General features: G+C 66.4%; 59 protein-coding genes (2 of these 59 cut by a window edge). 13 read left to right on the forward strand and 46 right to left on the reverse strand.

Going from position 1 to position 53,805, the window contains the following annotated elements:
• Positions 1–475: the final stretch of a lipid A export permease/ATP-binding protein MsbA gene (gene msbA, locus BMW87_RS05115; protein ID WP_093074645.1), read on the forward strand. The gene continues 1,310 nt to the left of window position 1, outside the view; the window shows 475 of its 1,785 coding nt (coding positions 1,311–1,785); its start codon lies off the left edge, out of view; the stop codon is at positions 473–475.
• 3 nt (positions 476–478) lie between these two features.
• On the opposite strand, the gene rng is transcribed toward msbA, so the two are convergent.
• The 9 genes from rng to BMW87_RS05160 are packed head-to-tail and all read right to left on the reverse strand — an operon-like array spanning position 479 to position 8,066.
• Entirely contained in the window at positions 479–2,005 is a 1,527-nt protein-coding gene (gene rng / locus BMW87_RS05120) for a ribonuclease G (protein ID WP_093054667.1), read from the reverse strand.
• Positions 2,006–2,012: 7 nt separating this feature from the next.
• Positions 2,013–2,615, reverse strand: a complete 603-nt coding sequence (locus tag BMW87_RS05125; RefSeq protein ID WP_093074648.1) for a Maf family protein — start codon at positions 2,613–2,615, stop codon at positions 2,013–2,015.
• 3 nt (positions 2,616–2,618) lie between these two features.
• Complete coding sequence (locus tag BMW87_RS05130; protein ID WP_093074651.1) at positions 2,619–3,323, reverse strand: phytanoyl-CoA dioxygenase family protein; 705 nt, start codon at positions 3,321–3,323, stop codon at positions 2,619–2,621.
• Positions 3,320–3,787: a 23S rRNA (pseudouridine(1915)-N(3))-methyltransferase RlmH gene (gene rlmH, locus BMW87_RS05135; protein WP_042579728.1), complete on the reverse strand. Its 468-nt coding sequence runs from the start codon at positions 3,785–3,787 to the stop codon at positions 3,320–3,322. The genes BMW87_RS05130 and rlmH overlap by 4 nt, the downstream gene beginning before the upstream one ends.
• Positions 3,784–4,446: a ribosome silencing factor gene (gene rsfS, locus BMW87_RS05140; RefSeq protein WP_093074654.1), complete on the reverse strand. Its 663-nt coding sequence runs from the start codon at positions 4,444–4,446 to the stop codon at positions 3,784–3,786. Before rsfS ends, rlmH begins: the two co-directional genes overlap by 4 nt.
• A complete protein-coding gene (nadD, locus tag BMW87_RS05145) occupies positions 4,446–5,078 on the reverse strand; it encodes a nicotinate (nicotinamide) nucleotide adenylyltransferase (protein ID WP_093074656.1) in 633 nt (210 codons plus the stop codon). The genes rsfS and nadD overlap by 1 nt, the downstream gene beginning before the upstream one ends.
• Positions 5,075–6,001 (reverse strand): oxygen-dependent coproporphyrinogen oxidase, encoded by a 927-nt coding sequence (gene hemF / locus BMW87_RS05150; RefSeq protein ID WP_093074659.1) that lies wholly within the window; start codon positions 5,999–6,001, stop codon positions 5,075–5,077. The genes nadD and hemF overlap by 4 nt, the downstream gene beginning before the upstream one ends.
• Positions 6,001–7,299, reverse strand: coding sequence for a phosphoribosylamine--glycine ligase (gene purD, locus BMW87_RS05155; protein WP_093054657.1), 1,299 nt, complete (start codon positions 7,297–7,299; stop codon positions 6,001–6,003). The genes hemF and purD overlap by 1 nt, the downstream gene beginning before the upstream one ends.
• A 41-nt stretch (positions 7,300–7,340) precedes the next feature.
• A complete protein-coding gene (locus BMW87_RS05160) occupies positions 7,341–8,066 on the reverse strand; it encodes a YebC/PmpR family DNA-binding transcriptional regulator (protein WP_056518292.1) in 726 nt (241 codons plus the stop codon).
• Between the two features lie 118 nt (positions 8,067–8,184).
• On the opposite strand from BMW87_RS05160, the gene BMW87_RS05165 reads away from it, so the two are divergent.
• The 4 genes from BMW87_RS05165 to BMW87_RS05180 are packed head-to-tail and all read left to right on the forward strand — an operon-like array spanning position 8,185 to position 11,596.
• Positions 8,185–8,973 (forward strand): class I SAM-dependent methyltransferase, encoded by a 789-nt coding sequence (locus BMW87_RS05165; protein WP_093074661.1) that lies wholly within the window; start codon positions 8,185–8,187, stop codon positions 8,971–8,973.
• 2 nt (positions 8,974–8,975) lie between these two features.
• The gene (locus BMW87_RS05170) at positions 8,976–10,013 is read left to right on the forward strand and encodes a chorismate transformation FkbO/Hyg5 family protein (RefSeq protein WP_093074663.1); all 1,038 of its coding nucleotides are present in this window, start codon (positions 8,976–8,978) and stop codon (positions 10,011–10,013) included.
• A 42-nt stretch (positions 10,014–10,055) separates the two neighbouring features.
• Entirely contained in the window at positions 10,056–10,853 is a 798-nt protein-coding gene (locus BMW87_RS05175; protein WP_093074666.1) for a lysophospholipid acyltransferase family protein, read from the forward strand.
• Entirely contained in the window at positions 10,820–11,596 is a 777-nt protein-coding gene (locus tag BMW87_RS05180) for a glycosyltransferase family 2 protein (protein WP_093074668.1), read from the forward strand. Before BMW87_RS05175 ends, BMW87_RS05180 begins: the two co-directional genes overlap by 34 nt.
• Before the next feature lie 38 nt (positions 11,597–11,634).
• Here BMW87_RS05180 and BMW87_RS05185 read toward each other — a convergent pair whose 3' ends face one another.
• Genes BMW87_RS05185 through macA form a run of 3 tightly spaced genes read right to left on the reverse strand, consistent with a single transcriptional unit; the run spans position 11,635 to position 16,167 of the window.
• Positions 11,635–12,993, reverse strand: coding sequence for an efflux transporter outer membrane subunit (locus BMW87_RS05185; RefSeq protein WP_177192738.1), 1,359 nt, complete (start codon positions 12,991–12,993; stop codon positions 11,635–11,637).
• Between the two features lie 19 nt (positions 12,994–13,012).
• On the reverse strand, positions 13,013–15,004 hold the full coding sequence (gene macB, locus BMW87_RS05190; RefSeq protein WP_093074673.1) for a macrolide ABC transporter ATP-binding protein/permease MacB: 1,992 nt from the start codon (positions 15,002–15,004) through the stop codon (positions 13,013–13,015).
• Positions 15,001–16,167, reverse strand: a complete 1,167-nt coding sequence (gene macA / locus BMW87_RS05195) for a macrolide transporter subunit MacA (protein ID WP_093054641.1) — start codon at positions 16,165–16,167, stop codon at positions 15,001–15,003. The genes macB and macA overlap by 4 nt, the downstream gene beginning before the upstream one ends.
• A 255-nt stretch (positions 16,168–16,422) precedes the next feature.
• Between macA and BMW87_RS05200 the strand changes: the two genes are divergently transcribed.
• Positions 16,423–16,749, forward strand: a complete 327-nt coding sequence (locus BMW87_RS05200) for a hypothetical protein (RefSeq protein WP_093074676.1) — start codon at positions 16,423–16,425, stop codon at positions 16,747–16,749.
• A 60-nt stretch (positions 16,750–16,809) separates the two neighbouring features.
• Here the strand turns inward: BMW87_RS05200 and BMW87_RS05205 are convergent, their stop codons facing one another.
• From BMW87_RS05205 to BMW87_RS05240, 8 genes are all read right to left on the reverse strand, one after another.
• Positions 16,810–17,313, reverse strand: coding sequence for a disulfide bond formation protein B (locus BMW87_RS05205; RefSeq protein ID WP_093054637.1), 504 nt, complete (start codon positions 17,311–17,313; stop codon positions 16,810–16,812).
• Positions 17,310–18,407, reverse strand: a complete 1,098-nt coding sequence (locus tag BMW87_RS05210; protein ID WP_093054635.1) for a sulfate/molybdate ABC transporter ATP-binding protein — start codon at positions 18,405–18,407, stop codon at positions 17,310–17,312. The genes BMW87_RS05205 and BMW87_RS05210 overlap by 4 nt, the downstream gene beginning before the upstream one ends.
• Positions 18,408–18,425: 18 nt before the next feature.
• Positions 18,426–19,328, reverse strand: a complete 903-nt coding sequence (cysW, locus tag BMW87_RS05215) for a sulfate ABC transporter permease subunit CysW (protein ID WP_093054633.1) — start codon at positions 19,326–19,328, stop codon at positions 18,426–18,428.
• Position 19,329: 1 nt separating this feature from the next.
• Positions 19,330–20,217 carry a sulfate ABC transporter permease subunit CysT gene (gene cysT / locus BMW87_RS05220; protein WP_093054631.1) on the reverse strand — a complete coding sequence of 296 codons (888 nt, stop codon included), beginning with the start codon at positions 20,215–20,217 and terminating at the stop codon, positions 19,330–19,332.
• The gene (locus BMW87_RS05225) at positions 20,218–21,234 is read right to left on the reverse strand and encodes a sulfate ABC transporter substrate-binding protein (RefSeq protein ID WP_093054629.1); all 1,017 of its coding nucleotides are present in this window, start codon (positions 21,232–21,234) and stop codon (positions 20,218–20,220) included. It abuts the gene before it with no gap.
• Positions 21,231–21,806 (reverse strand): RBBP9/YdeN family alpha/beta hydrolase, encoded by a 576-nt coding sequence (locus BMW87_RS05230; protein WP_093074679.1) that lies wholly within the window; start codon positions 21,804–21,806, stop codon positions 21,231–21,233. The genes BMW87_RS05225 and BMW87_RS05230 overlap by 4 nt, the downstream gene beginning before the upstream one ends.
• 21 nt (positions 21,807–21,827) lie before the next feature.
• Positions 21,828–22,469 carry a peroxiredoxin gene (locus tag BMW87_RS05235; RefSeq protein ID WP_093054625.1) on the reverse strand — a complete coding sequence of 214 codons (642 nt, stop codon included), beginning with the start codon at positions 22,467–22,469 and terminating at the stop codon, positions 21,828–21,830.
• 102 nt (positions 22,470–22,571) lie between these two features.
• Positions 22,572–23,486, reverse strand: a complete 915-nt coding sequence (locus BMW87_RS05240; RefSeq protein WP_093074682.1) for a LysR family transcriptional regulator — start codon at positions 23,484–23,486, stop codon at positions 22,572–22,574.
• A 136-nt stretch (positions 23,487–23,622) separates the two neighbouring features.
• Here BMW87_RS05240 and BMW87_RS05245 point away from each other — a divergent pair, with 136 nt between their 5' ends.
• Complete coding sequence (locus BMW87_RS05245; protein ID WP_093054621.1) at positions 23,623–24,270, forward strand: FMN-dependent NADH-azoreductase; 648 nt, start codon at positions 23,623–23,625, stop codon at positions 24,268–24,270.
• Between the two features lie 72 nt (positions 24,271–24,342).
• On the opposite strand, the gene BMW87_RS05250 is transcribed toward BMW87_RS05245, so the two are convergent.
• On the reverse strand, positions 24,343–24,897 hold the full coding sequence (locus tag BMW87_RS05250; protein WP_093054619.1) for an NADPH-dependent FMN reductase: 555 nt from the start codon (positions 24,895–24,897) through the stop codon (positions 24,343–24,345).
• 151 nt (positions 24,898–25,048) lie between these two features.
• On the opposite strand from BMW87_RS05250, the gene solA reads away from it, so the two are divergent.
• The 3 genes from solA (at position 25,049) to BMW87_RS05265 (ending at position 27,959) form a co-directional block, all read left to right on the forward strand.
• Positions 25,049–26,287, forward strand: coding sequence for an N-methyl-L-tryptophan oxidase (gene solA / locus BMW87_RS05255; RefSeq protein ID WP_093074686.1), 1,239 nt, complete (start codon positions 25,049–25,051; stop codon positions 26,285–26,287).
• Positions 26,288–26,358: 71 nt separating this feature from the next.
• Positions 26,359–27,291 carry a 2-dehydropantoate 2-reductase gene (panE, locus tag BMW87_RS05260; RefSeq protein WP_093074689.1) on the forward strand — a complete coding sequence of 311 codons (933 nt, stop codon included), beginning with the start codon at positions 26,359–26,361 and terminating at the stop codon, positions 27,289–27,291.
• Between the two features lie 5 nt (positions 27,292–27,296).
• Complete coding sequence (locus BMW87_RS05265; protein ID WP_093074692.1) at positions 27,297–27,959, forward strand: aspartate/glutamate racemase family protein; 663 nt, start codon at positions 27,297–27,299, stop codon at positions 27,957–27,959.
• On the opposite strand, the gene BMW87_RS05270 is transcribed toward BMW87_RS05265, so the two are convergent.
• Positions 27,946–29,304 carry an NAD(P)/FAD-dependent oxidoreductase gene (locus BMW87_RS05270; RefSeq protein ID WP_093074694.1) on the reverse strand — a complete coding sequence of 453 codons (1,359 nt, stop codon included), beginning with the start codon at positions 29,302–29,304 and terminating at the stop codon, positions 27,946–27,948. The genes BMW87_RS05265 and BMW87_RS05270 overlap by 14 nt on opposite strands.
• A gap of 143 nt (positions 29,305–29,447) precedes the next feature.
• On the opposite strand from BMW87_RS05270, the gene BMW87_RS05275 reads away from it, so the two are divergent.
• Positions 29,448–30,443: an alpha/beta hydrolase family protein gene (locus tag BMW87_RS05275; protein ID WP_093075236.1), complete on the forward strand. Its 996-nt coding sequence runs from the start codon at positions 29,448–29,450 to the stop codon at positions 30,441–30,443.
• On the opposite strand, the gene BMW87_RS05280 is transcribed toward BMW87_RS05275, so the two are convergent.
• The 24 genes from BMW87_RS05280 to BMW87_RS05395 all read right to left on the reverse strand — a co-directional run bounded on the left by BMW87_RS05280 (position 30,440) and on the right by BMW87_RS05395 (position 52,115).
• The gene (locus tag BMW87_RS05280; protein ID WP_256216684.1) at positions 30,440–32,320 is read right to left on the reverse strand and encodes a family 2A encapsulin nanocompartment cargo protein cysteine desulfurase; all 1,881 of its coding nucleotides are present in this window, start codon (positions 32,318–32,320) and stop codon (positions 30,440–30,442) included. The genes BMW87_RS05275 and BMW87_RS05280 overlap by 4 nt on opposite strands.
• 66 nt (positions 32,321–32,386) lie before the next feature.
• Positions 32,387–33,319, reverse strand: coding sequence for a family 2A encapsulin nanocompartment shell protein (locus BMW87_RS05285; RefSeq protein ID WP_093054609.1), 933 nt, complete (start codon positions 33,317–33,319; stop codon positions 32,387–32,389).
• Positions 33,320–33,383: 64 nt separating this feature from the next.
• Entirely contained in the window at positions 33,384–33,653 is a 270-nt protein-coding gene (locus BMW87_RS05290; protein ID WP_081269389.1) for a helix-turn-helix domain-containing protein, read from the reverse strand.
• A complete protein-coding gene (gene epsC, locus BMW87_RS05295; RefSeq protein WP_093054607.1) occupies positions 33,650–34,567 on the reverse strand; it encodes a serine O-acetyltransferase EpsC in 918 nt (305 codons plus the stop codon). The genes BMW87_RS05290 and epsC overlap by 4 nt, the downstream gene beginning before the upstream one ends.
• A 37-nt stretch (positions 34,568–34,604) precedes the next feature.
• Positions 34,605–35,087: a rhodanese-like domain-containing protein gene (locus BMW87_RS05300; RefSeq protein WP_093074697.1), complete on the reverse strand. Its 483-nt coding sequence runs from the start codon at positions 35,085–35,087 to the stop codon at positions 34,605–34,607.
• 128 nt (positions 35,088–35,215) lie between these two features.
• Entirely contained in the window at positions 35,216–36,163 is a 948-nt protein-coding gene (locus tag BMW87_RS05305; protein WP_093074700.1) for a TauD/TfdA dioxygenase family protein, read from the reverse strand.
• Positions 36,164–36,208: 45 nt separating this feature from the next.
• Entirely contained in the window at positions 36,209–37,030 is an 822-nt protein-coding gene (locus BMW87_RS05310) for an ABC transporter ATP-binding protein (RefSeq protein WP_093074703.1), read from the reverse strand.
• Positions 37,031–37,053: 23 nt separating this feature from the next.
• Positions 37,054–37,845, reverse strand: coding sequence for an ABC transporter permease (locus BMW87_RS05315; protein ID WP_093074706.1), 792 nt, complete (start codon positions 37,843–37,845; stop codon positions 37,054–37,056).
• On the reverse strand, positions 37,845–38,684 hold the full coding sequence (locus BMW87_RS05320) for an ABC transporter permease (protein ID WP_093074709.1): 840 nt from the start codon (positions 38,682–38,684) through the stop codon (positions 37,845–37,847). Before BMW87_RS05320 ends, BMW87_RS05315 begins: the two co-directional genes overlap by 1 nt.
• Complete coding sequence (locus tag BMW87_RS05325; RefSeq protein ID WP_093074712.1) at positions 38,681–40,045, reverse strand: LLM class flavin-dependent oxidoreductase; 1,365 nt, start codon at positions 40,043–40,045, stop codon at positions 38,681–38,683. Before BMW87_RS05325 ends, BMW87_RS05320 begins: the two co-directional genes overlap by 4 nt.
• Positions 40,042–41,136 carry an ABC transporter substrate-binding protein gene (locus tag BMW87_RS05330; RefSeq protein WP_093075241.1) on the reverse strand — a complete coding sequence of 365 codons (1,095 nt, stop codon included), beginning with the start codon at positions 41,134–41,136 and terminating at the stop codon, positions 40,042–40,044. The genes BMW87_RS05325 and BMW87_RS05330 overlap by 4 nt, the downstream gene beginning before the upstream one ends.
• 179 nt (positions 41,137–41,315) lie before the next feature.
• On the reverse strand, positions 41,316–41,876 hold the full coding sequence (locus BMW87_RS05335; protein WP_093074715.1) for a hypothetical protein: 561 nt from the start codon (positions 41,874–41,876) through the stop codon (positions 41,316–41,318).
• A complete protein-coding gene (locus tag BMW87_RS05340; RefSeq protein WP_093074718.1) occupies positions 41,876–42,433 on the reverse strand; it encodes a hypothetical protein in 558 nt (185 codons plus the stop codon). The genes BMW87_RS05335 and BMW87_RS05340 overlap by 1 nt, the downstream gene beginning before the upstream one ends.
• Positions 42,434–43,085: 652 nt before the next feature.
• Positions 43,086–43,301 carry a TOBE domain-containing protein gene (locus BMW87_RS05350; protein ID WP_007829250.1) on the reverse strand — a complete coding sequence of 72 codons (216 nt, stop codon included), beginning with the start codon at positions 43,299–43,301 and terminating at the stop codon, positions 43,086–43,088.
• A 54-nt stretch (positions 43,302–43,355) separates the two neighbouring features.
• Positions 43,356–43,952 carry a malonic semialdehyde reductase gene (locus BMW87_RS05355; RefSeq protein WP_093054585.1) on the reverse strand — a complete coding sequence of 199 codons (597 nt, stop codon included), beginning with the start codon at positions 43,950–43,952 and terminating at the stop codon, positions 43,356–43,358.
• Between the two features lie 17 nt (positions 43,953–43,969).
• A complete protein-coding gene (locus BMW87_RS05360) occupies positions 43,970–45,259 on the reverse strand; it encodes an O-acetylhomoserine aminocarboxypropyltransferase/cysteine synthase family protein (RefSeq protein ID WP_093054584.1) in 1,290 nt (429 codons plus the stop codon).
• Between the two features lie 38 nt (positions 45,260–45,297).
• Positions 45,298–46,128: an ATP-binding cassette domain-containing protein gene (locus BMW87_RS05365; RefSeq protein ID WP_093074723.1), complete on the reverse strand. Its 831-nt coding sequence runs from the start codon at positions 46,126–46,128 to the stop codon at positions 45,298–45,300.
• A 5-nt stretch (positions 46,129–46,133) separates the two neighbouring features.
• The gene (locus tag BMW87_RS05370; RefSeq protein ID WP_093074726.1) at positions 46,134–47,102 is read right to left on the reverse strand and encodes an aliphatic sulfonate ABC transporter substrate-binding protein; all 969 of its coding nucleotides are present in this window, start codon (positions 47,100–47,102) and stop codon (positions 46,134–46,136) included.
• Positions 47,103–47,112: 10 nt separating this feature from the next.
• Complete coding sequence (gene ssuC, locus BMW87_RS05375; RefSeq protein WP_093054578.1) at positions 47,113–47,958, reverse strand: aliphatic sulfonate ABC transporter permease SsuC; 846 nt, start codon at positions 47,956–47,958, stop codon at positions 47,113–47,115.
• Between the two features lie 9 nt (positions 47,959–47,967).
• Entirely contained in the window at positions 47,968–49,137 is a 1,170-nt protein-coding gene (gene ssuD / locus BMW87_RS05380) for an FMNH2-dependent alkanesulfonate monooxygenase (RefSeq protein WP_093074729.1), read from the reverse strand.
• Entirely contained in the window at positions 49,137–50,093 is a 957-nt protein-coding gene (locus BMW87_RS05385; protein ID WP_093074732.1) for a sulfonate ABC transporter substrate-binding protein, read from the reverse strand. The genes ssuD and BMW87_RS05385 overlap by 1 nt, the downstream gene beginning before the upstream one ends.
• Positions 50,094–50,124: 31 nt before the next feature.
• On the reverse strand, positions 50,125–50,262 hold the full coding sequence (locus BMW87_RS35045; protein ID WP_177142297.1) for a hypothetical protein: 138 nt from the start codon (positions 50,260–50,262) through the stop codon (positions 50,125–50,127).
• Between the two features lie 126 nt (positions 50,263–50,388).
• The gene (ssuE, locus tag BMW87_RS05390) at positions 50,389–50,973 is read right to left on the reverse strand and encodes an NADPH-dependent FMN reductase (RefSeq protein ID WP_093054572.1); all 585 of its coding nucleotides are present in this window, start codon (positions 50,971–50,973) and stop codon (positions 50,389–50,391) included.
• A gap of 101 nt (positions 50,974–51,074) precedes the next feature.
• Positions 51,075–52,115, reverse strand: coding sequence for a sulfate ABC transporter substrate-binding protein (locus BMW87_RS05395; protein ID WP_093074735.1), 1,041 nt, complete (start codon positions 52,113–52,115; stop codon positions 51,075–51,077).
• 147 nt (positions 52,116–52,262) lie between these two features.
• Here BMW87_RS05395 and BMW87_RS05400 point away from each other — a divergent pair, with 147 nt between their 5' ends.
• Positions 52,263–52,535, forward strand: coding sequence for an oxidative damage protection protein (locus tag BMW87_RS05400; RefSeq protein ID WP_012748083.1), 273 nt, complete (start codon positions 52,263–52,265; stop codon positions 52,533–52,535).
• 7 nt (positions 52,536–52,542) lie between these two features.
• A protein-coding gene (gene mnmC, locus BMW87_RS05405) for a bifunctional tRNA (5-methylaminomethyl-2-thiouridine)(34)-methyltransferase MnmC2/FAD-dependent 5-carboxymethylaminomethyl-2-thiouridine(34) oxidoreductase MnmC1 (RefSeq protein WP_093074737.1) crosses the window boundary here: on the forward strand, positions 52,543–53,805 show its 5' portion. It continues 579 nt past the right edge of the window; only the first 1,263 of its 1,842 coding nucleotides appear in the window; its start codon is at positions 52,543–52,545; its stop codon lies beyond the right edge, outside the window.

A 53,805-nucleotide genomic window follows, 5' to 3' on the forward strand; every position in this document is an offset into this window, starting at 1 on the left:
GCTGGCGGCCAACGTGGCGCTGGGCGGCGAGATCGACCGCGAGCGCGTGCTGCAGTGCATCGAGGCGGCCAACCTGAGTGCGCACGTCGAAAGCCTGCCCCAGGGCCTCGACACGGTACTCGGCCACAACGCCACGCAGCTTTCAGGCGGCCAGCGCCAGCGCCTCGCCATTGCCCGCGCGCTCTACAAGAATGCGCCCGTGCTGCTGCTCGACGAGGCTACCTCGGCGCTCGACACCGAATCCGAACGGCTGGTGCAGGACGCCCTGCAGCGGCTGATGCAGAACCGCACCACGCTGATCGTCGCCCACCGCCTGTCGACCATCCAGCATGCCGACCGGATCATCGTGATGGAGCAAGGCCGCATCGCCGAGCAAGGCAGCCACGAGCAACTCATGGCGCTGGACGGCCTCTACGCGCGGCTGCAGACACTGGCGGTGCGCAGCGCGCCGCCGGGGCAAGACCCGACGCTTTAGGCCTTAAAGCAGCACGATGTCGTACTGTCCCTGCCCGATCGCGGGCTCGGACTGCAGCGAAATCGGCTTGCCGATGAAGTCGCTCAGCCCCGCCAGGTGCTGGCTCTCCTCGTCGAGGAACAGCTCGATCACCTGCGGCGACGACACGATGCGGAACTCGCGCGGCGTGAACTGCCGCGCCTCGCGCAATATCTCTCGCATCACGTCGTAGGCCACGCTGCGCGCGGTCTTCACGATGCCCTGGCCGCCGCAGGCCGCACAGGGCTCGCACAGCATGTGCGCCAGCGATTCGCGGGTGCGCTTGCGCGTCATCTCGACCAGCCCGAGCTGCGAGAAGCCGCCGGCCGTGGTCTTCACGCGGTCGCGCGCCAGTTGCTTGCGGAACTCCGCCAGCACCTGTTCGCGGTGGTCGTCGCGACCCATGTCGATGAAGTCGACGATGATGATCCCGCCCAGGTTGCGCAGCCGCAGCTGCCGCGCAATGGCCTGCGCCGCCTCGAGGTTGGTCTTGAAGATGGTGTCGTCGAAGTTGCGCGCACCGACGAAGCCGCCGGTGTTCACGTCCACCGTGGTCAACGCTTCAGTCTGGTCGACCACCAGATACCCACCCGACTTGAGTTCGACGCGCCGGCCCAGCGCCTTCGCGATTTCCTCGTCGACCGAATACAAATCGAAGATCGGCCGCTCGCCCTTGTAATGCTGCAGCTTGCCCGCCGCCTTGGGCATGAATTCGAGCCCGAACTTCAGCAGCACCTCGAACTGCTCTCGCGAGTCGATGCGGATGGTCTGCGTGTCTTCGCTGGTCATGTCGCGCAGCACGCGCTGCAGCAGGCTCAGATCCTGGTGCAGCAGCGACATCGGTGGCATGCGCATCGAGGCATCGCGGATGCGCGACCAGGTCTTGCGCAGGTAGGCAATGTCTTCGGCAAGCTCGGGGTCGGTGGAGTCCTCGCCGTTGGTGCGCAGGATGAAGCCGCCGGTGTTGGCCGGCACCACGCCGCCACTGTCGGCCGCAGCGGCCGCTTCGATCAGCGCCAGCATGCGGTTGCGCAGCGACTCGCGCTGGTCCGACGGGATCTTCTGCGACACGCCGATGTGGTTGTCCTGCGGCAAGAACACCAGCAGCCGCCCGGCAATGCTGATTTGCGTGGACAGGCGCGCGCCCTTGGTGCCGATGGGGTCCTTGATGACCTGCACCAGCAGCGACTGGCCCTCGAACACCTGCTTCTCGATGGGCACCATCGGCCCGCCGTTGCGGTGGTCGCGCTCGGGCGCCGGCGCACTGGGCCGCGAGCCCGGAGTGAACGGCGCCACGATGTCGGCCACGTGCAGGAAAGCGGTGCGCTCCAGGCCGATGTCGATGAACGCCGACTGCATGCCCGGCAGCACGCGCGACACCTTGCCGAGGTAGATGTTGCCGACCAAGCCTCGCTCCAGCGTTCGCTCGACGTGCAGCTCTTGCACCGCGCCGTGCTCGACCAGCGCCACACGGGTCTCCTGCGGAGACCAGTTGATCAGGATGTCTTGCATGGAATTCTCAAGTATTGAAACCGGCGTTTCGAAGCAGCCCTGCTGTCTCGAACATGGGGAGGCCCATGATGCCCGAATAGGACCCGCTGATGTGCTCGATGAACGCGGCCGCCGCGCCTTGAATGGCGTAGGCACCGGCCTTGCCCAGCGGCTCGCCGCTTTCCGCATAGCGGGCGATCTGGGCGTCTGTGATGTTGGCGAAGCGCACGCGCGACACGCTGAGCGCGGCGTGGCGTTGTGCGCCATGCTGCAGCGCAACGGCGGTCAGCACGCGGTGCGTGGCGCCTGAGAGCAATCGCAGCATGCGTGCCGCATCGGCCGCGTCTTCGGGCTTGCCGAGGATGGTGCGGCCGAGTGCGACTGTGGTGTCGGCGCAGAGCACCGGCGCGTCGGCAAGGCCGCGGCGCCGGAGCCTGGCCACCGCGGCATCGAGCTTCAGGGCCGTGACGCGCTGCACATACGTTGCAGGAGCCTCGTTGGGCAGCACGGCTTCGAGCGATTCGGCGTCTTCGTCGGCATCGGCCAGCAGCAGTTCGTGGCGCACGCCGAGTTGGCCGAGCAGTTGGGCACGACGCGGGCTCTGCGAAGCGAGGTAGATGAAGTCCGGCAAGGTTCAGTTCTCCTGAAGGGCCGGCTGCCCGCCGGCCACAGTACGGTTCCAGACCAGTCCGTGCGGCAGGCGCGCGGGTCCGAAAAGAAAGTGAAGAACTCGGCGACGAGCCGGTGACCGGGCGCGAGAGGACGCATGCAGCAGCAAGGGGCGCATCAGCAGGGCGTCGCCACGCGCCGCCGTACAGGCCGTCTCGCCGTGTTCGACGCGCAAGTCCTGCGCTTCGGCATCGCTCAACCGTCCGGCGCGGTGGCTGCCCGATACGACGCGCAACGGCCCCGCATCCACGCCGCAATCATCCAGATGCACCCGCACGGCGAGCAGCGATCGCAACACGTCGACCGGCGGCTGCATATACGGCTCGCCCTCCTTGAGGACGGCAGGCATGCCGGCGCCCGAGGCGGGAATCGAGGTGTCCTGATGCAGCGCGACCAGCCAGTTCCTGTCGGCCGTCTTGTCGAAGAGCGTGCATTGCACGGCCACCGATGAAGCATCGAGCAGGCCCATGCCGACCAGCCGTGTTTTCAGCTGAACAGCAATCTCACTGCAGCGCGGCTGGGCCAAAAGGTTGCGGCTGCCTGCCGCCTGCCCCAGCCAATGGTCGAGCGACCGCGCGGTTGCGTCCAGCAGATCAAACGGCAACAGCGCCGGCAGCAGCGCATGGCCCTTCTCCTCGAGCAACGCGACCCGCCCGTCGGCGCTTGTCATTCGCGGTGGTAAGGATGACCCGCATTGACCGACCACGCCCGGTACAGCTGCTCGACCAGCAGCACCCGCGCCATCGCGTGCGGCAGCGTCAGGTCGGACAGGCGGATGCGTTCGTGGGCCGCGGCCTTGAAGGCCGGGTCGAGCCCGTCGGGCCCGCCGATGACCAGGGCGACGTCGTCGCCCTCGCCTTGCCAGGCCTGCAGGCGCGCGGCAAGCGCCTTGGTGGTCAGCGCCGTGCCGCGCTCGTCGAGCGCGACGATGCGCATGCCGCGCGCAATTGCGCCTTCGATGCGCTCGCGCTCCGCGGCGTACAGCGTTTCAAGCGACTTGGAGCCGCGCGGCTCGGTCTTGACTGCTCGCAGCTCGAGCTTGAGCTCGGGCGGGAAGCGCTTGGCGTAGTCGTCCCAGGCAGTCTGTGCCCAATCGGGCATGCGCTGCCCGACGGCGACCACCAGCAGCTTCATGCGCGGCGGGCTGGCGCCTTCCTGGCAGCCGTCGTCGTCTTCTTTGCAGCGGGCTTCTTGGCAGCGGGCTTGCCGACGACCTTGACCGGCACGCGCGCGGTGGTGGACTTCCGGGCGGGCGCCTTCTTGGCAGCGGTTTTCTTGGCCGGGGTCTTCGCAGCCTTGGCTTCTTGTTCTGCCGCGCGGATCGCGGTCTTGGCAGCGCTGGAGCGGCGCAGCGTCGGCGTCTTGGTGGCCGGCTTCTTCTCTTCGGTGCCGACCTTCGATGCGGTGGCGACCGCGGGCTTCGCGCCGCCGAGCTTTGCACGCACCGGCTTGTCGCCCCAGATCTCTTCGAGGTGGTAGTACTGGCGGATGGCGGGCTGCATGATGTGCGCCACGGCCGCGCCGCAGTCCACGATGATCCACTCGCCGTTGTCCTCGCCCTCGATGCGCGGCTTGCCGAAACCGGCTTCGCGCACCGCGTCGCGCACGCTGGCGGCCAGCGCCTTCGTCTGGCGGTTGGAGGTGCCCGACGCCACGATCACGCGCTCGAACAGCGGTGAAAGATGTTCTGTGTCGAATACCTGGATGTCCTGCGCCTTGACGTCTTCGAGACCATCGATGATGGCTCGCTGGAGTTTCTGGGTGTCTTTCTTGGCGGCGGCTTCAGTGGTCATCAGGCAGAGCGGTAGAGGTGGTGTTGGTCAATATAGCGTGCAACCGTGGGCGGAACCAGCGAGGAAATGTCCACGCCAAGCTCCGCGCGCCGTCGAATCTCGGTGGCGCTGTTGTTCATAGGTGGCAGTTCGAGCGCCTCGAAACGCGCGCCAGCCGGGAGGCCGGGCAGCATTTTCGGATCAAAACGAGCAGTGTTGCTCGTCGATAGTGCGCGATACGCTACAGAAACGATAGCAATGCCGAGTATATCCTGCCAGCCGTGCCAGGTCGGCAACGCGCTCGCCTGGTCGGCGCCCATGATCAGGACCAGCTGTGCGCCGGGCTGCTCGCGCTGCAATTCGTGCAGGGTGTCGAGTGTGTAGGTGGGCCCGTCGCGCAGCACTTCGCGGCTGTCGATGACGACGGTGCCTTTCAGGTCAGCGAAGGCCAGCCGCGTCATCGCAAGGCGGTCTTCCTTCGGCGTGAGCGCCCTGCTCTTGTGCCAGGCCTGCCCTGTGGGAATGACGTGCAGTTCGGCAAGGTCGAGTTGCGCCAGCGCGGCTTCGGCTAGCGCGACATGGGCGTTGTGCGGCGGATCGAATGCGCCGCCGAAAACGCCGATGCGACGCACCGCAGTGCCGGAGCGGTTCACAACCAGTCGCGCCGCACGATGAAGTCGCTGTACAGCGCGGCTTCGGGGCTGCCCGGCTCGGGCTGCTGCTGGTAGGCCCAGCTGGCCAGCGGCGGCATCGACAGCAGGATCGATTCGGTACGCCCACCCGACTGAAGGCCGAAGTGCGTGCCGCGGTCCCACACGAGGTTGAACTCGACGTAACGGCCGCGCCGATAGAGCTGGAAGCTGCGTTCGCGCTCCGTGTAAGGCGTGGCGCGGCGGCGCTCGACGATCGGCAGATACGCCGGCAAAAAGCCATCGCCCACCGAGCGAATCAGCGCGAAGCCGTTCTCGAAACCGCCCTCGGAAAAATCGTCGAAGAAGATGCCGCCGATGCCGCGCTGTTCGCCGCGATGCTTCAGGAAGAAATACTCGTCGCACCAGGTCTTGAAGCGCGGGTACTTGTCGTCACCGAAAGGTGCGAGCGCGTCTCGGCACGTGGTGTGGAAATGCACCGCGTCTTCCTCGAAGCCGTAGCACGGCGTGAGGTCCATGCCGCCGCCGAACCAGCAGACCGGCTCGCCTCCTGCACCTTCTTTGGGCAGCGCAGCCAGCATGCGCACGTTCATGTGAACGATCGGCACGTAGGGGTTGCGCGGATGGAACACCAGCGACACGCCCATCGCCTCGAAAGGCGCACCTGCCAACTCGGGCCGGTTCTGCGTGGCCGAGGGCGGGAGCTTCGGTCCGCGCACCTGCGAGAAGCCGCAGCCCGCGCGCTCGAACAGTTCACCGCCTTCGAGGATGCAGGTCAGCCCATGGCCCTGCAGCGGTTCGCCCGGCGCTTTCTCCCAGGCATCGCGCACGCAGGTGCCGCCGTCGGCCTTCTCGACCGCCGCGATGATCGACTGCTGCAGTCCGCGCAGGTACTCGCCGACCGCTGCCGGGTTGGTTTGCTGCATCAAGCGCCGTGGGTGTTGCGCGCGTGCACCGCGCGGAATCCGATGTCCTTGCGGTATTGAGCGCCGTCGAAGTTGACGCGCGCCGCAACCTCGTAGGCCCGCTGCTGCGCCTGCTTCACGCTGTCGGCCAGCACGGTCACGCAGAGCACGCGCCCGCCGCTGGTCTTGAGCTCGCCGTTTTCCAGCGTCGTGCCGGCGTGGAACACCACGGCATCGGGCGCCTCGGCCGGAATGCCGGTGATGCGGTCTCCTTTGCGCGGCGACAGCGGGTAGCCGTGCGCAGCCATCACCACGCCCAGCGCCACGCGCCGGTCCCATTGCAGCTCGACCTGGTCGAGCGTGCCGTCGGTGGCGTGCCAGAACACCTCGAACAGGTCGGACTTCAGGCGCATCATGATCGGCTGCGTCTCGGGGTCGCCCATGCGGCAGTTGAACTCGAGCGTCTTGGGGTGGCCCGTGGCGTCGATCATCAGGCCGGCGTAGAGGAAGCCGGTGAAAGGAATGCCGTCTTTCTCCATGCCGCGGATGGTCGGCAGGATGATCTCGCGCATGGCGCGCGCATGCACCTCGGCCGTGACCACCGGTGCGGGCGAATACGCCCCCATGCCACCGGTGTTGGGGCCTTCGTCGTTGTCGAGCAGGCGCTTGTGGTCCTGGCTGGTGGCCAGCGCGGTCACGTTCTTGCCGTCGCACAGCACGATGAAGCTGGCTTCCTCGCCCTGCAGGAATTCTTCGATGACGACGCGCGCGCCGCCTTCGTTATGCGACACGCCGAACTTGTTGTCGACCAGCATGAAGTCGACGGCCTCGTGCGCTTCCTCTGCGGTCATGGCAACCACCACGCCCTTGCCAGCCGCTAGGCCGTCGGCCTTGACGACGATGGGCGCGCCCTTGGCGTCGATGTATGCGTGTGCCGCGGCGGCGTCGGTGAAAGCCTCGTACTCGGCGGTCGGAATCTTGTGGCGCTTCATGAAGGCCTTGGAGAAGGCCTTCGAGCTTTCGAGCTGGGCGGCCGCCTGCGTGGGGCCGAAGATGCGCAGGCCGTGCGCGCGGAACTCGTCCACCACGCCGGCAGCCAGCGGCGCCTCGGGGCCGACGACGGTCAGCGCGATCTTTTCTTTCATCGCCCATTCGCGCAGCGCGGCGGGCTCGGTGATGTCGACGCAGTCGTAGCGCTCGTCGGCTGCGGTGCCGCCGTTGCCCGGCGCCACGTACACACGGCTCACCCGGGCAGCCTGTGCCAGCCGCCATGCCAGAGCGTGTTCACGGCCCCCTCCCCCAATTACCAGTACCTTCATTCGCGGGCCTTCATTTCTCGCTGTGATTCAACAAACAACATTCATTCGGACAGCGAGGCGTTGTGATAAACGTCCTGCACGTCGTCCAGGTCCTCGAGCACATCGAGCAACTTCTGCATTCTTGCGGCGTCTTCGCCGGTCACGTCTACCGTGTTTTCGGCGCGCATGGTGACTTCGGCGGCGTCGGGCTTCAGGCCCGCGGCTTCGAGCGCGTTCTTCACGGCTTCGAAGTCGGCGACGGCGGTGATCACCTCGATGGCACCGTCGTCGTCGGTAACGACGTCTTCGGCGCCCGCCTCGAGCGCCACTTCCATCACCTTGTCTTCATTGGTGCCCGGCGCAAAGATGAACTGGCCGCAGTGCTTGAACTGGAAGGCCACCGAGCCCTCGGTGCCCATGTTGCCGCCGTGTTTGGAGAAGGCGTGGCGCACTTCGGCCACGGTGCGCACGCGGTTGTCGGTCATGGTGTCGACGATGATCGCCGCGCCGCCGATGCCGTACCCTTCGTAACGAATTTCTTCGTAATTGACGCCTTCGAGGTTGCCCGTGGCCTTGTCGATGTTGCGCTTGATGGTGTCGATGGGCAGGTTCACCGCCTTGGCCTTTTCAACGGCCAGCCGCAGCCGGGGGTTGGAGCCCAGGTCGGCGCCACCGGCGCGGGCGGCCACTGTGATTTCGCGGATGGCGCGGGTCCAGAGCTTGCCCCGCTTCTCGTCCTGGCGGCCCTTCCGGTGCTGAATATTCGCCCACTTGCTATGTCCGGCCATGGCTTTCTATCTCGCTGTCCTGTGTTTTCTGAGCAGGCTCCGAGTTTACTGTCCGGCGCACACAACGCCCGCCCTGGGGCCCGGAATTCGGGCCGGGGCTTTTGGTGATAATCGTTCGATGACGCCATCGCCTTCCGTCGGGCCCGGGAATCCCGACATCCTGCCGCCGCACGCCCCTTTGCCGCTGTACTACAAGACCGAGGCCGAGCATCAGGCGTTCCTGCTGCGCATCTTCGACAGCACGGCCGCGGACTACGACCGCATCGAGAGCGTGCTGGCCTTCGGCACCGGCCCCTCGTACCGCCGTGCTGCGCTGCGGGAAGCCGGCCTCTCGGCGGGCATGCAGGTGCTCGACGTGGGCATCGGCACCGGGCTCGTGGCCCGCGAGGCGCTGAAACTCATCGGCTCCACCGGCCAGCTCGTGGGCATCGACCCCAGCCCCGGCATGTTGGGCCAGGTCAAGCTGCCCGGCATCGAACTGGTGCGCGGCGTGGCCGAAGCCCTGCCCCGGCCCGATGCCAGCAGCGACTTCGTGAGCATGGGCTACGCCATGCGCCACATCAGCGACGTGGCGGCCGCCTTCAGCGAGTTCCATCGCGTGCTGCGCCCCGGCGGGCGCGTGGCGGTACTCGAAATCACCAAGCCCGAGGGCCGCTTCGCAACCGCGCTGCTCAAGGGCTACATGCGTGCCGTGGTGCCGCTGATCGCCCGCGTGGTCGGTCGCCAACGCAACACCTCGGAACTGTGGCGCTACTACTGGGACACGATCGAGGCCTGCATTCCGCCCGAACGGGTGATACAGGCGCTGGCCGACGCGGGTTTTCGCGACGTGCGCCGGCATGCGAGCCTCGGCGTCTTCTCTGCCTACACCGCCATCAAACCCGAACACACCGTCGAGGCCAGCTGATAGTGCGAGCTCAGGACGAAACCCCTTCTTCCCATCTGCGCGTCGAGCGCCTGTCGCTGCCGGCCAGCCTTGCGCTGGCTGTTGACGGCAAGGCGCCCTTCGCGGCGCTCGGCTACGGCACGCCGCACGGCGTGGCCTGGATGCCGACCGTCAACGCGCGTGTGCTGTCGGCAAACGGTGCCATGGCCGATGTGTGGCACGTGAGCCGTCCGCAACACGTCAAGTCGGGCACCACCGGCATCGCGCGCTGGCGCACCGACGGGCACTGGCTGCTCGGCGCCATCGACCTGGACGAAGCCACCGAAAAACAGGGCCTCGCCGAACTCGCGCACCGCGCCTACCGCGACCTCTTCAAGACGCTCGATCAGGCCGGCACGCCGCACCTGCAGCGCATCTGGAACTACCTGCCGCAGATCAACGCCGACGGCGGCGGGCTGGAGCGCTACCGGCAGTTCAATCTCGGCCGGCAGGAAGCGTTTCTCGAAGCCGGCCGCGCCGCCTTCGAGGGCGCGCCTGCGGCCTGTGCACTGGGCATCCACCAGGGCGCCCTGTCGATCCGCTTCCTGGCCGGCCAGCAGGCGCCGCTGCCGGTCGAAAACCCGCGTCAGGTTTCGGCCTACCGCTATCCCGAAACCTACGGCCCGCGCTCGCCGACCTTCTCGCGCGCCGCGCTGGCGGACATCGGCGACGGCAACATCGCCCTCTTCATCTCCGGCACTGCGAGCATCGTCGGCCACGAAACCGTGCACCACGGCGACGTGCTCGAGCAGACGCGCGAAACCCTGCGCAACTTGCAGGCGGTGATTGCCGCCGCCAACGAACGCGGCACCGCGAAGTTCTCGCTGGCCGAGCTCGATTGCGTGGTCTACGTGCGTCACCCGTCGGACACCGAAGCTGTACGCAGCATCATCGAAGGCACGCTCGGCGCCGACGCGCCGATGGCGCGCCACGCGGTGTACCTCGAAGCCGACATCTGCCGCAGCGACCTGCTGGTCGAGATTGAGGCCCACACGGCGGCGGCCGGCCTGCTACGGGCATGACCGGTCGTTGTCCGACCGCGCATTGCCCGATTGACTGATTCAATGACTCGCGTGCTGCGAATTCTCACGTCGATTCCGCTCGCGTTGATGCTCTACGCGCTGCTGCTGTTCCTGGGCCTGATCTCGCTGGTCTGGAACGTCGTCGCCATGCTGATCCACCCGATCATGCCGGCGGCGCCCGCGCGCGTGCTGGGACGCACGACCATCGCCTTCGCCTACCGCATGTTCTGGTGGCTGGCGTCGGTGACCGGCATGATGCGCATCGACGCCGCCTGCCTCGACCCGATGCGCAAGGAACCCGGCGTGATCTTCGTGGCCAACCACCCGACCATGCTCGACGCGCTGCTGCTGGTGGCGCGGCTGCCCCGCAGTGCCTGCATCATGAAGGCCGACCTGATGGGCAACATCTTCCTGGGCGCGGGCGCCCGGCTGGCGCGCTACATCAGCAACAAGTCAGCCCGCACGATGGTGCGCCTTGCCGTGAACGACCTGCGCAACGGCGGCCAGCTGGTGATCTTTCCCGAGGGCACGCGCACGGTGACGCCGCCGCTCAATGTGTTCCGCCCCGGCACCACGCTGATCGCCAAGCTGGCGCAGGCGCCCATACAAACGGTGTTCATCGACACCGACTCGCCCTACCTCGCCAAGGGCTGGCCGCTGTGGCGCGTGCCACCGCTTCCCATCGTCTTCACCCTGCGGATCGGCAAGCGCTTCTCGCCCACGCAGGACAGCGACGTGCTGCAGGCCGAGCTCGAACAATACTTCCGACAAAACCTGGAGCAGCGCGCCACCGACGCGTCCCCCGAATGCCAGACGCCTCGCGCACCCACCTTGTCCTGATCCCCAGCTACAACACCGGCGAGCGCCTGTTCTCGACCGTCGCCGCGGCGCGCGCGCAGTGGAACCCGGTGTGGGTGGTGGTCGACGGCAGCGACGACGGCACGGGCGAGCGGCTGCAGCAGATGGCGGCCGGCGACCCGGGCCTGCGCGTGTGGGTGCTGCCGCAGAACCAGGGCAAGGGTTCGGCCGTGCTGCACGGCCTGCGCGCCGCGAAGGAAGCCGGCTTCACCCATGCGCTGACGATGGATTCCGACGGGCAGCATCCGGCGGACCTGATCCCCGAGTTCATGAAGGCCTCGCTGGCCCGCCCCGAGACGATGGTGCTCGGGCGACCGGTGTTCGACGCAAGCGCACCGCTGCTGCGCGTGCGCGGTCGGCGTGTGTCGAACGGATGGACGCAGCTCGAAACGCTGTTCGCCGGCGTGGGCGATTCGCTCTACGGCTTTCGCGTGTATCCGGTGACGGACCTGATCGCCGTCATGGAGCGGCAGCCATGGATGCGGCGCTTCGACTTCGACACTGAGGCTGTCGTGCGGCTGGCATGGCGCGGCGTCAAGCCCGTGAACATCGATGCGCCGGTGAAGTACCTGACGGCGGAGGAAGGCGGGGTTTCGCACTTCCGCTATGGGCGCGACAACGTGCTGCTTACCTGGATGCACGCGCGGCTGATGGTGGAGTTCGTGTTGCGGCTGCCTGGGCTGGTGTTTCGCAAGCTGGCGAAGAAGGCGCCGTTTCAGGACTGACGACGCTTGCTCGCTGATTTAGGTAGACCCCACTCACCCTACAGCGCGATAGCTGCCCCGCCCAGCGCCTTGTACAAGGTCATCGTCGCATTGAGCTGGTTCAACCGGTTCTGGGCCAGCGAAACCTCGGCCGTACGGCGCCGGTCCTTCGCGTCGAGCACCGGCTGCAACGCGGTCGCACCAGCGCGATAGCGCACCTCCGACAGCCGCTCCGCGCGCTGCGCCTCCTGCAGCGCCAGCACCAGTTTTTCGCTCTCGTCGCGCAGTTGCGTGCGCGACGACAACGCGTTCTCGACCTCCGACAACGCCGTGTACAGCGACTGCCGAAACCCCAACACCGCCTCTTCGTACTGCGTCTGCGACACGGCCACAGTCAGCCGCGCGGTGTTCCATTGCAAGAACGGCAACGCCAACCCTGCGCCAAGCGTGGCCACAGGATTCTTCAGCAATTCGCCCAGCGCAGTGCTCGACGTGCCCAGCGACCCCGTCAGGCTCAGCGCCGGATAGAACCCGGTGCGAGTGGCGTCGACATTCGCCAGTGCACCGCGCAACCGTTGCTCGGCCGCGCGCAGATCCGGGCGGCGGCCCAGCAGGCTCGCGGGTACGCCGGCATCGATGACCGGCAAGGCTATGTCTGGCAACCGCGCGGGCTCGACGGCCATCGACTCCGGCGGCTGGTCGAACAGAATCGCCAGCGCGTTGTGCGCCTCGACGCGCTGCTGAAGCAACTGCGTGTGCGCCGCCTCCTGCGTCGCGAGGTTCTGACCCGCCTGCGCCACGTCCAGCCCCGACACGGCGCCCGCCGCGTACTTCACCCGCACCAGCGCGAGGATGCGTCGGCCGTCTTCCATGCCCGCTTCGCTCAGCGCGATGCGCTGGTTCAGGTAGCCGGTCTGCCAATAGAGTCCCGCCGTAGTACCGACGAGCGCCAGCGCAGTGGCCTGGCGATCGGATTCGGTGGCCTTCAGCTCCCAGTCGGCGGCGCTGCGCTGCGCCGAGAGTCGGCCCCACAGGTCGAGCTCGTAGCTCAGTGTCACCAGCGAGCTCGATGCGGAGCCGGCCACGCCGCCGCGCTTCAGGTCATAGCTGCGGCTGGTGCTGGCCTGCCCCACTACGCTGGGCGTGAGGTTCGTGTTCGCCAAACCAGCCTGCAATTGCGCACGCTGCACGCGAATGCCCGCCGCCGCCAGGTCGTTGTTGGTACGCAGCGCGCTGTCGATCAGCCGGTCGAACTGCGGATCGTTGAACGCCGTCCACCAGTTGGCGGACAACATCGCCGCCGCACTCCCCGCTCCCGGCGACTGCTGCCAGCCCTGCGGCACCTCCAGCGGCCGCTGCGCCCGCTGCTCAGGCTGGAACAGGGTGCACCCGCCGAGCACCAGCACGGCAACAGCCATCGCGGAAAGAACGCGTGCCCTACTCACGAGCCAGCGCCTCGATCGGGTCCAGCCGCGCCGCGTTGCGCGCCGGCAGATAGCCGAACAGCACGCCGATCAGCGACGCGCACAAGAACGCCGACACCACGGCGCCCATCGAAAAGATCATTTGCCATTGCTTGACGAAAAGCGAAAACAGAAAGCTGATGCCATACGACAGCGTCACGCCGATCAACCCGCCCACCAGGCACACCAGCACCGCCTCGGTCAGGAACTGCTGCAGCACGTCGCTCTGGCGCGCGCCCACCGCCATGCGAATACCGATCTCGCGGGTGCGCTCGGTCACGGACACCAGCATGATGTTCATCACACCGATGCCGCCCACCACCAGCGAGATCACCGCAATGAGCGACAGCAGCAGCGTGAGCGACTGGCTGGTGCGCTCGGCCGTCTTCACGATGCTGTCCATGTTGAAGGTGAAGAAATCCTTGCTGCCGTGGCGCAGCGTGAGCAGCTTGACCACGCTGTCTTCAGCGGCCTTGGTCGGCTGGTCGTCGCGGATGCGCACCGTGATGTTGTCGAAGTGCTGCTGCCCGAAGAGCCGGCTCGCGCCCGTGCTGTAGGGCAGCCAGATGTTGAGCGACTTGTTCTCGCCGAACATGCTCTTCTTTTCCTGCGATACGCCGATCACCGTGCACGGCAGGTTGCCCACCAGGATGATCTTGCCCACCGCCTCGGCGCCGTCAGGGAACAGCTTGCGCCGCGTGTTCTGGTCGATCACCACCACCTGCGACTGGTGGCGCACGTCGCTCGCCGTAAAGGCTGCGCCACTGGCCATCTGGATGTCGCGCACACGAAAGAAACTGTCGCTCACACCGTTCACCGTGCCGTTGATGTCGACGCTGCGGTAGCGCAGCCGCAGGCTGCGCGAGGTCGAGGGCGTCACGCTGTGCACATAGGGCTGCGCGGCGAGTGCGTCGAGGTCGGACGGTATCAGCGTGCGGATGCTCGAGGCCTTGTCGTCGCCGAAGTCGCGGCCCGGGTACACGTCGAGCGTGTTGGTGCCGATGGCACGGATATCCGACAGCACGAAGCGCTTGGCACCCTCCCCGATGGCCACGATCGACACCACCGAGGTAATGCCGATGACGATGCCCAGCATGGTGAGCGCGGTGCGCATGCGGTGCGCCATCATCGAACGCCAGGCCATGCGGAAGGCTTCTGCAAAGCGGGCCCAGCTGGTGCTGAAGCGCGCAATGCCCAGCTTGGGCTTCGTCATCGCCTCGGGAATTGGTGCGTCGGGCTGCACGGCCTGTACCGACGCCACCACAGTGGGCACGTTGGGCCGGTCACCCACGATCACGCCATCGGCAATCTCGATGATGCGTTCGGTGCAGCTCGCCACCTGCATGTCGTGCGTCACGATGATGATGGTGTGCCCTTGCACATGCAACTCGCGCAGGATGCCGATCACCTCCTGGCCGCTCCTGCTGTCGAGCGCGCCGGTCGGCTCGTCGGCCAGGATCACCTGCCCGCCGTTCATCAACGCGCGCGCAATGCTCACCCGCTGCTGCTGGCCGCCGGAAAGCTGGCTTGGCCGGTGCTCGGTGCGGTCGCCAAGACCCAGGCGCACCAGCAACTGGCGCGCACGCGTGTCGCGCGCCTCGCCGTCGGTGCCGGCATACACGGCGGGCACTTCGACGTTGCCGGTCGCCGTCAGGTGTGGCATCAGGTGGTAGCGCTGGAAGATGAAGCCGAAATGCTCGCGCCGCAGTTGGGCCAGCGCATCGCTGTCGAGCGTGCCCACGTCCTGGCCCGAGACGATGTAGGTACCGGTGCTCGGCCGGTCGAGGCAACCGAGGATGTTCATCAGCGTCGACTTGCCCGAGCCCGAGGCGCCGACGATGGCCAGCATTTCGCCGTTGCCGATGTCGAGGTTGACGTCTTTCAGTACCTGCACTTCCTGCTCGCCCGAAGGAAAGCTGCGGCCGATGCCGCGCAGGGTCAGCAGCGGCTGCTTTTCCTGCGTCATGGGCGCTTGCCCCGCCCGCCGCCGCCGTCTCCGCTTTCGCCCCGCTCCAGAACAGCCGAGGCATCGCCCGTGATGACGTTGTCGCCCTCTTTCAAACCTTCGAGCACCTGGGCCTGGAAGTTGTTGGAGATGCCCACGCGCACCTGCCGTTTTTCCACGGTCTGGTCGGCCTTGAGCACGCGCACTTCCTGGCGGCCATCCTTGTCGCGCGGACCCAGCGCGGTCAGCGGCACGGTCAGCGCCTGCTTTGCCTCGCCCAGCAGGATGGCGACCTGCGCCGTCATGTCCACGCGCAGCGTGCGATCGGGGTTGGGCACGTCGAACAGCGCGTTGAAGAACACGGCGTTGTTGATCTTCTCGGGCGAAGGCTGCACCGCGCGCAGCGTGCCGTGGTAGCGCTTGTCGGGGTCGCCGAGGATGGTGAAGTACACCGGCTGCCCCGGCTTCACGCGCACCACGTCGGCTTCGGACACCTGCGCCTTCACGGTCATGGTCGACAGGTCGGCCAGTTTCATCAGCGTGGGCACCTGGAAGGCGGCGACCACGGTCTGGCCTTCGAGCGTGCTGATGGAAACCACGTCGCCGTCGATGGGCGCGATGATTCGCGTGTACGAGAGATTCGTCTGCGCCGAGGCCACGGCCAGCTTCTGCTGGCGGATCTGCGCTTCGAGCGACACCAGGTCGGCACGCAGCGCGCGCAGCTCGGCGTCGGCGCTTTCCATGTCCTGCTTGGCGGCGGCGTCCTGCGCGAGCATTTCCTGCTGCCGCGTCCAGGTGAGCTGGGCCTGCCTGATGCGCACTTCCTTCGCGAGCTTCTGCGCCTGCAGGTTGTCGAGCTTGGCCTGCTCCTGCGCGAAGGTGTTCTGCGAGATGACGGGGTCGATCTCGGCGAGCCAGTCGCCCTTCTTCACGGTCTGCCCCAGCACCACCTTCAGCGACTTGAGCTGGCCGCTGACCTGTGCGCCCACCTCGACCTGCTTGAGCGCCTGCAGCACGCCGGTGGCGAGTACCGCGTTTTCGAGGTCGGTGCGTTGCACCGCGGCGGTGAGGTATTCGGCCTTCTTGCCCGGGCTGAGCCAGAAAGAGGCGACGACCGCCAGCACGACGAGAACGGCAATGCCGATGACTAGTTTGCGTGATCGCCTGGGTTGTGTAGTGGGCATGCGGGGGAAATCAGGAAGACGCTGCGCGGCGAGTCGACTGCGCGGAAGGGGCACGGAACCACGAGGTCCGGTGTCATCCTAGCCGCGTTTACTGAAGATTCTTTAAAGGCCCACGGGCGATCGACAAACCGATTCGCAGCGTTACGAGCGCGTGACTTTCGGCACTGGCACGACAGCTTTGGGCGTCCTACATTTTTTCGGATGCGTGGCGCGTTGCCACGCATAAACCGATAGTTCTAGGAAGGGAAAACGACCATGAAATTCCAACAGTCGAACACTCTGCGCCACGTGGCACTGGCCGGTGCGATCACCGCCGCGATGGCCTTCAGCTGCGCGGCCAGTGCCGCCAACACGAAGGCAGACACACCCGAGGCGCAGTCGCCACTGACGTTCACCACGCCGGTGCGCAGCCCCGAAGCCAGCGCCCCGCTGGGCCTTGCAAGCATCAGCAGCGACGTCAAGCCGACGGCGGCTCAGCCGGTGAACATGGCGATGGTCAGCAGCTGCGCCGAACGCTGGTACTGGCGCAGCCTGCTCGAAGAAATGGGATGCGGCTTTTCGGGCCAAGGCTGGTTCAACTGACGCAGCCCCGCCCTCTTCGGCACGCCGCCCGCCGTGGGGCGGCGTCGCCTCTTTCGCCTCTCAGCGTGCCCGACGCGAGCGCACGAGCAGCGTGATGAGCAGCAGCGAGAGAACCACGAACGCGATAAACGACCAGTTCGCCAGCGTCAGGCCGAACAGCGACCAGTCGATCTTCGAGCAGTCGCCGCCGCCGCGAAAGATCATCGGCAGCGCACGCTTCAGCGGAAAGGTTTCGATCATCCCGTAGAGGTCGCGCCCGCAGGAAACGACTTCGGGCGGATACCACTGCAGCCAGCTCTGCGAGGCCGCCGTGTAGGCGCCGCCCACCGCAGCCACCAGCGCCAGCAATCCACCCACGACCCGAAGGCCCACGTTGCGGAACACGCCGGCCAGGCCGGTGAAGAGTGCCACCAGCACCAGCGCATACCGCTGCACGATGCACATGGGACAGGGTTCGAGCCCGACCACGTGCTGCAGGTAGAGCCCGAAGGCCAGCATGAGAACACAGGCCAAGCAGATCAGCCCGAACGCGCGGCGCGGCGCGCCGAAGTACCAATCGATCAAGGAGATACCCAATCTTCTTCTACGAACACCCTGGCCTTGCGCGGGTTGGCAACGACGGTGTCGCCTTCCTTCAAGCCCAGGTCACGGAACTGTTGCGCAGGGAGTTGCGCCTCGATGATGGTTCCGGAGCCCGGATTATCTGGATTCGATTCGGTGGGCTCAAGTTCCAGCCGCGCGATGGGTCCGACGACGATTGCCCGCGACAGCGTGGCAACGATGCCCGAAGCGCCGGCCACATAGCGTGTCACATCGATGTCATGCGGGCGCACATAAGCGCGTGCCTTGGCGTCGCGCGCGCCGCTGTGCTCGGGTGAATCGAGGCGCATGCCGTCGAGCTGCACCGCGCCGTTGTCGGCCCGGCCATGGAACAGGTTCACGTCGCCCAGGAAGCCGTAGACGAACGGGCTGGCCGGCTGGTCCCACACCTCCTGCGGCGAGCCGACCTGCTCGATCTGCCCCTTGTTGATGACCACCACGCGGTCGGCCACTTCGAGCGCTTCTTCCTGGTCGTGCGTGACGAAGATCGAGGTCACGTGCAGTTCGTCGTGCAGCCGGCGCAGCCAGCGGCGCAGTTCCTTGCGCACCTTGGCGTCGAGCGCGCCGAAGGGCTCGTCGAGCAGCAGCACCTTGGGTTCCACCGCCAGTGCGCGGGCCAGCGCAATGCGCTGCCGCTGGCCGCCGGAAAGCTGCGAAGGATAGCGGTCGGCCAGCCAGTCGAGCTGCACCAGCTTGAGCAGGTCGGTCACCTTCTGCCTGATATGCGCGTCGCTCGGGCGCTCCTTGCGCGGCTTCACGCGCAGGCCGAAGGCCACGTTCTCGAACACGGTCATGTGGCGGAACAGTGCGTAGTGCTGGAACACGAAGCCCACCTGCCGCTCGCGCACGTGCACGTCGGTGGTGTCCTCGCCCGAGAACAAAATGCTGCCGGCGTCGGCCGTTTCCAGCCCCGCGATGATGCGCAGCAGCGTGGTCTTGCCGCAGCCCGAGGGGCCGAGCAGCGCGACCAGTTCGCCCGACTCCACGTCGAGGTTCACGTCGCGCAGCGCGCGGAAGTCGCCGAACTGCTTGCTGATGTTGCGGATTTCGATGCTCATGATCTTGTTCTTTCTCTCTCAGGCCGCCGCGGCTTCGGGGGGACGCTCGGGGGGCAGTTCGGCAATGGCCTTCATCTCGCGCTCGTGGCGCCATTCGATCACCGACTTGATCACCAGCGTGACCAGCGCCAGGATGGCCAGCAGCGAAGCCACGGCAAACGCGGCCACCGACTGGTATTCGTTGTAGAGCACTTCCACGTGCAGCGGCATGGTGTTGGTCTGGCCCCGGATGTGGCCCGACACCACCGACACCGCGCCGAATTCGCCCATGGCGCGCGCGTTGCACAGGATCACGCCGTACAGCAGGCCCCACTTGATGTTGGGCAGCGTCACGCGCCAGAAGGTCTGCCAGCCGGTCGCGCCGAGCACGATGGCGGCCTGCTCCTCGTCGGTGCCCTGCGCCTGCATCAGCGGCACAAGTTCGCGCGCGATGAACGGGAAGGTCACGAACACGGTCGCCAGCACGATGCCGGGTACGGCAAAGATGATCTTGATGTCGTGCTCAGCCAGCCACGGACCGAGCCAGCCCTGCGCGCCGAACACCAGCACGTAGATCAGGCCCGCCACCACCGGCGACACCGCGAACGGCAGGTCGACCAGCGTGGTGAGAAATGCCTTGCCTCGAAACTCGAACTTGGCAATGGCCCAGGCCGCCGCCACGCCGAACACGAGGTTCATCGGCACCGCGATGGCGGCGGTGATGAGCGTGAGGCGAATCGCGCTCCAGGCGTCGGGCTCCTTCAGCGCGTCGAGATACGCGCCCACGCCCTTGCGTAGCGCCTCGGTCGCAACAGCGGCCAGCGGCAATACGAGGAACAGGAACATGAACGCGAGCGCAATGCCGATCAGCGTCCAGCGCACCCAGGCGGATTCAGTAGTGCCGGCTTGCGCGCGGCGGATGACTTTGGAAGGTGCGCTCATGTCAGGCTCCTGCGCGGCGACGCTGCCAGGCTTGCAGGCCGTTGATGACCAGCAGCAGGACGAAGGAAATGACGAGCATCACCAGCGCGACCGCCGTGGCGCCCGCGTAGTCGTACTGCTCCAGCTTGCCGATGATGATGAGCGGCGTGATCTCCGAGATCATCGGCATGTTGCCAGCGATGAAGATCACCGAGCCGTACTCGCCGATGGCGCGTGCGAAGGCCATGGCAAAGCCGGTGAGCAGCGCAGGCGCAATCGACGGAAAGATCACCTTGGTGAAGGTCTGAAGCCGCGTCGCGCCGAGCGAGGTGGCTGCTTCTTCCAGCTCTTTCTCGGCGTCTTCGAGCACTGGCTGCACCGTACGCACCACGAAGGGCAACCCGATGAAGATCAGCGCAATCACGATGCCCGCCGGCGTGAACGCCAGCTTGATGCCGTGCGGTTCGAGCAGTTGTCCGACCCAGCCGTTGCCCGCGAGCAGCGCGGTCAGCGAAATGCCCGCCACCGCCGTCGGCAGCGCAAACGGCAGGTCGACCAGCGCATCGACGATGCGCTTGCCCGGAAACTTGTAGCGCACCAGCACCCAGGCCACCAGCAGGCCGAACACCGCATTCACCACGGCCGCGATCAGCGAGGCGCCGAAGGTCAGCCGATACGAAGCCATCACGCGCGGGGCAGTCACGGCCACCCAGAACTGGTCCCAGGTCAGCGTGAAGGTCCTGAAGACCAGCGCCGACAGCGGGATCAGCACGATCAGGCTGAGGTAGAGAATCGAGAAGCCGAGCGTGATGTGGAAACCCGGCAGCACGCGCTTGGCGCCCCCTGCCCGGTTGGCACGCGAAAAAGGCGCTCCCGCGGACGGGAGCGCCGAAGAAACAGCGCCGCTCATTTACTTGCCGCCGGGCGTGTAGAGCTTGTCGAACTGGCCGCCGTCGTTGAAGTGCACCTTCTGCGCTTCGCCGAGGCTGCCGAACAGTTCTTGCACTGTGAAGAGCTGCAGCGGCTTGAAGGTCGAGGCGTACTTCTTGAGCACGGCCGGCGAACGTGGACGCAGCGCGTGCTTGGCCGCGATTTCCTGTGCTTCTTCGGAGTACAGCCAGTCGAGATACGCCTTGGCGAGCTCGCCCGTGCCCTTCTTGGCGACGGTGCGCTCGACCACGGCCACCGGGTTCTCGGCCACGATGCTGATCGAGGGGTACACCGAGTCGACCTTGCCGGTGCCGAATTCGCGGTCGATCGACACCACTTCCGATTCGAAGGTGATCAGCGCATCGCCGATGTTGCGTTGCAGGAAGGCGGTGGTCGCGTCGCGGCCGCCGCGCGCCAGAACAGGCACGTTCTTGAACAGCTTGCCGACGAACTCGGCAGCCTGGGCGTCGGTGCCGCCCTTCTTCTTGATGTAGCCCCATGCGGCCAGGTACGCATAGCGCCCGTTGCCGCCGGTCTTGGGGTTGACGATCACGACCTGCACGCCCGGTTTGACCAGGTCGTCCCAGTCCTTGATGCCCTTGGGGTTGCCGTTGCGAACGAGGAACAGCATGGTTGACGTGGTCGGCGATGCGTTCTCGGGGAATTTCTTGTTCCAGTCTTTGGCAACCACGCCGGCATTGGCGAGGAAGTCGATGTCGGTGGAGGTGTTCATGGTCACCACGTCGGCATCGAGGCCGTCGGCCACCGCGCGGGCCTGCGCGCTGGAGCCGCCGTGCGACTGGTCGATCTTGACGTCCTTGCCTGTGGCCTTCTTGTAGTGCGCCACGAAGGCCGCGTTGTAGTCCTTGTAGAACTCGCGGGCCACGTCGTACGAGGCGTTCAGCAGCCCCGTACCCTGGGCGAAGGCGCTGCTGCCGGCGAGTGCGGAGGACGCCAGCGCGAGCACGGCGACGAAGGTCTTTATTCTGGAAGTCATGTGGTTGCCAAGGTTTCTGAAAATTCACGGCCCGCCGGCCAGGCGGCGGGCTCGTCGGTCAAGGACTGGAGCAGGGCAAGGCCCAGCGGCCAATCCCCGTGCCCCGAGTCGACGTTGATGTGGCCCGCATTCTGCATGCGCACGAACTCGCTGCCCCAGGCGCGCGAATATGCACCAGCCAGGCGGATCGGGCAAAAGGGGTCGTTGCTGCTGGCCACCACGATGCTGCGGTACGGCAGCGCAGCGTAGGGCACAGGCGCGAAGTCGGAGAGCACGGCGCGGCGCTCGGGGTCCGCAGGCGCCACCAGCAGCGCGCCCTGGATGCGGGCCGCGGCATCGGGCGGCAGGTGCGCCGTGGCGATGCAGCCCAGGCTGTGCGCTGCGATCACCACCGGCCCGTCGCTCTCCAGCACCAGCTTCGCCAGCGTGGACACCCACGCCTCGCGCTTGGGCGAGGCCCAGTCGTCCTGCACCACCCGCGCCGCACCCGGAATGCGCTCTTCCCACAGGCTTTGCCAGTGGCCGGGCCCGGAGTCGCGCCACCCCGGCACGATGATCACTCGGGTCTGCATGACGACGCTTGCCCTGCCCGCTTACTTGTTGGGCTGCGGCGTGATGCGCAGGTAGGGGCGCACGGCCTTGAAGCCCTTGGGGAAACGCTCCGCCAGTTCGGCCGGGTCCTGGATGGCCGGGATGATGACCACGTCGTCACCGTCCTTCCAGTTCACGGGCGTGGCCACCTTGTGGCTGTCGGTGAGCTGCAGCGAGTCGATCACGCGCAGGATCTCGTCGAAGTTGCGGCCGGTGGACGCCGGGTAGGTGATGGTGGTGCGGATGACCTTCTTCGGGTCGATGATGAACACGCTGCGAACGGTGGCCGTGGCCGAGGCGTTCGGGTGGATCAGGTCGTACAGGTCGGCCACCTTGCGGTCGGCATCCGCAATGATGGGGAAGTTGACCGTGGTGTTCTGCGTGTCGTTGATGTCGCTGATCCATTCCTTGTGCTTGGTGGCCGGATCGACGCTCAACGCGATGGGCTTCACGCCGCGCTTGGCGAATTCGCCCGACAGTGCCGCGGTCTTGCCCAGTTCGGTGGTGCACACGGGCGTGAAATCGGCGGGATGCGAGAAGAACACGACCCACGAATCGCCGGCCCACTGATGGAAGTCGATGGTGCCTTCGCTGGAATCCTGGGTGAAATTGGGGGCTGTGTCGCCGAGTCGCAGAGTAGCCATGGACGCTCCTGGATGGATGGGAGCCTCGGATTGTGCGAACCCTTGCTTCAATGCCAAACGAATATCTGCTTGTTTGGATATGACGTTTTTCGCATAACGAGCCTAGAACATCCGCATATCTTCGCTCTGGAGATGCTCCATCAGGAAGTCGATGAGCTTTCGCACAGCCGGCACCAGCGCCCGCCGTGCCGGAAACACCATGTGCGCAATCACCGGTGGCGGCCCCCAACCGGGTAGCAACCGCACCAATCGGCCGGCATCGATGTCGGCGCGACACATGTAGTCAGGCAGCATGGTCGCGCCTATGCCGCCCAGCGTGCCGAACTGCAGCGTCGCGAGGTCGTCCGCCACGTAATGCGGGGTGTGGGAGTGCACGTAGCTCTCTCCCTTGGGGCCCTCCAGGCGCCAGTCGCTGCGCCCTTCCCCGTTGACCGACATGGCCGCCGTCGGCAGCTTGCCGAGGTCGGCCAGCGTTTCCACCGGCCCGTAGCGCGCCAGCAGCGCCGGGCTCGCCACCAGCACGCCGCGGCTGTGGCCGAAGGTCTTTGCCACCAGCACAGTGCTGTCCTCGATGACGAGCCGCACGCGCAGCGCGATGTCGATGCCCTCCTCGATCAGGTCGACCGGCCGGTTGATCACCCGCATGTCGATGCGTACCGCCGGATAGCGCGCCATGAACACCGGCATCAGCTGCGCCAGGCCGCTGTGCGCGATGGTGACGGGGCAGCTCAGCCGCACCAGCCCGCTGGGCTCGTTCTGCACCTGCGCCACCGCCTCGGCTGCCGCCTGCGCCGCGTCGCGCATGGCGGACGAATGCCGCAGGTAGATCTCGCCCGCCGGCGTGAGCGACAGGCGCCGGGTGCTGCGCTGCATCAGCTGCACGCCGAGACGCTCTTCCAGGTCGGCGACGCGGCGCGAGAGGCGCGACTTGGGGATGCCTAGCGCCCGGCTGGCGGCTGCGAAGCCGCCGCGTTCGGCCACTTCGGCGAAGAAAACCATGTCGTTGAGGTCCTGCATGGTGGTGATTGTCCCGCAGGTAGAACGATCTAGGCAATTTTTGGGTACTTATCGATCACTAGATCCAAAAATAGAATTCTTCCATCCGCCGGCCACTTTGAGCGCCGACAGCCAACACAGAAAGTGATTGATTGAAATGAAGCTGCTCCACATTGACTCCAGCATCCTCGGCGCCCACTCGACCTCGCGCCTGCTCTCGGCCGAAGTCGTGACCGCATGGCGCGCCGCCCACCCCGACACCACCGTCGAATACCTCGATCTGGCCGTCGACACCCCCTCGCACTTCAGCGCCGACGCGCTGGGCATCAAGACCGGCTTGCAAGAACAGCCGACCGAAGCCCAGCAGCGTGAAAACGCCGTGTCCGAAAAGCTCGTGAGCCAGTTCCTGGCCTCGGACGTGGTCGTCATCGGCACGCCTTTCTACAACTTCTCGATCCCGACGCAACTCAAGGCCTGGATCGACCGCCTGGGACAAGTCGGCCGCACCTTCAAATACACCGAGAAGGGCCCCGTGGGCCTGGCCGGCGGCAAGACCGTCATCGTGGCCTTGTCCCGCGGCGGCATCTATTCGACCAGCGAAGGTGGCCAGGCCATGGAGCACCAGGAAAGCTACCTCAAGGCAGTCTTCGGCTTCTTCGGCATCACCGACGTGCGCGTCGTGCGCGCTGAAGGTGTGGCGATGGGCGACGAAGCCCGGAACAATGCCCTGGCAACGGCCCGCGCCGACATCCTGGTGGCGACGGCGGAAGCCGCGAACCAGCGCGACGCTGCTATCGCTGCCTGAGTTCCGCTCTGGCACCAGTAAAAAAGCCGCCCATCGGGCGGCTTTTTTTCGTCCGGAGACGCAGCGGATCGATCAGGCCGAGTGGCTCTTCACCCAGGCCACGTACTTGTCCATCCAGCCCTGCAAGAACTTCTTCGAGCCTTCGTTGCCGACGTGGCCCTTGTCGTCGAACAGGTCATCCTTGGCCTGCAGGAACACTTCGGGCGCGCCCATCGTGGGCACGTCAAGATAGGCCAGGATGTTGCGCAGGTGCTGCTGCGCCAGCGCGGTGCCGATGGCCCCCACCGAGATGCCGACCACGCCGGCCGGCTTGCCCGCCCAGGCGCTCTGGCCATAGGGGCGCGAGGCCTGGTCGATGGCGTTCTTCAGCACGCCGGGAATCGAGCGGTTGTATTCGGGCGTAACGAACAGCAGGCCGTCGGCCGCCGCGATCTCGGTCTTCAGGCGCTTCACCGGCGCGGACTGATTGCCGTCGTCGTCCTGGTTGTACAGCGGCAGGTCGTCGATGCGCAGGGTTTCGAAGGTGAAGTCCGAGGGCGCGAGATGCGCCAGCGCGAGGGCCAGCTTGTGGTTGAACGAATCCTTGCGCAGGCTGCCGACAATGACAGCGATCCGGGTCTGGGCCATGGGTGAAACTCCTTGAGTGAGAGGGGTCGGAATGACGAACGCGATTATGCGAAGCGCCCAAGACCTTTTCGGGAAAAGTTCATGCAGAGCCGGACGAACGGCGGCAAGATAAACCGCATCCCCCAACCCCATCGAAGCGCAGGACGCTCCCGTGACCCAGTCTCAGTCTTCCTCTTCATCCCCTTCCTCCCATTACGACGTCATCGTCGTCGGCCTTGGCGCCCTCGGCGCCGCGACGCTCTACCAACTCTCGCAGCGCAGCGTGCGCGTGCTGGGCATCGACCAGTTCGCGCCGCCGCACGACCAGGGCTCCTCGCACGGCGATTCGCGCATCACACGGCTGGCCATCGGCGAAGGCGACGAGTACGTGCCCTTCGTGCAGCGCTCGCATGCCATCTGGCGCGAACTCGAGGCCCGCACCGGCAAGCCGCTGATGACCACCACAGGCGGCCTGATCCTCGCGCCGCGCGACCGCGTGGCGGAGCACCACGGTAAATCCGATTTCGTGCGCCGCACCATCGCCTGCGCCGAGCGCTTCGGCATCGCGCACGAAGTGCTCGACGCAGCCGGCATCCGCGCTCGCTTTCCGCAGTTCCACCTGCAGGGCGACGAAATCGGCTATTACGAGCACGACGCCGGCTTCGTCCGCCCCGAAGACGCCATCGGCGCCCAGCTGGCCGTGGCCCGCGCCTCGGGCGCTCAAACACTCACCGGCGAGCGCGTGCAAGCCGTCGAGCCCATCGGCAACGGCGACACGGTGCGCGTGCGCACAGGCTCCGCAAGCTTCACGGCCGACCGCGTGGTCGTCGCGGCCGGCGCGTGGCTCCCCGCCTTCCTTGGCGCGCAGGCGCGAGCCGACTGGCAAGCCGACTTCTCCGTGCACCGGCAGGTGATGCACTGGTTCGACACCGGCAGCGCCACAGCCGACTTCGCACCCGGCCGCTTCCCCATCTTCATCTGGATGTTCGGCGACGGGCCGGAAGACTACATGTACGGCTTTCCGTCTTCCGACCCGTCGCAGCCCGCGCTCAAGGTGGCGACCGAGCAATACGTGGCCGCCACCACGCCGGACACCATCGACCGCACCGTGAGCGCGGAAGAAACCGCCGCCATGTACCGCGACCGCGTGGCCGGCCGCTTTCTGCAGATCGGCGGCCGTGCCCTCAAGGCGCGCGCCTGCATGTACACCGTGACGCCCGACCGCCGCTTCGTGATCGATGCGCTCGACGGCCTGCCCCGCGTGCTCATCGCCTCGGCCTGCTCGGGCCACGGCTTCAAGCACTCGGCCGGGCTTGGCGAAGCCATCGCCGACCACGTGCTGGACCGCCCGAGCGAGCTCGACCTGCGGCCCTTTGCCCGCCAACGCCTGCTGGAGAAAGCGCCAGCCTGAAGCAGGCCCGGGCGATCCCGGGCATCATGCCTTCGATCTTTTTTGTCTGTCTGACTCAGGAGCGAAGCGCGATGAGATTTCTGGTGGTGGGTGCCGGCGCACTCGGTGGTTACTTTGGCGGCCGTCTGCTGGAGGCGGGACGCGACGTCACCTTCCTGCTGCGCCCGCGCCGCGCGGCGCAACTCGCGAAGACCGGGCTGGTGGTGCAGAGCCCCTTCGGCAACCTGCAACTGCCAGCCCCGAAGCACGTGCTGGCCGACGGCATCGATGGCCCGTATGACGTGGTCGTGGTCGGCAGCAAGGCCTACGACCTCGACTCGACGATGGACTCGTTCGCGCCGGCAGTCGGCCCCGACACCGTGATCCTCCCGCTGCTCAACGGCATGAAGCACATCGACCGGCTGGCTGAACGCTTCGGCAGCGAGCGCGTGCTGGGTGGCCTTTGCATGATCTCCGCCACGCTCGACGACGAGGGCCGCGTGCTGCATCTGAACGACATGCACGGCCTGAGCTATGGCGAACGCTCGGGCGGCCGCTCGGCGCGCGTCGATGCCATCGCAGCGCAGTTCGCGGGCGCGAAGTTCGACGCCACGGCCAGCGAAAACATCATGCAGGACATGTGGGAAAAGTGGGTCTTCATCGCCTCGGCGGCGGGCCTAACGAGCCTGATGCGTGCGTCCATCGGCGACATCGTGGCCGCTGGCGGACAGGACGTGGCGCTGTCGATCTTCGACGAATGCTGCGCCATCGCCACGCACAACGGCTTCGCGCCGCGGGCCGCAGCCGTGCAGCGCGGTCGCGCCATCATGACGACTGCCGGCTCGCCAATGACCGCGTCGATGTACAAGGACATGGTACGCGGCGCGGCGGTCGAGGCCGACCACATCGTCGGCGATCTGCTGGGCCGCGCGGCGCCGAGCAACCTGCCAGTGCCGTCGGTGCTGCGCACGGCCTACGTTCACCTGAAAGCCTACGAAGCGCAGCGCGCCCGTACGGCAACCTGAGCGTCATGCGCGACGCGCTGGCGTTCCTGCACACGGCGCAGGTGCATGTGCCGACCTTCGAGCAGCTGGTGGCCGAGATGGCGCCTGGCCTGCGTGTGCGACATCTCGTGCAAGCAGACCTGCTGGCCGACGCGCGTGTCGTGGGCACCGACGACACAGGCCTGATCGCCCGCGTTCACCGTGCCATGCACGAAGCCGCCTCCAGCGGCGCGAAAGTCGTGGTGTGCACCTGCTCGACCATCGGTGCCGTCGCCGAACAAATGCCCACAGGCAATACCTTCAAGGCCCTGCGCATCGATCGCGCCATGGCCGACCGCGCAGTGCGCACCGGGCCGCGCGTGCTGGTTGTGGCAGCGGTCGAAAGCACGCTCGGGCCAACGATGAAACTGGTGCGTTCCGCCGCGGCAAACGCAGGCATCGCGGTGCAGCCGAACACGTTGCTGGTCGAAGAAGCGTGGCCCCATTTCGAAGCAGGCGACAACGCGCGCTACATCGAAACCCTGGCCCGCTCGATCCGCGCTGCGGCAGGCGAAGCCGACGTCATCGTGCTGGCCCAGGCCTCGATGGCCCCCGCGGCCGCCCTGCTCGCGGACCTCGGCATCGACGTGCTCAGCAGCCCCGCGCTGGGTGCCCGACACGCCGTGGCACTGGCTGCTAGTCTGACTTGAGGATCGTCTCCCCCTTCAGCATCCCCATGTCCCGGATGTTGAAGCGGTGCCGCTTCCACCCCTCCCAGGTCCGCCGCATGTGCGTGACGGAGATGAAGTAGTACAGAAACTTGAACATGCCGAGCGGCCCGCGCGTCGGCGTGCCGCGGTAGATGTCGCCGGCCAGCAGCGACATCAGCCCTTCCTTCACGCGGAACGGATTGCCCGGGTGCATGAACATGTCGCGGATGGTCGGGTTGGTCACGCGGTAGATGAACCACGAGTACTCGCGCGGGCCCTTGCGCATCATGGCCTCGAAGTCCTTGCGCGCGGCCGCCAGCTCGGTGGGCCGGTCGAGCGCCTTCGCCACCAGTTCGGCGCCGTCGAAGGCACTGTGCATCGCGAGGTACACGCCCGAGGAAAACATCGGGTCGATGAAGGTGAAGGCGTCGCCCAGCAACAGGTAGCGGTCGCCCGTGGCGTGCGTGCTCGAGTACGAGAAGTTGCCGGTGGCGTGCACCGCGTCGTCGACCAGCGTGGCGTTCTTCAGGCGTTCCACCAGCACCGGGCAGGTGGCGATGGTGTCGTAGAAGAACTCCTTCAGCGGCTTGTCGCGCGTCTTCAGGTAGTACGGCCAGCAGACCGCGCCCACGCTGGTGGTGCCGTCGGCCAGCGGAATGAACCAGAACCAGCCATGCGGAAACCAGCAGATGCTGATGTTTCCTTCCTTCTTGCCTTCGAGCCGTTCGGCATTCGTGAAGTGGCCAAACAGCGCGGTGCTGTTGTGGTCGGGGTTCTTTTCCTTGCAGCGGAATTTGTTGGCCAGCAGCGTGTCGCGGCCGGTGGCGTCGACCACGAAGCGGGCGCGCCAGCTTCGGCGCGCGCCGTCGTCCATTTCGGCCTGCACCGTGGCGCCGTCGGCATCGAAGGCCACGTCGCGCACCTTGCAGCCTTCGATGGTCTGCGCGCCGCGCGTGGCCGCGTTGCGGAACAGCAGCTCGTCAAGTTCGGAGCGGCGCACCTGCCAGGCGGAGTCGAGCGACTTGTCCATGCCCTCGGCAAATTCCACATAGCTGCGGTGCTCGTGTTCGGGCGAGACGAACTCGATGCCGAACTTCGGCATGCCGATCTTGTCGACCTGGTCGCGCACGCCGAGCTTCTCGAACAATTCGACGTTCCCGGGCAACAGCGATTCGCCGATGTGAAAGCGCGGGTGATGCGCCTTTTCGAGCAGCACCACCTTGCGGCCCTGCTGGGCCAGCAGCGCGGCGATGGTCGAGCCGGCGGGGCCACCGCCCACAACCATCACGTCGCAGGATTCATCGGCCGTCTGAGGGGTGGGGGAAGAAGCTTGGGGCAAGGACATGCGTGGACAAGCGACATTGTTAACAAAGGTCAAGCATAGCGCGCCGGCCGCTCGAAGAAAGATAGCAAAGTCGGCTAAGCGGCGCCCGCCGGGCAGCAGCACACTGCAGGCCGACTCCCATCCTCATGCAGGACCGACTCGCCATGCCCATTCTTCGCTCCCTCTTCCTCGCCGTCTTCTGCCTTTCGGCGACGCTTGCCCAGGCCGCGGGCTTCAGCACCATCGAGATACCTGCCGACCAGAAAGGCCCGGCGCTGCACGGCGGCGTGTGGACGCCCTGCGCCGCGCCAGCTGGCGAAATCAGGCTCGGCCGCTCCACCATCTCCGGCGTACGTGATTGCCCGATCGACGGCAGCCGGCTGCCGTTGATCGTGCTGTCGCATGGATATGGAGGCTCGTTCCTCGGCCACTACGACACGGCACAGGCGCTGGCCGACGCGGGCTTCGTGGTCGCCGCCATCAGCCATTCGGACGACAACTCCCAGATCCGGGGCGGCCCGGGCGACAAGATTTCGGCACTCGCAACGCGCACGACGGACATCGCCCGGCTGATCGACCACATGCTCCAGCAGTGGCCCGCGCATGACAGGCTCGCCGCCGGGCAGATCGGCTTCTATGGGTTTTCAAGGGGCGGCTATACGGGCCTTGTGCTCAGCGGTGCACGTCCGAACTTCGAGCGGCTCCCGCCCCTGCCTTCGTCCCCCTGCGCATCGACGCCGGAAGGCCCGGCGTGCGCGCTGATGCGGCAGAGATTCCAGGAACTGCTCGCCTCGCCGCTGACCCGTGACACCCGCATCAAGGCCGCCGTGATTGCCGACCCGCTCAGCATGGTCTTCGATGCCGACAGCCTGAAGAGCGTGACGATACCGATCCAGCTCTGGGCTTCCGAGTACGGCGGCGATGGCGTCACGCCCGAGAACGTGGCGGCAGTTCGCCGCAACCTGCCTGCGCCGCCCGAATGGCATGTGGCAACCGGCGCCGCGCACTTCGCTTTCCTCGCGCCGTGCTCACCGGCCATGGCCAGCGCACTGCCCGAGATCTGCCGCGACGGGCCGGGCTTCGACCGCGTGGCGTTTCATGCCGGGTTCAACGCCGAGGTGGTTGCCTTCTTCAGGCAGCACCTCGCGCCAAAGCCCTAGCCCGCGCGCCGCTGCGACGACAGCCGCCGCACCACAGCCACCAGCCGATCGACCTCGTCGAAGGTGTTGTAGAACGCCAGCGAGGGCCGCACCGTCGTCTCGACACCGAAGCGCCGCAGGATCGGCTGCGCGCAGTGGTGCCCCGTGCGCACCGCAATGCCCTCGTCGTTCAGCGCATGCCCCACCTCCTCGGTGGTGTAGCCGTCGAGCACGAAGGACATCACGCTGGCCTTATCGGCCGCCGTGCCGATCAGCCGCACACCCGGAATCGCGCCGAGCTGCCGCATGCCGTACACCAGCAGGTCATGCTCGTAGCGCGCGATGTTCTCGATGCCGATCTTGTTGACGTAGTCGATGGCGGCGCCCAGCCCCACGGCATCGGCGATGTTGCCGGTGCCGGCCTCGAACTTGTTCGGGATCGGCTGGAACACGGTCTTCTCGAAGGTCACGTCGGCAATCATGTTGCCGCCGCCCTGCCACGGGGGCATGTCTTCGAGCACTTCGCGCTTGCCCCACACCACGCCGATGCCGGTGGGGCCGAACACCTTGTGGCCGGAGAACACGAAGAAATCGGCACCGATGTCCTGAACGTCCACCCGCATGTGCGAGACCGACTGCGCGCCGTCGACCAGCGCCTTCGCGCCCGCACGGTGCGCCAGCTCGACGATCTCCTTCACCGGCACCACGGTGCCCAGCGCGTTCGAGACCTGCGTGACGGCGACGATCTTCGTGCGGTCGTTGAGCAGCTTGCGGTAGTCGTCCAGCAGCACCTGGCCCGAATCGTCCACCGGAATCACGCGCAGCTTCGCGCCCTTGGCGGCGGCGAGCTGCTGCCACGGCACGATGTTGGCGTGGTGCTCGAGGTTCGACACGATGATCTCGTCGCCCTCGCCCACGTGCTGTCCGCCCCAGCTCTTGGCCACGAGGTTGATGGCCTCGGTGGTGCCGCGCACGAAGATCACCTCTTCGACTTCCGGCGCGTTGATGAACTTGCGGACGCGTTCGCGCGCGCCTTCGTAGGCGTCGGTCGCGCGCGCGGCCAGCTCGTGCGCCGCACGGTGGATGTTCGAGTTCTCGTGCTCGTAGAAGTACGCGATGCGGTCGATGACCGACTGCGGCTTGTGCGTGGTGGCCGCGTTGTCGAACCACACCAGCTGCCTGCCGTTCACCCGCTCCTGCAGGATCGGGAAGTCGCGCCGCACGGCGTTGACGTCGAACGGCGGGTGCTGGCCGCTGCCGGCCAATGGCACGGCATCGGGCCCGCGCGGATCGGGCTTGGCCGGCGTGACGAAGCCGTTGGGCAGGCGCACCGCATCGACGAAGTAGAACTGCGCATCGCGGCCGGCCGGCGCCGATGGCGGGCTCGGTGGCGAGACGGGCGCGGCCGTTGGCGGCAACGCAAGACCCGCGAACGGATCGTGGATCGCAATGCCATCGGTAGCACCCGCCGATGGATGGCCGTAGCTGTTGCCCACGAAGTAGAACGGCGAGGCCGCGGCCTGCGGCGTCGTGGGCGCATTCACCTGTGGCACGCCTTGCACCGTGCCACCCGAGCGCGGCTCGAAAGCCGGCGCCACAGACAGCACCGTGTCCGGCACGCCATTGCCCGCCACCGCGTGCGGCAACAAGGCCGGCGCGCGGTTCGCAAGCGAAGGCAGTTGCGTGGGCGATGCCGGCAGCACGTTGGCGCCGGGAATCTGCCCTTGCGGAATCGGCGTGCCCGGCACGCTCGGCCCGAAGCCGGCAGGGCTCGCCAGCGGCGAACCCGGCGGCGCAATGTTGGCGGGAAACTGCGCGCCCGGCACCAGCCCGCTCGCCACACCGGGCAGCGAGCTTGGCGGCGTGCCCGGCAGTGCAGCGAACATGGCGCTCGCCATGCGCGCGAGGATGGCCGGATCGAACGGCGCCTCGCCCGGAATCGATGGAGTGCTGCTCACCGCGGCTTACTTGTAGGTGTCGGTGTAGTCGTGGTACTTGCCGATCTCGACGTCGTCGAGCACCGCCAGCGCGTCGGTGGTCAACACCGCGAGCGAGCAGTACAGCGAGATCAGGTACGACGCGATCGCATGGTTGTTGATGCCCATGAAGCGCACCGACAGCCCCGGGCCCTGCTCGCCCGACAGACCTGGCTGGAACAGCCCCACCACGCCCTGGCGCTTGTCGCCCACGCGCAGCAGCAGGATCTTGCTCTTGCCGTCAGCCACCGGCACCTTGTTCGACGGAATCAGCGGAATGCCGCGCCAGGTGATGAACTGCGAGCCGAACAGGCTCACGGTCGGCGGCGGCGTGCCGCGGCGCGTGGCTTCGCGGCCGAAGGCGGCAATGGCCAGCGGGTGCGTGAGGAAGAACGCGGGCTCCTTCCACACCTTGGTCAGCAGCTCGTCCAGGTCGTCGGGCGTGGGTGCGCCGGTCAGCGGAAAGATGCGCTGCTCTTCCGTCACCTGGGCCAGCAGGCCGTAGTCAGGGTTGTTGATGAGCTCGCTCTCCTGGTTCTCCTTGATCGTCTCGATCGTCAGGCGCAGCTGCTCCTTGATCTGGTCGTGCGGGCTGCTGTAGAGGTCGGAGATGCGGGTGTGCACGTCGAGCACGGTGCTCACGGCATTGAGGTAGTGCTCGCGCGGGTTCTCTTCGTAGTCGACGAAGGTGCGCGGCAGCTGGTTTTCTTCTTCGCGCGAGGTGCAGGTGACCTTGATCGACTCGGGGTTCTTGACCTTGTTGACGCGGTAGATGCCCGCTTCCACCGGCACCCATTGCAGCAGGTGCGTCAGCCAGCGGGGGCTGATGGTCTCGAGCTGGGGGACTGTCTTGGTGGCATTGGCTAGCTGTCTTGCGGCGTTGTCGCCAAGGGCGGTCGTACCACCAACTGTTGCGCTCATGGATCAGGGCTCCGGGTGTTAAGGAAAAAGTGGCCGCCAGTGTCCGGCGGCCACGGGTTTTCCCTCAACAGGCTATAGCCGCCAAGTTGATCCTTCTTGCGAGGCGCGATTGCTCCAGTTGCTCGCAGCGCATGAGCAGGCCGACCATGTTGATGCCCAGCGCGGTCGCGAGTTTTTGCGCAGTGACGATCGACGGAATGACACGGCCGCGCTCGATCTCGCCCACGTAGGAGCGGTTCAGATCGGAGCGCTCAGCCAGCTCCTCCTGCGACCAGCCCTTGCCCTCGCGCAACTGGCGAATCGTCACGCCGAAGTCTTCTACAAATGCTTTCATGCTGCCCCACCCGCTTTCGGTGCGTTCTGCAGGCTGGCCTGCGTGACGCTCGCGCCTGGCGGCACGTCGTCGGTAATCCAGACATTGCCGCCGATGACGGCGCCCTTGCCCAGCGTGACCCGTCCGAGGATCGTCGCGCCCGCGTAGATGACCACGTCGTCTTCCACCACCGGATGCCGCGGCAGGCCCTTCTGCAGGTTGCCTTCGGTGTCGGTCGGAAAGCGCTTGGCGCCGAGCGTGACGGCCTGGTAGAGCCGCACGCGCTTGCCGATGACGGCCGTCTCGCCGATCACGACGCCCGTGCCGTGGTCGATGAAGAAGCCCGCATCGATCTGCGCGCCCGGGTGGATGTCGATGCCCGTCTGCCCATGCGAGAGCTCTGCCACGATGCGCGCCAGCAGCGGCAGGCCGAGCTTGTAAAGCTCATGCGCCAAGCGGTGATGAATCATCGCGAGCACGCCGGGGTAGCACAGCAGCACCTCGTCGACGCTGCGCGCGGCGGGGTCGCCCTGGTAGGCAGCGAGCACGTCGCTGTCGAGCAGGCGGCGCAGGCCGGGCAGCGCGTTCGCGAACCGGCGCACGGCTTCGGTGGCCGTGTCGTCGATCTCGCTCGCGGGGCGCGGCTCGTGGCGCGCGTTGAAGTTCAGTTCGAGCCGGGCCTGCACGAGCAGCGCCTGCAGGGCGGCATCGAGCGTGTGGCCGACATAGAAGTCTTCGCTCTCGTGGCGCAGGTCCGGCGGGCCGAGCCGCATCGGAAAGAGCGCACCTTTCAGCGACTCGACGATCTGCGCGAGCGCGTCGCGCGACGGAAACTCGCGCGCACCGGGCTCCCGCGATCGGCGCTGTGAATCGCGCCACTCGTCGCGCACGCCATGCAGCGCACGCACGATGTCGCTTACCTCGAAATGGGCCATGTGTTTTTCTCTCGGGGAACGTCTTGTGTTGGGGATTTCAGTCCTGCACCCACGGCAGCTTGTGGAAACGCCAGCCGTCTGCACCGCCACGGTGCTGGTGCGCGTCGATCTCGCCCTCGAAACCTTCGAGCACGTTGAAGACATTCGTGAAACCGGCCTTGGCAGCCGCCTCGGCAGCCAGTGCGGAGCGCTTGCCGCTGCGGCACAGCAGCAGCACCACGGCGTCCTTGCCGCCGTCTTTCGCCAGCTTGGCCTCGAGTTCGCGCACGAAGCGCGGGTTGCGCGTGAGCGCCGTGCCCGTGGCCCAGGCCACGTGCAGGCTGTCGGGCACGTGCCCGACAAACTTGCGCTCTTCGCCCGAGCGCACGTCAACCAGCACGGCATGGCCCTTCTGCACCAGTTCCCAGGCCACCGGTGGCGTCACGCCGCCGGCATAGGGCCAATTGCTTTCGGCGGCCTTGGCGCGCGCCTGTTCCAGTGCTTCGGGCAAGACGAGTTCTTCTTCAACTTCCACTGACATGCTGTGCGGCTCCTGTTGTGCGTTGGATACGCCTTGATGGCGATAACCACCACTGTAGGAGCCGCACGCCGAAGCTCAAACAACTGAAAAGTCGATTCCTAACAACCATCCGATCTATAGAAACAGGCTCAGGCAGCCGCTTCTGCAGCTTCGGCAGCGCGCACGGCCGGAGCCGTCCGGTCCACGCTCGTCGCGCCATCCACGCCATACGGCACGTCGCCCGCGATCGTCACCCGCCGCACCACTCGGTGCTGGTCGCCGTAGTCATTGATTGCATAGTGCTGCGTGGCGCGGTTGTCCCAGATCGCCACGTCGCCCTGCGTCCAGCGCCAGCGCACCGTGTTCTCCAGGCGGTGCACATGGCTCTGCAGCACGCTCAGCAGATGGCCCGAGTCGTGCGTCGAATGGCCGGCCAGCCTCTTCACGAAATGGCCCAGCACCAGGCTGCGCTCGCCGGTTTCGGGGTGCACGCGCACCACCGGGTGCTCGGCTTCGAGCAGGCGGCGCGTGAACACTTCTTTGTAGCGACGGGCGCCCTCGTCGTTCAGGTCGACCGGCAGGCGCGCGGCGGCGTAGTCGTAGTCGTTGCCGTGGATGGCGCGCAGGCGGTCGGCCAACGCCTTGAGGTCATCGGGCAGGCTCTCGTAGGCCGCCACCGTGTTGGCCCAGACGGTGTCGCCGCCATAGGCCGGGATCACCACCGCACGCAGGATCGACACCTGCGGATAGGCGACCTCGAAAGTCACGTCGGTGTGCCACGAATTGGCGCGACCGCCGTGGCGTGAGTCGAGCTCCAGCAGCCGCGTGCCGTCCTTCGAGGGCACGGTCGGGTGCGGCACCAGTTCGCCCCACAGGCGCCCGAAGGCTTCCTGCTGCGCATCGTCCAGGTGCTGCTGGCCGCGGAAGAACAGCACCTTGTGCTTGAGCAGCGCGGCCTTGATCGACTGGAAAACCTCCGGCTGCAATGCGCCGGAGAGCCGCACGCCGCGCACCTCCGCGCCGATGTGGCCGGCCTGCCGGACGATGTCGAGTTCGTTGTCCTGCGCAACGACCGGGGAAGAAAGAATGGCGCTCATCGAAGGTCCTCTTTGGTTGATGGAAGAAAGGAAAGGAACAAAGGCTCAATAGGCAAAGCGCAGGCCGGCAGGCAAACCACCCACCGGATACAGCGGCGCTTCGGTCGGTGGCGGCGTGCCCGCGAACTCGCGCAGCACCTCTTCCTTGACGTGGGTGAAGGCCAGGTCTACGCGATTGCGCGGATGTGCAAGCTCCACCGGCACGATGCGGCGGATGCGCCCGGGGCGCGGCTCCATCACCACCACCTTGTCGCCAAGGTACACGGCCTCCTCCACGTCGTGCGTGACGAGGATCATGGTGATGCCCTCGGCCTGCCAGATGCGGTGCAGCTCCTGCTGCAGATGCGCGCGCGTCATCGCGTCGAGCGCGCCGAAAGGCTCGTCGAGCAGCAATATCTCGGGCCGGTTCACCAGCGCCCGCGCAATCGCCACGCGCTGCGACATGCCACCCGACAGCTGATGCGGATAGGCACTCTCGAAGCCCTTGAGCCCGACCAGCTCGATGTGCGCCTGCACCTCCTTGCGCTTCTGCTGTGCACCGAGCCCGGCATTGAGCAGGCCCAGCGCGATGTTGTCCCGCACCGTGAGCCACGGGAACAGCCGGTGCTCCTGGAACACGATGCCGCGGTCGAGGCTGGTGCCGACGATGCGATTCCCGTCGATGAGTACCTCGCCGCGGTAGTCCGCTTCGAGGCCGACGATCAACCGCAGCAGCGTCGACTTGCCGCATCCGCTGGAGCCCACGATGCTGACGAACTCACCCGGCGTGATGGTCAGGCTGATGTCGTCGAGCACCTTCAGCGGTGCGCCCTCGACCTCGTATTGCTTGCTGAGCTGGCGTATTTCCAGCGTGGCGGCGTGTGCCATTGCGTTGTTCTTTCTTCTCTTGTTCAGAAGCCGGCCACGGAACGTCCGCGCCAGGCCAGCAGGCGGTTCTCGATGCGCGTAGCGATCCAGTTGAGCGTGAAGCCCACGAGCCCGACCACGATCACGCCGAAGATCACCAAGTCCATGCGGAAGTGGTCGCGCCCATCGATCATGGTGTTGCCGATGCCCTTGCCCGAGACCAGCAGGTACTCCGCCCCGAGCGTGGCAAGCCATGCGTAGATCAGCGCCAGGTGAATGCCCGCGAAGATCGACGGCGACGCGCTCGGCAGCACCACACGCGTGAACAACTGCCAGCGGTTGAAGCGCAGCACCCGCGCCACCTCGACCAGGTCGCCCGGCACGCTGCGAATGCCCTCGAAGGTGTTGAGCACCACCGGAAAGAAAGCCGCGAGCGACAGAAAGGCCACCTTGGCCGCGTCACCCAGCCCGAACCAGACAGACAGCAGCGGAATCCATGCGAACAGCGAGATCTGCTTGAGCGTGTGGAAGCCCGGCCCCACCAGGTTCTCGAACAACCGCGACAGGCCCAGCGCCGCGCCGAACAGCAGCCCCGCGCTCGCGCCGATGGCAAAACCCGCCAGGTCGCGCCACAGGCTGGCGGAGAGCCCTACCCATAGCTCCCCGCTCGTGGCCTGCTCCACCGCCTGTTGCCAGACGCTGTCGATAGACACCAGCAGCGGCGAACTCGACCAGCCGAAGCGGAAGGCTGCCCACCAGAGCGCCATCAGCAATGCAGGCAGCACCCAGCCGCGCAGGGGTTTCGGCACGCGGCGAAAGAGGTTCCCGGCACTCATCAGAACCCCGCCCGCCGCCAGCGCAGCAACCGCGTCTCGATCAGCGCGAGCATCTTGTCGAGCACGAAGCCGACCAGCCCCACCATCACTACCGCCGCCAGCACCACGTCGAGCTGGAACAGCTGCCGCCCGAACACAATCATGTAGCCCAGCCCTTCGCTCGACGCCAGCAACTCGACCACCACCAGCGCGAGCCAGGCGTGCGTGAAGCCGTAGCGCACGCCGTTCCAGATGGGTGCCGCCGCGGCCGGGAACACCACGCGCGACAGCAATTGCCAACGGCTGAACCGGAACACCCGCGCCACTTCGATGTAGCGCGTGGGCACGTTCTGGATGCCCTTGTAGGTGTTGAGCGCAATGGGCACCAGCGAGGCCTTGGCAATCAGGATGATCTTGAGCGCCTCGTCGATGCCCACCATCAGCATCAGCAACGGCAGCCAGCCGAGCACCGGCACCTGCGCGAAGGCCTTGAACAGCGGATAGACGTAGTCCTTGAAGGTCGGCGACAGCCCCATCGCAGTGCCGATCAGCAACCCGCCCACCAGCCCGACGCCGAAGCCCGCGAACACGCGCCAGAGGCTGATGCGCAGGTTGTCGAGCAGCTCGCCGCTGCGCAACGCATCGGCGAAAGTCGCTGCCACCGCTTCGGGCGACGGCAGCACCTGCGGCGCGATCCATTCGTTGCGCGCCGCGATGTGCCACAGCAGCAGCACGGCCAGCGGCACCGGCCAGGCGAGCAGCAGGCGTGTCGTGCCAGGCAGCCATCGGCGCCATGCCGCAAGGGGCGACGTTCGCCCGACGACCGGGAGCGACAGCTCCGGAGGCAGCACCGCACTCATGCGGCCGCCTTGAGATCACGCGCCAGCAGATGCCGGTTCGCGGGCCGCGCCAGCCCCAGGTTCTCGCGCAGCGTGCGGCCTTCGTACTCATGGCGGAACAGGCCGCGGCGCCGAAGCTCAGGCACCACCTGCGTCACGAAGTCATCCAGCCCGCCGGGCAAGGTCGGCGGCATGACGTTGAAGCCGTCGGCCGCCTCTTCTTCGAACCACTGCTGCAGCTGGTCGGCAATCTGCGAGGCCGTGCCGTGAATCGACCAGTGACCGCGCGCCGTGCCCACGCGCTGGTAGAGCTGGCGAATGCTCAGGCCCTCGGTGCGCGCCAGTTCGGTCACGAGCCGGAAGCGGCTCTTGGGCCCGTTCGGCTCTGGCAAGTTACCGGGCAGCGGGCCATCGACCGGATAGCCCGTGAGATCCACGCCACCGATCACCGTCGACAGCAGCGCCACGCCCACGTCGGGCGGAATCAGTGATTGCAGCTCCTCGAGCTTTTCCTTCGCATGCTGCTCGCTCTGCCCCACCACGGGGAACACGCCCGGCAAGATCTTGAGCCCCTCGGGGTCGCGGCCATGGTGCGCCAGCTGCGCCTTCAGGCCGCGATAGAAAGCCTGCGCGCCCGCCAGCGACTGCTGCGCGGTGAAGATCACCTCCGCCGTCGCTGCGGCCAGCGCCTGCCCCGCTTCCGAAGCGCCGGCCTGCACCACCACCGGGTGCCCCTGCGGCGGCCGCGCGACGTTGAGCGGGCCGCGCACGCGAAAGTGCTTTCCCTGGTGCGCCAGCACATGCAGCCGGTCGGGGTCGAAGTATTCGCCGGCCGCCTTGTCGTGCGTGAAGGCATCGTCGTCCCACGAATCCCACAGCCCTGTCACCACATCGACGAACTCCCGCGCGCGCTCGTAGCGCAGCGCGTGCTCGGGATGCCGGTCGAGGTTGAAGTTCAGCGCCTCGGCCTCGTTGGACGAGGTGACGACGTTCCAGCCCGAGCGTCCGCCGCTCAGGTGATCGAGCGAAGCAAACTTGCGCGCCACGTGATACGGCTCGTTGTAGGTGGTCGACACCGTGGCAATCAGGCCCAGCCGCTCGGTCACGGCCGCGAGCGCCGACAGCAACGTCAACGGCTCGAAGCCAGAGACCCGTGCGCTGCGATGCAGGGTGCGCGACGCCGAGGCATCTCGAATGCCCACGCTGTCGGCCAGGAACACCGCATCGAACTTCGCGCGCTCCGCCGTCTGCGCCAGTGCCTTGTAGTGCGCGAAACCGAGCCCGGCCTGCAGCGGCACATCGGGGTGGCGCCACGCCGCCACATGATGGCCGGTCGCCATCAGGAAGGCATTGAGCTTGATCTGCCGCTTGCTGCTGCTCATCGCGCCACCGCCACTTGCTTGCCGCTGACTTCGCCATTGGCCTCGTACACAGGCCAGTAGTTCTCCAGCTTCAGCTCGCGCAGCGCTGCATCGAGAAAGCTGCGATCGAACCAGTTGTCGATCTCTGCCTTGCCGCGCACCAACTTGAGCGCCAGTGCCTGTTCGGCCGAATCCTTGTAGCGCTGCACCAGGAACGGATCGAGCAGCGGCGACAGGCGCACGCGCAGCGGCTGGCCGATGAAGTCCTCGCGCCAGTATTTCTCGGCCACCTCGGCCTTGCCCCATTGCCTGAACACTTCGTCGCGCTGCGATTCGTCGGAGTAGCGTCGCGCCACCGTCACCAGCGACTTGACGATGCGCTGCGTGGCCTTGGGATAGCTCCGCGCGAAATCGTCCGAGGCCAGCAGCACGGTTTGCCGCGTGTACTTGAATGAATCCTCGGAAGCCGAATAGATCACCTTCGCCGCGCCCTTGTCGCGCAGCACGAACAGCTCGACATAGCCGAACGCGCCGTCGATGTCCCTGGTGGCCAGCGCGGCCTGTGCGCCCGGCAGGTCGAGGTTGATGAGGCGGACGTCGCTTTCCTTCAGCCCGTGCGCGGCCAGCGCGCGCACGGCCGCGAGATGCAGGTTCGTGCCCTTGTAGAGCGCGATGCGCTTGCCGCGCAGGTCCTCGATGCGCTTGACCGGCGAATCCGGCGGCACCGCAAGGTAAAGGCCATTGCGCACCCCCGAGCCCGCGATGATCCGAGTCTTGACTCCGCCCGCGCGGTGCACGATGGAAGGCAGGTCGCCCTGCCAGGCCAGGTCGAGTTGTTTGTTGACCAGTGCCTCGTTCACCGCCGGGCCCGCGCCCTTGAAGAACACCCACTCGATCTTCGTGCCGTCAGCCTTGAATTCTTCTTCAAGCCCGCCGAAGGCATGCAGCAGCGCCGCAGACGACCCGCCGAAGCGCACCGGGTTGCCCACGCCGCCGGTGGCGACACCGATGCGGATGGTGGCCGGCGCTTCGGTGTTAGCCGCCAGCAGGCGTGGTGCGGCGGCGATCAAAGGCCACGCAGCAGCGTGACGAAGAAACGAACGTTTGAGCATGAGCGGCAACCTTGGTTTCGATGAATCCAGAAGATTCTGCGAGGCGGGTGCGCGAGGCGGAAGGAAGCTGTTCGCGCTTTCTAATGCGCCCCGCGACTAAGGGTGATTGCCGTTTGGATACAGCCAAAAGAAAACCCGCCGTAGCGGGTAACCAGGGGGAGAACGCCTTGGTTGGTATGTCAGGGCTTGTCGCGTTCAGCTCGCACCCACTTCAACCGAAACTCCGCTTCGCTGGCAGAGAGCTGCCCTTCCGCCACCAGCCTCTTGAGCCTTCGCTCATCCGCGCGGTTCAGTGCATCTTTCAGGAGAGCCATCTTGCGCTCCCGGCAAGGGCTGCATTCGTAGAAGCTCGTCGGACTCCCCGTGTGCTTCATCTTTGCGTCGTACTCAAGGGCAAGAGCTCGCCCATTGGGTTCGATACCCATGGCGAGGATTTTTCCGTTCTTGAACGTGACGAGGGCACTCCCTTCGCACCCTGTGGTATCGGTTCTTTCCGGGTCGTAGGCTTTCCACGAAACCCTGCGCATATGCCGCAAGGCGTAGCGGACGTCCTCTTCTGCCAGCACGACATCGTCGCAGTTCAGAAAATCCTTGTTCTCCCAGGCACCTCGGTGCGAAGGGTGTGTGACTTCCACTTTCTGCACATACGCGATGGGGTACCGCTTGTCAGCGGCCTGCGCTGAAGATGTTCCCGCTGCCACGATCAGTATCGTGGCCACGAGATTGTTGATCTTGCGCATCAAGGCCCTTTGCGCGCTGAACGCGCCTTCTGCAGCAGAAGTTCCGCTTCAGTGGAAGAAATCCGTCCTTGCGCCACCAGCTTCTTGAGCCTGCGCTCATCGGCTCGATCGAAAGCGTCCTGAAGAAGGATCATCTTGCGCTTCCTGCACGGATCGCACCCATAGTAGCTTTCAGGAACACCGGTAGGTTCGAGTTTGGCGTTCGCTTCGAAGATGTTGATCCTCCCCGTGGGCTCGACTCCGATGACGATGATCTTTCCATTTCTGAAAGTGACGGAAGCACCACCTGAACACCCCGTCCTCTCCGTCTCCTCGCTGAAAAATGCCTTCTCTGTGACCCTGCGTATGTGCCGCAGCGCATATCGCACATCCTCTTCGGTCAGGACGACATCGGAGCAATCTAGGAGATTTTTGTCTTCCCACACAGACCCGCTGGAGGGCTCGACGACTTCGATCTTCCTTACGGAATCAAGCGGGTATCGCTTGTCCGCCGCGTGAGTCGGGGCACCCATTGCGGTTGCAACCAGCGCCATCAAAAGAATGCTTACTTTGCTCATGGTGTGGGTATGGGGAGCGTCCAGTTCGCGCCTTGCGCCTCGGTACTGTTCTTTCTGCTGACATCCGGGTGACGAAACACTTCGCTCGTTGCGAGTTGCATTGAGCTCTGGAGCACATGAACGAGCCACGAAAGCGCCTGGTTCTGAGCTGCTGTTGGAGTGGGAAAGACACCGGCGTCTCCCCGCAGTCTTTCCAGAGGCATTTTTCTTTGCTTGAGAGTCGGGTTAAATCCCTCCGGCAATCTTGCTCTTCCCACCATTTCGATTCCTATGGCTTCCATATTGCTCGGATAGCGGTCTCCTGGCGCTCTACGCATCTCGATCCGATGCATCGCCCTCGCGCGTGACTGAGCATTCCGTGTTCGTCAATTTCAACGAGCATGGGGTTCCTCCCTGAATATCTTTGATTGGTTAACGACTCTTCACGAGGCGTTTCCCAGCATCGACACACGACACGGATCGCACCTCGCGGCGCGGATGCTATGGCGATGTCTTCAAAGAAAATTCAGGGTCTTGAAAGATTCGATGGATTCCAGAAATTCAGCACGGTCGATGAATCCACACCCTGTAAACCCCTGCAAACACGAAGCCCAGAAACGAAAAAACCCGGCGCCATGACAGCGCCGGGTTGTCGCAGATGCCCGAGGGTCCGTCAGAGCTTCGCGATCGAAACCTCGGTCGACTTCACGAGCGCGACCACGTCGGAGCCCACCTTCAGTTGCAGCTCGTCGACCGAGCGCGTGGTGATGACGGAGGTGACGATGCCCCAGGCGGTCTCGACATCGACTTCGGAGACGACGTCACCGCGGATGATCTCGCGGACCTTGCCCTTGAACTGGTTGCGCACGTTGATGGCTTGGATGGACATGATGGTTTCTCTTTCAGGTTGAAGCAGGGATGGATGGATGAATGGGCCGGAGCGTCAGACGATCTCGGCCACGTCGTCGAACGCCAGCCGGGGGCCGCGCTCGAAAGTGCCGGCGTGGTCGGCCACGCCGAGGTTGACGAGGAAGTTGGCGCGGTAGCGCCCGTCGGGGAAGAAGGCCTTGTCGACCAGGTCGGCGTTGAAGCCCGACTGCGGCCCTGCGTCGAGCCCGAGCGAGCGCGCCGCCAGGATCAGGTAGGCGCCCTGCAGGCTGCTGTTGCGGAAGGCCGTGGCCTGTGCGGCTTCGGCGCTCTTCTCGAAGAAGGGCTTGGCGTCGTAGGCCGGGAACTGCGTGGGCAGGTGCTCGTAGAAGCGCGTGTCGTGCGCCACGATCACCGTGACACCGGCCGCCAGCGTCTGCGCAGTGTTGCCCGCGGACACGGCTGGCTTGAGCTTCGCCTTGGCTTCTTCGCTGCGCACGAACACGTAGCGCGCCGGTTGGGCGTTGTAGGCGGTCGGGCCCCACTTCAGCAGGTCGTAGAGCTTGTGGATCAGTTCGTCGGTCACGGGCACGGGCTTGAAGGCGTGCACGGTGCGGGCCTTGCGGAACAGCTGGTCCAGCGCGGCTTCGGGAATGGATTGCAGTGTGGTCATGTCTTCAAAAAGGTGTTTCAGTTCGACGCTGCTGCGAGCGCTTGGTCGAGGTCGGCGATCAGGTCGTCGATGTGTTCGATGCCGACCGACAGGCGCACGGTGTCTTCGGTCACGCCGGCCTTGGCCAGCTCCTCGGGTGACAGCTGCCGGTGCGTGGTCGAGGCGGGGTGCGTGGCCAGCGAGCGCACGTCGCCGATGTTCACGAGGCGCGTGAAGAGCTTCAGCGCATCGAGGAACTTCGCCCCTCCCTCGCGACCCGCACCGATGCCGAAGGTCAGCACGCCGCTGGAGCGGCCGCCGAAGTACTTCTTTGCCAGCGGGTAGTCGGGGTGGTCTTCGAGCGCCGCGTAGTTCACCCAGTTCACGGCCTTGCTCTGCTTCAGGTGCTGCGCCACTGCGAGTGCGTTGCTGCTGATGCGGTCCATGCGCAGCGCCAGCGTCTCGATGCCCTGCAGGATCAGGAAGGCGTTGAACGGCGAGATGGCCGCACCGGTATTGCGCAGCGGCACCACGCGCGCACGGCCGATGTAGGCGGCCGGGCCCAGCGCCTCGGTGTAGACCACGCCGTGGTAGCTCACGTCAGGCTCGTTCAGGCGCCTGAAGCGCTGCTTGTGCTCGGCCCACGGGAACTTGCCCGAATCGACGATGGCACCGCCGATGCTGGTGCCGTGGCCGCCCAGGTATTTGGTGAGCGAGTGCACCACGATGTCGGCGCCGTGTTCGATAGGCCGGCTCAGGTACGGCGAAGGCACTGTGTTGTCGACGATCAGCGGCACGCCATGGCGATGCGCGATCTCGGCAATGGCCGCGATGTCGGTCACGTTGCCCGCCGGGTTGCCCAGTGATTCGACGAACACCGCCTTGGTCTTCTCGTCGAACAGCTTCTCGAAGCTTGTCGGATCGCGGTGGTCCGCGAAGCGCGTGGTGATGCCGAACTGCGGCAGCGTGTGGGCGAACAGGTTGTAGGTGCCGCCATACAGCGCGGTGCTGCTGATGATGTTGTCGCCGGCCTCGGCGATGGTCTGGATCGCGTAGGTCACGGCCGCCTGGCCCGAGGCCAGCGCCAGCGCCGCAATGCCGCCTTCAAGCGCGGCCACGCGCTGCTCCAGCACGTCCTGCGTGGGGTTGTTGATGCGGGTGTAGATGTTGCCCGGCACCTTCAGGTCGAACAGGTCCGCGCCGTGCTGCGCGCTGTCGAAGGCATAGGCCACCGTCTGGTAGATCGGCGGAGCGACCGCGCGGGTGGTCGGTTCGGGCGAGTAGCCGGCGTGCACCGACAGGGTTTCGAATTTCCAGTTCTGCGACATGCGACTGCCTTTCAAAGGGGCGGATGGATGAAAGAAGCTCAGATCGCCCAGCGCAATGCGTGCGCGGGGGTGCTGAGCCAGCTTGCGTCGGTGCTCTCTGGCGCGGTGTCTTCCGGCTTCTGCAGCACCCTGTCGAGGATTCGTTTTTCAATGGCCGCGAAGGCCGGGTCGCCCTGCGAGCGCGGGCGGGCCAGCGCGATGTTCTCGTCGAGCGCGATGCGGCCGTCTTCGATGAGGATCACGCGGTCGGCCAGCGCCACGGCCTCCTGCACGTCATGCGTCACCAGCAAAGCGGTGAAGCGGTGGCGCTGCCACAGGTTCTCGATGAGGCGGTGCATCTCGATGCGCGTCAGCGCATCCAGCGCCCCCAGCGGCTCGTCGAGCAGCAGCAGGCGCGGGTGATGCACCAGCGCGCGGGCCAGAGCCACGCGCTGCCGCTGGCCGCCCGACAGGCGCGCCGGCCATTCGTTCTCGCGGTCGGCCAGGCCGACTTGCGCCAGCACTTCCTTGCCGCGCGCCTTGGCGTCGTTGGGCAGGCCCAGCGTCACGTTGTCGAGCACGCGCCGCCACGGCAGCAGGCGCGCCTCCTGAAACATGATGCGGGTGTCGTCGTGCAGGCCATGCACGGCCTTGCCGTCGGTGTAGAGGCCACCGGCGCTCGGCTCCTCCAGCCCCGCGATGAGCCGCAGCAGCGTGCTCTTGCCGCAGCCGCTGCGCCCGACGATGGCGATGAACTGGCCCGGCTCGATGGTCAGGCGCGTGTTGCGCAGCACTTCGCGCGCACCGTAGCGCTTGTGCAGGCCGCGCGCTTCGAGGCGCACGCCGCCGGCGATGGCCTGGGGTTGGATGTCTTTCAGGACGGCACTCATGGGCTTCAGGCTCCGGGTTTGAAAAGCGCCACGTTCAGCGCATCGATTTTTCGGGGGAGCAGCTTTTCCGTGAAGAAGGCATCGGCGATGCGCTGCTGCTCGGTCAGGGCCTCGGCCACCACCGGACGCACGGCATAGCTGCGGCGGCTGTTGGCCTGCTCGATGGTTGCGGCGTCCAGGCCCCATACGGGCGACAGCAGCGCGGCCGCGTCCTTCGGGTTCTGCTTGACCCACTTGCCGGTCTTCTCGAGCTCGGCGTAGACCACGCGCAGCACGTCGGGCCGGGCCTTCGCGAACTTGGTGCTCGCGAGGTAGTAGCGCTGGTACGAAGCGATGCCCGCACCGTCGGCCAACACGCGTACCTTCGACTGGCGCTGCGCGGCAGCGAGGAACGGGTCCCACACCACCCATGCGTCGATGGCGCCCTTCTCGAAGGCGGCGCGGCCATCGGCGGGGGTGAGGTAGGCGGGCTCGATGTCCTTGAACGACAGGCCGGCCTTGTCGAGCGCGGCGATCAGCAGGTAGTGCGCGCCAGCGGCTTTCGCGAAGCCGATCTTCTTGCCCTTCAGATCGGCCACCGTCTTGATCGGCGAGTCTTCGCGCACCACGATGGCCTGTGCGGCCGGCGACGGTGCTTCCTGCGCAATGAAGGTCAGGTCTGCTCCGGCGGCCTGCGCGAACACCGGCACGGTGTCGGCCACGTCGGCGCTGATGTCCAGGTTGTCGAGGTTCAGCGCCTCCAGCAGCGGCAGGCCGCTGGTGAACTCGTGCCAGCTCAGCGTGACGTTGAGCGGCGCGAGCTGCTTTTCGAGCGCGCCCTGTGCCTTGAGCACGGCGATCAGCGTCGACGACTTCTGGTAGCCGAGCCGCACGGTCGCGGGCCGGGCGGCCACGCCCTGCGCAAGCACCGCGCTGGCGCCGAACGCGCCCAGCGTGGCGATGACGGTGCGACGGGAAACATGGAATTGCGTCATGCCCCCGCCCTCACTTCGCCTTCTTCTGGTAGCCAGGATGCCACCGCAGCCACCACTGCTCCAGCCCGCGCGCGAACAGGTCGGCCAGCTTGCCGAGCAGCGCGTACAGCAGGATGCCCACCAGCACGATGTCGGTCTGCAGGAACTCGCGGGCATTCATCGTGAGGTAGCCGATGCCGGCCTGCGCCGAGATGGTCTCCGCCACGATCAGGATCACCCACATCAGGCCCAGCGAGAAGCGCAGGCCCACGAGAATCGACGACAGCGCGCCCGGCAGGATCACCTCGCGGTACAGCTGCCAACGCGACAGGCCGTAGGTGCGCCCCATCTCGATCAGCTGCGGATCGACGTTGCGGATGCCGTGGAAGGTGTTCAGGTAGATCGGAAAGAACACCGACACCGAAATCAAGAACAGCTTGGCCGATTCGTCGATGCCGAACCACAGGATCACCAGCGGAATCAGCGCCAGCGCCGGAATGTTGCGCACCATCTGGATGGTGGAGTCGAGCAGCGTCTCGGCGAACTTCACCGAGCCCGTGAGCAGGCCGAGCGCAAGCCCCGCCCCGCCGCCGATGGCCAGCCCCGCGAGCGCACGACCCGCGCTGACCTTCACGTGCGTCCACAGCTCGCCCGACACCGTGAGGTTCCACGCAGCCTTGACCACGTCGACAGGCGCCGGCAGCACGCGCGTGCTGAGCCAGCCCAGCGACGACGCAATCTGCCAGAAGACGATGAGCCCGACCGGCACGAGCCACGGCACCAGTCGCCCGGCGACGTTGGCAGCGAAGCTCCTGAATGCGTTGCCGGTGTTCTCGGTGGGTGCCACGGCCGGCAGCTCCTGAACTTGTTCGGTCATGGCGGTCCTTCAGCTTTGGGAGACGAGCCTGGATGGCGCATCGAGATTGGCGACGACCTCGCCGAAGGGCCCGCTGAGCGAACCGCCTGCCAGACGCGTCTGCGCCTTGCGGGAGAGCAGCGGGAACACCAGCTCGGCGAAGCGGTAGGCCTCTTCGAGATGCGGGTAGCCCGAGAGAATGAATTTGTCGAGCCCGAGCGCCGCGTATTCCTCGATGCGCGCAGCAACGGTCTTCGGGTCACCGACCAATGCGGTGCCAGCCCCGCCACGCACGAGGCCCACACCAGCCCAGAGGTTCGGCGCAATCTCAAGCTCGGCGCGCGAGCGCTTGGCGCCGCCAGCATGCAGCGCGGCCATGCGGCGCTGGCCTTCGGAATCCATGCGCGCAAACGCAGCCTGCGCGCGGATGACGGTCTCGTCGTCCACGCGGCTGATCAGTTCTTCGGCGGCCTTCCACGCGGCGTCTTCGGTCTCGCGCACGATCACATGCAGGCGAATGCCGAACTCGACCTTGCGGCCCTGCCGCTCGGCGCGGGCGCGCACGTCGGCGATCTTCTTCGCGACTTCCGCGGGCGGCTCGCCCCAGGTGAGGTACGCATCGACCTGCTCCGCGGCGAGGTCGTGCGCATCAGCCGACGAGCCGCCGAACCACACGGGCGGATACGGCTTCTGCACCGACGGGTAAAGCAGCTTCGCACCCTTCACGCTCAGGTGCTTGCCTTCGAAGTCGAAAGCCTGCCCGTCGTGGCTGCGCGCGATGATCTCGCGCCAGATGCGGATGAACTCTGCCGACTGTTCGTAGCGCGACGCATGGTCGAGGTACACGCCGTCGCCTTCGAGCTCGGCCTGGTCACCGCCGGTCACGAGATTCACGAGCAGGCGCCCGCCGGAGAGCCGGTCGAAGGTCGCGGCCATACGCGCGGCCAGGCTGGGCTGGTGCAGGCCGGGGCGCACCGCCACCAGGAACTTGAGCTTCTTCGTCGCACCGATCAGGCTCGACGCGATGACCCACGGGTCTTCGCACGAGCGGCCCGTCGGAATGAGCACGCCTTCGTAGCCGAGGTTGTCGGCCGCGCCGGCAATCTGCTGCAGGTAAGCCAGGTCGATGGGGCGTGCGCCCTCGCTCGTGCCGAGGTAGCGGCTGTCGCCGTGCGTGGGGAGGAACCAGAAGATCTGCATCACGCAATCCCCGCGCCGGCGGCTTCGAGCAGGTTGATCTTTTTCGGGATCAGCTTCAGTGCGAAGAAGGTGTCGGCAATCTGTTGCTGCTCCGCGAGGATGGCCTTGGTGATGGGTGTGGTGCCGTAGTCCACCCGGCCCACCGACAAATCGGCCACCGGCCTCGGCAGGCCCCAGAGCGTGGCCAGTTCGGCCGCGTAGTCGCCCTTGTTGGCTGCGCCCCAGACGTCGATCTTGTTGATCTCCTCGACCGCGATGGCCAGCACGTCGGCGTTCTTCGCCACGTAGTCGAGCGACGAGAAGTAGTAGCCACGGTTGCCGACCACGCCGGTGGCGTCGGCCAGCACGCGCGCTTCGAGCGACTTTTCGGCTGCGGCGAGGAACGGGTCCCAGATGACCCAGGCGTCGACCGAGCCCTTCTCGAAGGCGGCGCGCGCATCGGCCGGCGGCAGGTAGACCAGGTTCAGGTCGGTGTACGGCAGCCTGTGCTTCTCGGCCAGCTTGACGATGAGGTAATGAACGTTCGAGCCCTTGTTGAGCGCGATCTTCTTGCCCTTCAGATCGGCCACGGTCTTGATGGCCGAACCCTTGGGCACGATCACCGCTTCCGCCCGCGGACGCGGCACCGTCGCGGCCACATAGGCCAGCGGCGCACCGGCTGCCTGCGCGAAGATGGGCGGCGCCTCGCCCACGTCGCCGAAGTCGATGGAGCCGACGTTCAGCGCCTCGAGCTGCACGGGGCCGGCGGTGAACTCGGTCCACTTCACGGTCACGCCGAGTGGTGCGAGTCGCTTCTCGAGCGTGCCGCGACCCTTGAGGACGCTCAGCGGCCCCTTCTGGTTGCCGATGCGAAGCTGGCGTGCGGGCGCCTGTGCCAGCGCAGCAAAAGAAGGCAGCGCAATGGCGGCAGCAACGCCCTGGATCAGGCGACGTCGGGGTGCGGAAATCAATGTCATGGCAATGCTTGGGTATGGATGTGCCGCGCGGTCAGGCGGCGGCAATGAAACTCACGATCAGCGCAATGGCGCTGACGACGATGACGCTCACGGCAAGATCGCCCAGCGCGTGCCAGAGGGAGCGCGGCGAGGTGTCGAGCACGGAGTCTTCGGTGGCAACGGGGGTCATGCGTGGATTCCTTGGTCTGCAAAAACTTCAGGCAAAAGCTGTCCCGCACCGCGCGCAGGCGGCTTTCAAGAACGGGAATGAGGGATGAGGTCTGGGCAAGCACGGGCTCGCGACGAGCCCGTGCTTTCAGACGCTACATCGCACGCGAGAAAACGGCACCGGCTCGAAGCCGTGGGTTGCAGGCAGCTTCAGGCCTTCGGTGGCCAGCACCTCGACGGCCTCGTTGAGTCGCTCGGCCAGGTCGTTGTGCACCTGGTAGGCGTTCTCGGGCGTCAGCGCAATCTGCGATTCGCTGGCGTACACGCCCGGCAGGATGTGGCGCGCCGACAGCGACTGCAGCACGGGGCGCAATGCGTAGTCGAGCGCGAGCATGTGGTGCGGGCTGCCGCCGGTGGCCAGCGGCAGCACCGTCTTGCCCTTGAGCGCGTTCTGCGAGAGCAGGTCCAGAAAGACCTTGAGCAGGCCGCTGTAGGCCGCCTTGTAGACCGGCGTGGCCACCACGATCACGCGAGCCGCCGCCACCTGGGCAATGGCACGCTCGATGGCCGGGTTGTTCCACTCGGCCAGCAGCAGCGCCTGCGCCGGCAGCTCGCGGATGGCAAGCCGCTCGATCCGCGCATGGCGCTGGGCCAGCCGCTCGCCCACCGAGTCGAGCAAGGCGGTGGAGCGGGACGGGGCCGTGGGGCTGCCGGCAATCAGGAGAACGGACACGGGAGACTTTCTGTTTTCTTTTTCAGGAATTCAGGGCGAGCCGAACCACGGCGCCAGTCGAACTGGCGCCCTGCACTGCCGGCTTGCTGGGGCGGCTTGGCTTACTTTTGTTTCGTCGTGTAGATCTGATCGAAGGAGCCGCCGTCGGCAAAGTGCTCCTTGTCGGCCTTCGCCCAGCCGCCGAAGGCCTGGTCGATGGTCACCAGCGTCAGCTTGGGGAACTGCTTGTCGTACTTGGCCTTCGCCTTGTCAGACGTCGGGCGGTAGAAGTTGCGGCCCGCAATGTCCTGGCCTTCGTCCGAGTACAGGTACTTCAGGTATTCCTCGGCCACGGCGCGCGTGCCCTTCTTGTCGACGACCTTGTCGACCACCGCCACGCTGGGCTCGGCCAGGATGGAGATGGAGGGCACCACGATTTCGAACTTCTCGGGGCCGAATTCCTTCAGCGCCAGGAAAGCTTCGTTCTCCCAGGCCAGCAGCACGTCGCCCACGCCGCGTTGCACGAAGGTGATGGTCGAGCCGCGCGCGCCGGTGTCGAGCACGGGCACGTTCTTGAACAGGTTGCCGATGTATTCCTTGGCCTTGGCATCGCCGCCGTACTTGCGCTTGGCGAATTCCCACGCGGCCAGGTAGTTCCAGCGGGCGCCGCCCGAGGTCTTGGGGTTCGGGGTGATCACCTGCACGCCGGGCTTGATCAGGTCGTCCCAGTCCTTCAGGCCCTTGGGGTTGCCCTTCTTCACCAGGAACACGATGGTCGAGGTGTAGGGAGCGGAGTTGTGCGGCAGGCGCTTCTGCCAGTCGGCCTTGACGAGGCCACCATGCGTGACGAGCGCGTCGACGTCGCCGCCCAGCGCCAGCGTGGCTACGTCGGCGTCGATGCCGTCGATGATCGAGCGGGCCTGCTTGCCCGAGCCGCCGTGCGACTGCTTGACCGTCACGTCCTGGCCGGTCTTGGCCTTCCAGTACTTGGCGAAGGCCTGGTTGTAGTCCACGTACAGCTCGCGCGTCGGGTCATAGGACACGTTCAGCAGCGTCACCGGGGCTGCGCCGCCCTGGGCAAACGTCGGCAACGCCGACAGGGCCATGGCACTGGCCACGCCGGCACCCAGGGAAAGCTTGATAAAGTCGCGGCGGAGGCTCATGGTGTCTTGCTCTGAAAAGGCATATCAATGAAGCTGCGTATTCTCAATACGACATATAGAAACTGGAACGACCAAGTTTTCAGTTCTAAATAGCCAAATCAACTAAGCAACCGCTTTCCCCACTTTTCCCGTTCAAAGGCAATCGAAATGGCACGCATGGTTCAGTGCATCAAGCTCGGCAAAGAGGCCGAAGGGCTCGACTTCCCGCCCTACCCAGGCGAGCTGGGCAAGCGCCTCTGGGAAAACGTCAGCAAGGAAGCCTGGGCCGCCTGGCTCAAGCAGCAGACCATGCTGGTCAATGAAAACCGGCTGAATCTGGCCGATCTGCGCGCCCGCCAGTACCTGGCGCGGCAGATGGAAAAGCATTTCTTCGGCGAAGGCGCCGACGTGGCCCAGGGCTACGTACCCCCCTCGAACTGAGCCCGTCTTGGCCGCCGAGCCCGTCGCCTGGCGCGCCGACGGCGTCCCCCGCAGCGAGCGCTTCGACGACATCTATCACACCGAAACCGGAGCACTGGCGCAGTCGCGCCATGTGTTTCTGGGTGGCTGCGGGCTGCCCGAGGCCTGGATCGGACAGTCGCAATGGCTGATTCTCGAAACCGGTTTTGGCCTGGGCCTCAATTTCCTGACAACCTGGCAGGCCTGGCGCGCGGACGCCGGGCGGCCACGGATGCTGCACTTCGTCTCTATCGAGGCGCATCCGGTTTCGGCTGAAGACCTGCTGCGCGCGGCCGGGGCGTATCCCGAACTGGCCTCCCTCGCCCGCGAACTGGCCGCGCAGTGGCACGGGCTGCTGCCGGGCTTCCACCGGCTGGCCTTCGACGAAGGCCGCGTGCTGCTCACCCTCTGCATCGGCGACGTGCAGCCAATGTTGCGCGCCCAGCGCTTCGATGCCGACAGCATCTTTCTCGATGGCTTCAGCCCGCAGCAGAACCCTGCGATGTGGTCGGAAGACACGCTCAAGGCCGTGTCGCGCTTTGCGCGGCAAGGCACGCGCATCGCCACCTGGACGATCGCGCGGACGGTGCGCGACGCGCTCAAGCAGTTCGGGTTCTCGGTCGAAAGAGACCAGGGCCTGCCACCCAAGCGCGATTGCCTGCGCGGCGTGTTCGCGCCCGCCTGGACAGTGCGCCGCCGCGGCCCCGTGACCGAGCGCATCGACACGCCGGGCCGCTGCGCCGTCATCGGCGCCGGGCTTGCGGGCGCGGCCGTGGCGGCGAGCCTTGCGCGGCGCGGATGGCAGGTCACCGTGCTGGATGCTGCCGACTGGCCCGCCTCTGGCGCGTCGGGGCTGCCGGTGGGCATGCTCGCGCCACATGTGTCGCCCGATGATGCGCTGCTGTCGCGGCTCACGCGAGCCGGCATCCGCGCCACGTGGGCCGAACTGACACGATTGCTGGAAGAAGGCCGCGACTGGCGCGCCAGCGGCGTGCTGGAGCGCCGGCCCGATGGCGACACGCGCGTGCCGGCTGGCTGGAGCGATGGCGGCCCCAACGAATCGTGGCCCGCGAGCGCCGGGCAATTGGCGGCTGTCAGACTGCCGAGCGATGCGCCCGCCCTCTGGCACGCACGCGCCGCCTGGGTGCGGCCGCACCGGCTGATCGCCGCGTGGCTGCGGCAGCCGGGAGTCGAGTTTCGTGGTGGGTGCAAGGTGGAGCGCCTGGAGCGGCACGCGAGCGGCTGGCAACTG

Origin of the sequence: Variovorax sp. OV084 (assembly GCF_900111625.1) — a bacterium.
Lineage (GTDB): Bacteria > Pseudomonadota > Gammaproteobacteria > Burkholderiales > Burkholderiaceae_C > Variovorax.

What these genes read in the sequence shown, in the direction of transcription:
- rng (WP_093054667.1), bottom strand. Translation starts at nt 2,005, where the DNA reads ATGCAAGACATCCTGATCAACTGGTCTCCGCAGGAGACCCGTGTGGCG.
- BMW87_RS05130 (WP_093074651.1), bottom strand. Translation starts at nt 3,323, where the DNA reads ATGACAAGCGCCGACGGGCGGGTCGCGTTGCTCGAGGAGAAGGGCCAT.
- rlmH (WP_042579728.1), bottom strand. Translation starts at nt 3,787, where the DNA reads ATGAAGCTGCTGGTGGTCGCCGTCGGGCAGCGCATGCCCGATTGGGCA.
- rsfS (WP_093074654.1), bottom strand. Translation starts at nt 4,446, where the DNA reads ATGACCACTGAAGCCGCCGCCAAGAAAGACACCCAGAAACTCCAGCGA.
- hemF (WP_093074659.1), bottom strand. Translation starts at nt 6,001, where the DNA reads ATGCAGCAAACCAACCCGGCAGCGGTCGGCGAGTACCTGCGCGGACTG.
- purD (WP_093054657.1), bottom strand. Translation starts at nt 7,299, where the DNA reads ATGAAGGTACTGGTAATTGGGGGAGGGGGCCGTGAACACGCTCTGGCA.
- BMW87_RS05160 (WP_056518292.1), bottom strand. Translation starts at nt 8,066, where the DNA reads ATGGCCGGACATAGCAAGTGGGCGAATATTCAGCACCGGAAGGGCCGC.
- BMW87_RS05165 (WP_093074661.1), top strand. Translation starts at nt 8,185, where the DNA reads ATGACGCCATCGCCTTCCGTCGGGCCCGGGAATCCCGACATCCTGCCG.
- BMW87_RS05175 (WP_093074666.1), top strand. Translation starts at nt 10,056, where the DNA reads ATGACTCGCGTGCTGCGAATTCTCACGTCGATTCCGCTCGCGTTGATG.
- BMW87_RS05180 (WP_093074668.1), top strand. Translation starts at nt 10,820, where the DNA reads ATGCCAGACGCCTCGCGCACCCACCTTGTCCTGATCCCCAGCTACAAC.
- BMW87_RS05185 (WP_177192738.1), bottom strand. Translation starts at nt 12,993, where the DNA reads ATGGCTGTTGCCGTGCTGGTGCTCGGCGGGTGCACCCTGTTCCAGCCT.
- macB (WP_093074673.1), bottom strand. Translation starts at nt 15,004, where the DNA reads ATGACGCAGGAAAAGCAGCCGCTGCTGACCCTGCGCGGCATCGGCCGC.
- macA (WP_093054641.1), bottom strand. Translation starts at nt 16,167, where the DNA reads ATGCCCACTACACAACCCAGGCGATCACGCAAACTAGTCATCGGCATT.
- BMW87_RS05200 (WP_093074676.1), top strand. Translation starts at nt 16,423, where the DNA reads ATGAAATTCCAACAGTCGAACACTCTGCGCCACGTGGCACTGGCCGGT.
- BMW87_RS05210 (WP_093054635.1), bottom strand. Translation starts at nt 18,407, where the DNA reads ATGAGCATCGAAATCCGCAACATCAGCAAGCAGTTCGGCGACTTCCGC.
- cysW (WP_093054633.1), bottom strand. Translation starts at nt 19,328, where the DNA reads ATGAGCGCACCTTCCAAAGTCATCCGCCGCGCGCAAGCCGGCACTACT.
- cysT (WP_093054631.1), bottom strand. Translation starts at nt 20,217, where the DNA reads ATGAGCGGCGCTGTTTCTTCGGCGCTCCCGTCCGCGGGAGCGCCTTTT.
- BMW87_RS05225 (WP_093054629.1), bottom strand. Translation starts at nt 21,234, where the DNA reads ATGACTTCCAGAATAAAGACCTTCGTCGCCGTGCTCGCGCTGGCGTCC.
- BMW87_RS05230 (WP_093074679.1), bottom strand. Translation starts at nt 21,806, where the DNA reads ATGCAGACCCGAGTGATCATCGTGCCGGGGTGGCGCGACTCCGGGCCC.
- BMW87_RS05235 (WP_093054625.1), bottom strand. Translation starts at nt 22,469, where the DNA reads ATGGCTACTCTGCGACTCGGCGACACAGCCCCCAATTTCACCCAGGAT.
- BMW87_RS05240 (WP_093074682.1), bottom strand. Translation starts at nt 23,486, where the DNA reads ATGCAGGACCTCAACGACATGGTTTTCTTCGCCGAAGTGGCCGAACGC.
- BMW87_RS05245 (WP_093054621.1), top strand. Translation starts at nt 23,623, where the DNA reads ATGAAGCTGCTCCACATTGACTCCAGCATCCTCGGCGCCCACTCGACC.
- BMW87_RS05250 (WP_093054619.1), bottom strand. Translation starts at nt 24,897, where the DNA reads ATGGCCCAGACCCGGATCGCTGTCATTGTCGGCAGCCTGCGCAAGGAT.
- panE (WP_093074689.1), top strand. Translation starts at nt 26,359, where the DNA reads ATGAGATTTCTGGTGGTGGGTGCCGGCGCACTCGGTGGTTACTTTGGC.
- BMW87_RS05265 (WP_093074692.1), top strand. Translation starts at nt 27,297, where the DNA reads ATGCGCGACGCGCTGGCGTTCCTGCACACGGCGCAGGTGCATGTGCCG.
- BMW87_RS05270 (WP_093074694.1), bottom strand. Translation starts at nt 29,304, where the DNA reads ATGTCCTTGCCCCAAGCTTCTTCCCCCACCCCTCAGACGGCCGATGAA.
- BMW87_RS05275 (WP_093075236.1), top strand. Translation starts at nt 29,448, where the DNA reads ATGCCCATTCTTCGCTCCCTCTTCCTCGCCGTCTTCTGCCTTTCGGCG.
- BMW87_RS05280 (WP_256216684.1), bottom strand. Translation starts at nt 32,320, where the DNA reads ATGGCGAGCGCCATGTTCGCTGCACTGCCGGGCACGCCGCCAAGCTCG.
- BMW87_RS05285 (WP_093054609.1), bottom strand. Translation starts at nt 33,319, where the DNA reads ATGAGCGCAACAGTTGGTGGTACGACCGCCCTTGGCGACAACGCCGCA.
- BMW87_RS05290 (WP_081269389.1), bottom strand. Translation starts at nt 33,653, where the DNA reads ATGAAAGCATTTGTAGAAGACTTCGGCGTGACGATTCGCCAGTTGCGC.
- epsC (WP_093054607.1), bottom strand. Translation starts at nt 34,567, where the DNA reads ATGGCCCATTTCGAGGTAAGCGACATCGTGCGTGCGCTGCATGGCGTG.
- BMW87_RS05300 (WP_093074697.1), bottom strand. Translation starts at nt 35,087, where the DNA reads ATGTCAGTGGAAGTTGAAGAAGAACTCGTCTTGCCCGAAGCACTGGAA.
- BMW87_RS05305 (WP_093074700.1), bottom strand. Translation starts at nt 36,163, where the DNA reads ATGAGCGCCATTCTTTCTTCCCCGGTCGTTGCGCAGGACAACGAACTC.
- BMW87_RS05310 (WP_093074703.1), bottom strand. Translation starts at nt 37,030, where the DNA reads ATGGCACACGCCGCCACGCTGGAAATACGCCAGCTCAGCAAGCAATAC.
- BMW87_RS05315 (WP_093074706.1), bottom strand. Translation starts at nt 37,845, where the DNA reads ATGAGTGCCGGGAACCTCTTTCGCCGCGTGCCGAAACCCCTGCGCGGC.
- BMW87_RS05320 (WP_093074709.1), bottom strand. Translation starts at nt 38,684, where the DNA reads ATGAGTGCGGTGCTGCCTCCGGAGCTGTCGCTCCCGGTCGTCGGGCGA.
- BMW87_RS05325 (WP_093074712.1), bottom strand. Translation starts at nt 40,045, where the DNA reads ATGAGCAGCAGCAAGCGGCAGATCAAGCTCAATGCCTTCCTGATGGCG.
- BMW87_RS05330 (WP_093075241.1), bottom strand. Translation starts at nt 41,136, where the DNA reads ATGCTCAAACGTTCGTTTCTTCGTCACGCTGCTGCGTGGCCTTTGATC.
- BMW87_RS05335 (WP_093074715.1), bottom strand. Translation starts at nt 41,876, where the DNA reads ATGCGCAAGATCAACAATCTCGTGGCCACGATACTGATCGTGGCAGCG.
- BMW87_RS05340 (WP_093074718.1), bottom strand. Translation starts at nt 42,433, where the DNA reads ATGAGCAAAGTAAGCATTCTTTTGATGGCGCTGGTTGCAACCGCAATG.
- BMW87_RS05350 (WP_007829250.1), bottom strand. Translation starts at nt 43,301, where the DNA reads ATGTCCATCCAAGCCATCAACGTGCGCAACCAGTTCAAGGGCAAGGTC.
- BMW87_RS05355 (WP_093054585.1), bottom strand. Translation starts at nt 43,952, where the DNA reads ATGACCACACTGCAATCCATTCCCGAAGCCGCGCTGGACCAGCTGTTC.
- BMW87_RS05360 (WP_093054584.1), bottom strand. Translation starts at nt 45,259, where the DNA reads ATGTCGCAGAACTGGAAATTCGAAACCCTGTCGGTGCACGCCGGCTAC.
- BMW87_RS05365 (WP_093074723.1), bottom strand. Translation starts at nt 46,128, where the DNA reads ATGAGTGCCGTCCTGAAAGACATCCAACCCCAGGCCATCGCCGGCGGC.
- BMW87_RS05370 (WP_093074726.1), bottom strand. Translation starts at nt 47,102, where the DNA reads ATGACGCAATTCCATGTTTCCCGTCGCACCGTCATCGCCACGCTGGGC.
- ssuC (WP_093054578.1), bottom strand. Translation starts at nt 47,958, where the DNA reads ATGACCGAACAAGTTCAGGAGCTGCCGGCCGTGGCACCCACCGAGAAC.
- ssuD (WP_093074729.1), bottom strand. Translation starts at nt 49,137, where the DNA reads ATGCAGATCTTCTGGTTCCTCCCCACGCACGGCGACAGCCGCTACCTC.
- BMW87_RS05385 (WP_093074732.1), bottom strand. Translation starts at nt 50,093, where the DNA reads ATGACATTGATTTCCGCACCCCGACGTCGCCTGATCCAGGGCGTTGCT.
- BMW87_RS35045 (WP_177142297.1), bottom strand. Translation starts at nt 50,262, where the DNA reads ATGACCCCCGTTGCCACCGAAGACTCCGTGCTCGACACCTCGCCGCGC.
- BMW87_RS05395 (WP_093074735.1), bottom strand. Translation starts at nt 52,115, where the DNA reads ATGAGCCTCCGCCGCGACTTTATCAAGCTTTCCCTGGGTGCCGGCGTG.
- BMW87_RS05400 (WP_012748083.1), top strand. Translation starts at nt 52,263, where the DNA reads ATGGCACGCATGGTTCAGTGCATCAAGCTCGGCAAAGAGGCCGAAGGG.